The following is a 57,671-nucleotide window of genomic DNA, read 5'->3' as shown; positions in this document are numbered from 1 at the left end:
CATCAGGAAGAGGGCGTTGATGGTGAGCAGGGGGCCGAGCGAGACCCACACCGGGTCCATGCTCCGTAAGAACGGGATGATCAGGAAGTTCTCGACCATGAGAGGGACAGAAAAAGCCGAAGCGTCGATCCCTGTCAATCACCATTCGTAGGGGCTCGCGCCGCCCCTTCTCCGGTGCCGTTTTTCCTTTGGTTGACAGACGGGAACGGCTTTGTTAGCTACGCGCCGCCGTGCATAATTTTCTGACGATCATCACGCAGCCGGACAACATCGCCATCGTGGTCATGATGGTGTCCACCATCATCTGCACCGTCGTCGCCTTCCGGGAGATCCGCATCAACGACAAATTGATCAAGTCCGGCAAGAAGGACCAAATCTACGAAAGAATGACCAAGTAACGCAAAATTGCGACGGATTTATTCCGCGCAATTTTGCAGGGGGCTCGGGCCAGCGGAGCGCGGTCCTTTAGGAGGATGCCCGTAGGGATCCCCCGCTCTTATCGTATTAAAGAGCACCCGCTGCTGCCGCCCCCGAAGACCTGCAGGCATTTTTCGACGGCGGGGTAGCCGAACCGCGCCACCAAGTCGTCGTTCGTCTTGAGCGAGGGGTCCATGAGCTGATCCGCGGTGATGCCGCATTCCTCCGAGGGAACGACGACCGACCGGCACTGATCGAAGCAGATCGCGCCGCCGTCGCAGACTTCGCCGGACTCACCGTCGATGACGCCGTCGCCGCAAACGGGATTCGTGCAATTCTTGCGGCAGGTATTGGGCTCGGTGTCGCTGTTCAACGACTCCCCTTGGTCGCATTCCTCTCCGTCATCGACCTGGCCGTTGCCGCACAACGATCCGGACAAGACCGATTCCTCTTCGACGGGGGGCGCGACCTCGATCGCCCCGATCGTGCAGAGGTCCGTCTTCCGCGCCGTGTGGTGCTGGTCGCCGGCGGGACAGGAGACGGCTGCCTCGATCATGGGGCTCGTCGTTTCGGGGTCGCAAGAGGCGGCCCCGGCCGTGGAGGCGTCGGGATTGCAGGCCTTCAGGACGGGATCCTCGCTCAAGTCCGGATCGACCGCCGGGGCCAGGATCACCGCGCAAGATCCGTCCGAGGCCGGCCAGTTCAGGTCGTTGTGCCCGTAAGAGAGGATGGCCCCGTAACAGTTCGGGCCCGAGCCGCCGGTCGCGACCGCGTTGCCGGTCAGGATCGAATTTTTCAGGCTGACCACGCCCGTCCCCAGGTTGGCGATGCCGCCCCCGACGGAGACCGCGGGCATCGTCTCCGGGCCGGCGGCGGCGCTGTTGCCGACCACGGTCAGGTGCTGGAGATCGGCCTTGGGAGACGTCCCGAAACGGGAGAGGGCCTCTTGGGCATAGCGGGTGAAGCCGTCGGTGACGCCCGTGCTGCCCGCCCAGGGTCCATTGAGATCGCGATAATTGTACGGGACGGGGGCGGCGGCGATGGCGCCCCCCATGAATTCGGAGAAATTGTCGAAAAAGGTGGTATTGACGACGCTCGCCGCCGCGCCGCGGACCGCCAAGGCCCCGCCGATCCCCCCCTCGTTACGGAAGAAGGCGCTGTGCGTGACCGTCAGGGGGCCTTCGGCGAAGACGGCCCCGCCCATCTTGCTGTCGGCGGTCTGGGTCACATCCCAGGGGGCATCGTCGGAGTCCAAGACCGCCGCCTTGTTTTGGGCGAACGTGGAATCGGTGATCGACAACTGGACCCCCTGCCGCGCGAAAATCGCACCGCCGGCCGGGGCCTTGTTGCCCGTCAGGACGCTCTTGCTGAAATTCGCCATGCTGAAGGCGCCCCCGTCGATGAAGACGGCGCCGCCCAGGGGCGAGTAGTAGGGCCGATGAAGATCCACCTCGTTGCCCTTGAAGGTCGTCTCGTCGAAGGAGACGAAGGTCCCGGCCCCCAGGATGTAGCCCGCGCCCCCGGAGTAGCAGGAGTTGAAATAGTCGATGGAGGGGGCATCGTAGGAGACGAAATCCGTCGCTTCGTAGGCGAAGGCCCTCTCGTTCACGGGGGCGAGCTCGCGGGCGGGATACTTTTTTGCGTCATTGTTGTAGCTGCCGCAGCCGGGGTTGCCCCCTTCGAAGGTCGTTTGATCCCAGAAGACCAGGACTTCGGAGCCGTCAAAGTTGTAGTCGTACTCGTAGCCGACATCCCGCTCGAAGCGGGAGGCGATCTCGAAAAAACGCATGGGAAGGATGCCAACGGAATCGGAGTTTTCCTTCGGGTCAACGGGGAGGGGGGCGCGCTTCAAGACGGCCCCGTGGCCGTGGATCGTCACGGACCGGTTGATGGTGGGGAGGGCTGTCGGACCCACGGGGGCGTAATGGTCCGCCTGGGAGAACGCCAGCGTCGCGTCCTCGGGGAGATTGATGGTGTCGTTGGACCCGTAGGGGTCGGAGGCCTTGTTTTGACAACCATTGTGATCGTTTCCATTGTTGATGGCGATCAGGGCCTCCGTGAAGGTGCAGTCGGTCACCAAATCACCGTACTGGTTCGTCGTATCCACGTTGATCGTCGCGGCATGGGCGCTGATTGAGATCAAGACTGCGATGACTGCGATGATGAGGGATTTCATCTCGTCTCTCCTTTGTCTTTAGGAGAGTTCTAAGCAAGCAGCGTGCCATCGCGACGAATGAGCGCTCATTCAGGAAATCATTGAGTTTTTACGCATTGCGGCAAATGAGGCCCCGTCCCGAGAGGGTCGAAAATGACACACTCAGTCGAGAGATTGACGCAAAGCGATAAAGGGAGGATCTATTCCCGGATAAGGCTGCAACCCGCATTGATTCCGCGGGCTTGCAAGGATTCAAAGGAGACCTTCTCGAGCCCCGAGGCCCCCCCGCCGCCGATCTGGCTGCATTGGACGATGGAGTCGAAGCCGTATTTCTCCAGAAGGCCCTTGTAGGGGAGGGTGGTTGCGTCCACCAGGGTGATGTTGCAGCCGGCGATGGCCTCGAAGGAGCATCCCACGAGGCAACCCGCCTCCCCGTCGCACTCCTCGCCGAACTCGGTGTCGATGACCCCGTCGCCGCAGACCGGGTTCGTGCAGTTCTGGCGGCAGGCGTTGGGCACAGTGTCGTCGTTCAGGCCCTCGCCGTTGTCGCACTCCTCGCCGCCCTCCACCGTGCCGTTGCCGCAGATGGCCCCCTCGGGCGTGGTGGTGACCGTGCAGTCCGCCTCGCAGCCGTCACCCGACTCGGTGTTCCCGTCGTCGCATTCCTCTGCGAGTTGGACCGTGCCGTCGCCGCAGACCTCGGACGCACAATTCGCCGAGCAGCCGTCGCCGTCCACGGCGTTGCCGTCGTCGCAGGTCTCGCCGTTGTTCACTTCCACCCGGCCGTCGCCGCAGACGTCGTTGTATTCGATCGCCCCCTTGCTGCACTCCTCGAACTCCATCAGGAAATCGCGGTCCTCGTCGCGGTTGACCTGGATCTGGTCGATCGAGGGGCAGCCGGTGCCGTCCGCGGAGTCGACGTTCAGGCTCGCCGCCTGTAGGGGGAAATGCCCCGTTCCCGCCGTGGTGACGTCGGTGGGGCTGTCGTCGACCCAGGCGTCGAGGCCCGCCGGCTGGTCGTAGAGATCTCCGGAAATGGGGCTCATGAAGAAGCCGGACGAGTCTCCGACGTGATTGTGCCCGCCGGAGGTGAACAGGCCGTGCCCGTCGGCGCCGTCGGCCGCGATATTGCCCGCGACGATCGTGTTTCTCAAGGTCATCGGGGCGGTGTCGAAGAGCTTGAAGATCCCACCGCCGAATTCCGCGACCGGACCCGATTCCGCGTCGTCATTGCCGTTTCCGGCGATCGTGTTGTTCAGGATATCGAAATGGGATGACGGGGAAACGTCGCTTTTTATGGGAAGCGAGAGGTACGCGATCCCGGCCCCGATCTGTGCCAGGTTATTGGCGACGGTGGTATTGATCATCTCGACGATCGAGACGAGAGACCCGTCCTTCTGTCGTGATCCTTCGCCGAAATCGAAGACGAAGATGCCCCCGCCGAGCTGGTCCGCCCGGTTGTCGTGGATGGAGCTTTCAAAGAGGGTCACCTGGCTGGAGGCGGCCCCGATCCCGCCCCCCCATCCAAGGCCTTCCGTGAGGGCGCAATCCGCGCAGTTGTTACCCTCGCCGTCTTCGTTCTCATCGCAGATGCCGTCACAATCGCACATCCCTCCCACATCGTCGTCGTCTGCCACGCATTCCAGCAGGAGGGCCTGGTTCTGGCGGATCGTCGTCTGATCGATCGTGAGGATCGAGCCGGCATCGGCGGCGATTGCTCCGCCGAAATGGGACTTGTTGTTCGACAGGATGCTCTCGTGGATGCTGACGTCGGTCGAGTCGCCTCCTTCAATATAGACGGCCCCTCCGCGAGTCCGGGCGGTCATGCTGGTCTGATTGCCGGTGGCGACCACGTCACTCAGATCGGCGAAGCCCCCGGCAACGTAGAGGAAACCCCCGTTGAAACATTCCTCACGGGGCGTGCAGGCAGTGTTACTCGCGCACAGTTCGTCCAGGCAATCCGGGTCGAAATTGCGAGCCGTCAGGTCCTTGACCTCCAGAAAACTATCCGTTTCCAGGAGGCGGAATTTGCAGGGGGGGGGAATGGTGCTGGCCCTCGTACTGATCGAGGCCTCGGCCGGTGCCAAGACCGCCTCGATCGGTTGCGTTTCAGGGGGAGGGGGAGGCGCGGCTGGACAGACCCGCTCCAGGAGGTTGCCGTTGCCCTCGATAATGACGAAGCTCTTGATCTTCGGAAGGGCGTTCGGGCCGTTCCCCAGATCGAAGGCGGTGTTGTTGCCGACATTGTCGATCTTCGCGAACGCGTAGGGGCCATCGGCCTCCAGTTCGACGACGTCAGGCTCGCCAAAAGGCGTCGCGTCCTGCGGTTTGCAGCTATCCACCGGGAGGTCGCTGTTGGCCGCCACGATGGCCTCGCTCAACTGGCACTTGCAGTCGTGATTGCCGTCCGGAAGGCCGTCGGGACTGGCGCAGGACGCAGAGTCCACCCCGCACTCGGTCTCGTTGTCGCATTTGTCGTTGGCGGACACTTCAGACCCGCTCAAGGAACCGTCGCCGTCGGTATCGAACGCCCCGGAGCCGAGGCCGGAGACGACCTGGGTCGCGTCGTCGACGACGAGGTGCGCCGCCTCGGCCGTCCCGCCGGCCAGGGAGGCCAAGGCCACGATCAGGACCAGCGGGATTGTTTTCATCTCTCGTTCCTCCTCCTCTTTCTCGAGAGGGCGAGCGGGGCCAGCGGGAGAGTCAGTATGAGGAAGGGCAGGAGGGCCATGGCCGAGGTGGCGGCATCACGATCCGGCCCGGCGTTCAGCGAGCAACCGGAGCGGGTCTTGAACGCGGTCACGCCTTCGCATCGGTCGCTGCCGGCGCCGCCGGAGATCAGCAGGCACTTGTCGACCGCCTCATCCCCAAAGTCCTCACGGAGTCCCTTGAGGTCCGTCGCCCCGCAGAGGGCCTCCAGCGTGATCGGACAATCGTTGAAGGAGCAGACCGCGTCGCAACCGTCGCCTACGACGGTGTTGCCGTCGTCGCAGACCTCGCCGAGGCTGCTGTCGACGATGCGGTCGCCGCAGCGGACCCTGGTGCAGTCCTTCCGGCAGCCGGAGACGGCGTTAGGGGCGTCGCTGTTGACGAATTCGCCAATCTCGCCGGCGTCGCACTCCTCGCTTCCTTCGACCTGGCCGTTACCGCAGATGGCCCCGGAGGGTTCCGTCTCGTCGTTGCAGTTCGAGTCGCAGCCGTCGCCGTTCGCCGTATTGCCGTCATCGCATTCCTCGCCCGATTCGACCGCCCCGTTGCCGCACACGGGACCGGGGATCTCGACCGGCTCGTCGAAGCAGTCCGCGTCGCATCCGTCGCCATCGGTTAAGTTGCCGTCGTCGCACTGTTCGACGCCCGCGAAGACGATGCCGTCGCCGCATGTGGCCGCCGTGCAGTCGTTCAGGCAGCCGTCGTCCATGTCGGAGTCGCCGTCGTCGCACTCTTCGCCCGGCCCGACGATGCCATCGCCGCAGACCGCGTTGGTGCAGTTGTTGGTGCAGGCGTCGCCGTTGTTATTATTGCCGTCGTCGCACTCCTCGGAGGCGTTCGTGACGCCGTCGCCGCAGTAGGGATCAGGGATGTCGGCGCACTCGACCTCGCAGTGCTCGCTGCAGAAGCAGCCGTCGGGGAGGGGCTCGGCGCCTTCCTCCTCGGGATCGCATTCCTCGCCGGCCTGGACCTGAACCACGCCGTCGCCGCACTCGGCCTCGACGCAATGGTCGCTGCAGCCGTCGTTATCGATGCCGTTGCCGTCGTCGCAATCCTCCGGCACGCAGAGCAATACGGCCTTTGCCGAAACCTCGCCCTTGATCGGGATCTCGTCGCAATGCATGAGGACGATGCCGTCGCCGCAGAAGTTGAAGGTGCAGTCGTTCTTGCAGTCGTCGTTGGGGTCCTTGTTGCCGTCGTCGCAGTCCTCGCCCTCATCCGGGACGCCGTCGCCGCAGAAGTGCTCGACCTTGCAAGTGCCGCTACAGCCGTCGCCGCTATTGTTGTTCCCGTCGTCGCACTCCTCGGTGATCAACAAGTTGTTGTCGCCCTGGTTGATGCCGTCCCCGCACCGAGCGCGCTCGCAGTAGATGGTGCAGGCGTCGGTGTTGTCGAGGTCGCCGTCGTCGCACTGCTCTCCGGCGTCCTTGACGCCGTTCCCGCAGGATTCGGGGATGCAGAGACCGTTACAGCCGTCGCCGGCGTTGTTGTTGCCGTCGTCGCAGCCCTCGCTCCCTTGCTTGACGCCGTCGCCGCAGGCTTCGAGCTTGCAGTTGGCGTCGCAGCCGTCCCCGGAGTTGTTGTCGTCGTCGTCGCACTCCTCCCCGAAGGCGGGCGTCAGGATCCCGTCGCCGCAGAACTCGTCGTCACAGGCTGGGCTGCAGCCGTCGCCCGGCGCGTTGTTCCCGTCGTCGCAGTTTTCTCCGGGCTGGATGACGCCGTCCCCGCATCGTTCCAACTGGCAGGTCGCGCTGCAGCCGTCGTTGGACAGGTTGTCACCGTCGTCGCATTCCTCGCCAGGGTCCTGGTTGCCGTCGCCGCAGGTGGGCGGGATGTCGTGACAGAGGGGGTCGCAGGAGGCCGTGCCGGGGGGCTCGCAGTCCTCGCCCAAGGGCGCCTGGATGATCCCGTCGCCGCAGCGCTCGTTCTTGCAGGTGGAATTGCAGCCGTCGAGCGAGTTGTTGTTTCCGTCGTCGCAGTCTTCGCCGGAATCGATGACGGTGTCTCCGCAACCCGGGTCCTGGCAGTCGGTCCGGCAGGCGTTGGGCGTCGTGTCGCTGTTCGACAGGCCGTTGTCGCACTCCTCTCCCGGTTGGACGACGCCGTCGCCGCAATTCTCCAGCCTGCACTTGTCGCTGCAGCCGTCGTTATCCGCCTGGTTCCCGTCGTCGCACTGCTCCGGGGCTTGCTTGACGCCGTCGCCGCACCGCTCCTCGCGGCAGAGGTGGTTGCAGCCGTCGTTGTCGACCAGGTTTCCGTCGTCGCATTCCTCGCTGGGCTGTTTAATGCCGTCCCCGCAGGACTCGAGCTGGCAGTTCTCGTCGCACCCGTCCCCGGGCGACTGGGCCCCGTCGTCGCATTCTTCACCGGCCGCCGCCTGAATCACGCCGTCGCCGCAGAATTCCTTCTCGCAGGTGTCGCTGCAGCCGTCGCCGCTCTGGACCTCGCAGGTGCCGCCGGCCGCCGGGAACTGGCAGTCATCGTCCGTGTTGCAGAGCTGAAGCATGTCGCCCGTGCAGCCAATCGGCACGCAGTCGCCTCCGTCGGCGATCGCGTCGCAAATGGCCTCGTTGTCCGATCCGCAGTCGGCGCCCGCCGCCCCCGGACCGTCGCAGACGTACTTGCAGGGACCGATATCGATGTTCGTGCAGTCCGCGTCGCTGTCGCAGGAGATCGGCGGCACGCCGTCGCCGGCGCAGGTCCCGCCGTCGTCGCATTCCTCGTGGCCCGAGAAGACCACCCCGTCGCCGCAGACCGCGCTTTCGCACTGGCTGGTGCAGAAGTCGTGGTCGTCTATGTTCCCGTCGTCGCAGTCCTCGAGGCCGTCCGCCTGGCTGCCGTCGATGGGGGGATCATTTTTTGAGAGATGCAGGAGGCCGTCCCCGCAAGCCGCCCAGGTGCAGAAGATGGTGCAGTCGTCGTAGGGGTTCACGTTGCCGTCGTCGCACTGCTCGTCCAGATCGACGTTCCCGTCGCCGCAGAAGGGCGGGGGAAGCTCGATCTTGCACTCGTCCGAACACCCGTCGCCGTCGGCCTGGGCGCCGTCATCGCATTCCTCCGTATTCGTATCGAGAATGCCGTCCCCGCAGCGAGGATTCACGCAGCCCGGCCGGCAGACGGCATTGGGGCTGGAACTGTTGCCCGCGCCCGCGTCGCATTCCTCCCCGGCCTCGATGGTCCCGTTTCCGCACAAGGGGTCGTCGCAGTTCGTGCAATCGCTGCTGTCGGTGTGCTTACAGGTGCCGCCCAGGCAGACCTCGGGCCCGGCCGAGCAGTCCGCGCCGTCATTCGAGCCGCCCACGCAGGTCGCGCCATTGTCGCAGTCCTCGCCTAAGGTGGGCGAGACGAGATGATCGCCGCAGAATTCCTTCTTGCACGCGCTCGTGCAGCCGTCGCCGGTAATGTTGTTCGAGTCGTCGCACTCCTCGTCGTCCGGAGTGTTAATGAGATTGTCCCGGCCGTCCTTGTCGAGGGTTCCGTCGCCGCAGTGCTCGACCTGGCAGATGTCGTTGCAGCCGTCACCGTTCTGACGCTCGCAGGAGATCTTCACCAGACAGTCGGCGTCGGCCGAGCACGAATCTCCGGTGATCAAGCACGTTCCCGCGGCCGTACAGGTATTGTCCTCCTGGCATCCCGCGCTGGACGTGCAGGGGAAACCCGGAATCGAGTTGCAGAGACCGCCGTCGTCGCACTGCTCGCCGGCGACGCCTTGTGTCACCCCGTCGCCGCAGACGGCGCTCCGGCACTGGTTGGTGCACAGATCGTGACTATCGGTATTCCCGTCATCGCATTCTTCCTGCGGAACGGGGGGGCAGGCGTCGAAGTCGCAATTCGGGGAGATGATCGCGTTATTGGTCTCGCCGTCGCCACAAAATTCGATCTTGCAGTCGCCGCTGCATCCGTCTCCGTCGTTGTCCCGGGCTACGCAGAATCCGGCGCCGGCGCAGTCATTGTTGTTGTCGCACAAAGTGTTATTTCCGGAGCAGAACCCGCCGGTGTCGCATTCCTCGCCCGGATCTAGGACGCTGTTACCGCACAATTCCAGCCGGCAGGTCGAACTACAGCCGTCGCTGCTCACCGTGTTCCCGTCGTCGCACTCTTCCGTGTTGCCGCTAACGTCCAAGGGGACGACGATGCCGTTGCCGCATTTCGACCTGGTGCAGTTGGTGTCGCAGCCGTCGCCGTTCACAGGGTTGCCGTCGTCGCATTCCTCGCTCGGGTCGGCGACCCCGTCGCCGCAGGTCGGCTGAGTCTCGCCGCCGCCGCCCGGAATCTGGCAGTACTGGCAGTCAGGGCTGTGAACGGGCTGGCAAATACCGCCCCCCGGACATCCGGAGATCGTGTTGCACGGAAGGCCATCGTTGACGCCTCCCGCGCACTGGCCGCCCAAATCGCATTGTTCGGGGAACAACGTTTCTCCGTCGCCGCAGAAGTTCTCCTTGCAATCGTTGCCGCAGGAGTCGTTGTCGACGCCGTTCCCGTCGTCGCATTCCTCGGTGGGGACCAGGATCGTCACGCCGCCGACGACGGTGGCCGTCGCATTGTCCACGACGCCGTCGCCGCAGAATTCCTTGAGGCAGGCGCTGTTGCAGCCGTCGTTGTTCCGTCTGGAGCAGGCATAGTCGACGCCGTTCACTTCATCCCGGCATTGGGTGACGCTGGTGCAAGGATCGCCCTTATGCGGCCCATCCAGACAATGCTGCCCGTCGTCGCACTCCTCGTCCTTGTCGAGGAGTCCGTTGCCGCAGGATTCGAGGATGCACTGCTCGCTGCACCCCGGATGGCGGACGGGCAGGCAGAATTTGGCCAGGACCAGGTTGCAGTCGTAGTCCGACGTGCAAGGGGTGACCCCGTTGTCGCAGACCCCGCCCTCGTCGCAACTTTCAAAAGGAGGCTCCACGACTCCGTTGCCGCACGCGGTGCAGTTCGTTTCGATGGCGCCGATGTCGCGGGCTCCGTCGAGGAAATAGCGAAGCGTGCCGATCTGGTCGTCCGCGCTGCCGTCCAGACTGCCCTGGTCAAGGGCCGGGCTGGTGCATTCGGGGGCGCAGAATTGAGCGCCTGCGCTGGTATCGCTCACGTCGCAGGGCTTCAGTTCGGGATCCAAGACCGGGCTCAAACCCGCGGGATAAAGGTCGTTGGTCTCGTAAGCGACGGCGCAGCCGTCGCTCGTCCCGAACAGGTTGAAATCGTTGGAATCAAGGGTTCCGTTGCAGTCCGGACCGCTGACATCCGAGAGATTGCCGGCGAGGATCGTGTCCCGGACGGACATGTCGCTCCCGCTGTTCCAGAGGCCGCCGCCCTCGCCGAGATTGACGCTCTTGCCGCCGGTCTCGAGGGCGCGGTTTTGCGTGATCGTGCTGCTCACGAAATCGACGGTGTTCGGGTCGATGAGGCCCAGGGAGTCGAGAAGAAGGACGATCTCGGGGCCGCAGTCGTTGCCCCCGCCGCCGTTGTCGATGGGGATGCAGGTCCCTCCGCCGTCGATTTGCGAGCACTGATCGGGCTGGGCGTTCGGATCGCATTGGATTTGCGTATTTCCGGAGCAATAACCGAGGGCGCCGCCCTGATTGTCCCCATTTCCGCAGAAGAGATCCGTCAAAAACTGGACGCAGAGGAACTGGTCCCAAACCGAGAAGACGGCGCCGCCTGCGCTCGCGGAGTTATTGAAAAGGCTCGAGTTGTTGAAGGTGGCGTCCGCGCAGAGGAGCAGGGCGCCTCCGCCCCATTCGAACGCCTGGTTGTCGAAGAAGGAGCTTTGATCGACGTTCACCGTCCCGAGAAAGGAGGCGATGGCGCCGCCGATCCCCAAGGGCCCTTCGTTGAAGTCCGAGTTCAGCTCGTTCGCCTGGTTGCCGCTGAAGGTGGTGTGGTCGACGTCCAGGTGGGCCAGGGGGCCGAGGAAGATGGCGCCCCCCGTGGAGGCCTTGTTTTTCGAGAACCGGGTGGCGGTGGAGAGGACCGAGGTGTTCATGCCCGCGCAGACCGCGCCTCCGATCGAGTTGCCCCTGAAGCCCGGGGGAATCGTCGTCTCGACCGCGTTGGCGCTCAGGATGCAGGAATCGACCTCCAGCCGTGTCAGGAACGACGGGTCGCCGCCCCCGCCTCCGTCGAAGATTTCCGGATTGCCCACCAGGATCGCGCCGCCGCAATAGCACTCTTCGCAGGTTTCCCACTGGCATTGGTCGTTGCAGCCGCCGTCGCTCGCGGGCGCGCACTGAGTGAGCCGGCCGCAAAGGGCGCCCTCGCAACAATCGCTGAGGTCGTTGCAGTTCTTCCCGTTGTGCGCCTCATCGGCGTTGACGCAAACCCCTCCGGGATCGCAGGCCTCGCCCGCCTCGACCTTGCCGTTCCCGCAGCCCTCCAACTGGCAGGTGGAGCTGCAATTGTCCCCGTCCTCCGATTGAGGCTGGCAGGTGTAGCCCGCCGTTGACGCGCCGCAGTCCGCATTGCTCGTGCACGCGTTCTCCGTGACGTTCCCGTTGGGGTCCACGCATCGGCCGCCGCCGTCGCACCCTTCGCCGGAGTCGAGGACCCCGTTGCCGCAAAGCTCAAAATCGGGTCCCACCTCGAAATGGCAGGCGGAGTTGCAGCCGTCGTTGTCCAATTGTTGGCAGACGCCTCCCGATGTGCCGCAGGAAGCCGGGTCGAAGATGTTGCAAGTGGCTCCGCTGAGCGAGCACTTCGGGTCGTCGCACTGTTCGCCGGAATCGAGGTTCCCGTCGCCGCACGCCGTGAGCTGGCAGCTGTTGTTGCAGCCGTCCTTGTCGTTGGTATTCCCGTCGTCGCATTGCTCACAGGGACCGCCGTTGCATTGATCCGGTTGCGGGATGCCGTCGCCGCAATAGGGGCCCCGCGGATCGCATCCCGGGTTGAAGAATTGGACGGTGAGGTCGTTCAGGGAAAGCTCGGAGGCGCTGGGGTGCACCTCGGCCAGGCGCATGAAGGTATCGCCGGTCCTCTGCAGGATCGAACCATTGCCTTGGATGGTGATGAAGCCCTCGTCGATCACCGGCAGGGCATTGGGCCCGTTGGAGTTGCATTCTCCGTTTGAGATGGTGACTTCGCGGTTGTCGACCTGCTTGAAATCGAACGTCGTGTTGACCGGCAGGACAATGGTGTCGGTCGTCCCGCTGTCTCCGGCGGTGCAGGGGCCGAAGGGGGCGTTGTTTTCCGCCGCGCAGATTGCCTCGCCCAGGGAGCAGAGGGCGTCGCCGTCGCCGGTCGCGACCGGGTAGTTGCAGCAATTGACCGGTTCGGGCGCCGCGCCCCCGCCGCACTGAACCATCGTGTCGACGGTAATCACGGCCGCCCCCGCCGCCGCCGGAATGAAAAAGGCCGCCAAGGCGACCCAGAATCCGGTCCGGAAAAGCTTGCGAAGGTTGTTTCGACAGACACCCGGGGCGGAGGGATTTGATTTCATGTCCTCCTTGTGAGCAATCCGGGTGCCAGCAAATCTGCGCTCGAGAGGTGGTCTCTAAGTAGCTAATTTATAAAATTTATTAATTTTAACCGGGGCCGAAAACCGGTGAAATGGGCGGCAAGGAACGGGTCAAATTCGACCCAAACAAGTTGTTTTTTGACGGGGATGCTAGACCATCGGCAAGTCGGCCATCATCGCCTTGAGGCGGGCGCCGTCGATGAATTCCAGGGGGGCGAGTTCGGAGAGGGAGGGGATGTCCGCGGCAAAGGAGGCGTTGGTGAAAAAAAGCCCCTTCGAAAGCCGGTCCTGGACGATGACGTTCGAGACCTCCAGAATCTCCGCCGCTTGAACGACGCCGCCCGGTTCCAAATAGACGCAGCGGATGAAGAACTCGCCGCCGACGACGGGGGCGGGATTTTGGGCGCGAATGTCCAGGTTGTCGTCCGCCGTCCGGACGATTTCGCCGATCGTCAGCTTCATGCGCTCCAAGACCTCCACGCAGGCCTTTTCGAACTCGCGTTGCGTGAGTCCGCCGTCCTCGACGGTCAGCTTTTTCTTAGCGTGCTTGTCCGCCAGGGCGAGGAGGAGGATGAGGGCGAACCCGGCCCCGATGGCCCCGAAGGCGACGATGAGGACTTCGAGCATGTTTTTATTTCCCCGTCAGGCGCCGGAGAACGCCGCGCTTCTGGCGCTTTTTGTAGTTCTCGTGGCTGCTCTCGCCGGTGTTGTTGCCGGCCTCCGCGGCCTCGTCCACGATCTGGAACTCCACCAGGACGTAGGCGATCGAGCCCAGACTCTCCCGGTAGACCGAACCGCCCGACTGGGCGAGAAAGTTGTCCATCCGGACGGGGATATCCACGACGAACTTGCAGACCTTGTAGTTCTTCCCGGAATACTCCATCGACTTGGCGGAGCCCGAGAGGACCTTGCGGAGTTTGCCGAAGTGCGCCTCGAGGCGGTTTTTCTCCTTCAAGGAGATAAGCTGGTTCACGGAGGCGCCGGGAATCACGTAGTTGAAGGGGAGGACGGTGTGAAACAGATGCAGCAGGACGGTCATGATGTCTTCCCGCTTGCGGGTGACGATGCGGTACCGGACGCGGTCGTAGACCTGGGCGGCGATGGTCTCGCGCTTGCAGAGGAGCTTCGTGATGACGCTCTCCTTGGGCTTGCGGCCGCCTTTGTAGCGGAGGAGGGACGGGTCCGAAAGACTGAGCGAGGAGAGAGACCGCTCGATCTTGTCCTCCGCCAGGCTGAATAGGTCGCGGAGGCTGATGGGGCAGTTGTAGAGCAGCTCACGGCCGTCGATGTGGTTGACGATGTTCATCGTCTTGAGGAGGCCGCAGGCCTGGGTCTGAAGCGTGCGGTCACGCTTCACGATATCGGAAGCCGTCTTGAAAAGAACGAGGACCTCGGAGCCGTCCTCGAAGGGTTTGAGGAGCTCCGGGGCGATGCCGAACTGCAGCTCCCTTTGGAGGTAGGCGACGGCCTCCGCCTGGATGGATCGAAGCCTCTCCAGGTCCTTGGGGCGGTCCAGGTCGAACTCGTTCACCTTCAAAAAATCCCGGACCTCGTCGTCGTTTTTGAAGAGCAGACGGTGGCTGTCGATGACCGAACGGCCCTTGAGCACGAGCTTGAGCAGGGCGAGATCCTGGGGAGAGAGGTCCGTCATTCCGGGGCAAGGTATCAAAAACCTTTGGGAATGTCACGACGTTGACAGTGATGAGACAGTTCAATACAAGAATTGGATCGCGGGAGGTTTTCATCGTGGCGAAAATTCAGACGATCAAGGCGCGCGAGGTCCTCGATTCCCGGGGTTGGCCCACGGTGGAGGCGGATGTGACCCTCGACTCGGGCGTAACGGGCCGCGCGGCCGTGCCTTCGGGGGCCTCGACCGGCACCTTCGAGGCCGTCGAGCTTCGTGACGGCGACGAGAGCCGTTACCTGGGCAAGGGCGTCCGCAAGGCCGTCGCGAACGTCGGCGTCATCGCCGCCAAGGCCAAGGGGTTCGCGGCGGGAAGGCAGAAGGAACTCGATTCGCTCCTCTTGGAGCTGGATGGCACGCCAAACAAGGAAAATCTGGGTGCCAACGCCGTCCTCGCCGTGTCGCTCGCCTACGCGCGCGCCTCGGCGGAGGCGAAGAAGCAGCCGCTGTACCGCTACGTCGCCGACCTGTCCGGCTCCGCAGGGGTCACGCTCCCCGTGCCGCTCATGAACGTCGTCAACGGCGGCAAGCACGCCGACAACCCCCTCGACATCCAGGAATTCATGCTGGCGCCTTGCGGCGATTCTTACGGCAACTCTCTCAGGATGGGAGCTGAAGTCTTCCATCACCTCAAGAAACTCCTCGCCTCGAAAAAGCTCGCCACCGCGGTGGGCGACGAGGGCGGCTTCGCCCCGCAGCTGGGCTCGAACCGCGAGGTCTTGGATCTCTTGACGGAGGCGGTCCGGAAGGCGGGCTACCGGCTGGGAACGGACGTCTTCTTCGCCCTGGACGTCGCGTCCACGGAGGTCTTCAAGGACGGCAAGTACGCGTTGGCGACGGAGGAGGGGAAAAAGACGGAAGTTACCGACCTCATTCTTTATTATCAGAAACTCTGCGCCGATTATCCGATCGTCTCCATCGAGGACGGCTTGGCGGAGGAGGACTGGGTCGGGTGGGCGAATCTCACGCGCACCTTGGGGGACAAGGTCCAGCTGGTCGGAGACGACCTCTTCGTGACCAACCCGGAACGTTTGAAGAAAGGCATCAAGGCCAAGGCCGGGAACGCCATTCTGATCAAGGTGAACCAGATCGGGACGCTGTCCGAGACCTTGGAGGCGATCCGGATCGCCAAGGAAGCCGGATACCGCACGGTCATTTCGCATCGTTCGGGCGAGACGGAGGACACGACCATCGCCGATATCGCGGTCGGTTGTGACGCCGGCCAGATCAAAACGGGCAGCCTTTCGCGCTCCGAGCGGTTGGCCAAGTACAATCAACTGTTGCGAATCGAAGAGGAATTGGGGGGGAAGGCCGTCTACCCGGGCAGAAAGGTGTTTTGAAATCTCCCGATCAAATCGCTGGCCGTCGAATGAACGGGGACGTTGTCATCGAAAGGATGAAGGAGTCCGATCTCTCCGAGGTGATGGCCATCGAGACGGTCTCCTTTCCGACGCCGTTCACGCTCAACCTCTTCCGAATGGAGTTGAACCTGAATGTCGCGCACCTTTTCGTGGCGCGGAGCGAAGGCAATATCGTGGGCTATATCGACTATTGGCGCGTGGGGCCCGAGGTGCACCTGATCACGATCGCCGTCCATCCCGATTGGAGGAAGCTGAGCATCGCCTCCCGGCTCATCGAGTCCATGCTCGAGGACGCCCGAAAAAACAAGGTGGAGAGCGTCTCCCTGGACGTCCGTCCCTCCAACGCGGCCGGGCTCAGGCTTTACTCCAAGTACGGGTTCCGCCAAGTGGGCGTCCGTAGGAAATATTATCAGGACAACGATGAGGATGCCCTCGTGCTCGGTCTCTCCCTCAAGGAAGAATCGCGTGACGCCAAGCCCTAAGTCCATTTGCATGGTCTCGCTCGGCTGCGCCAAGAACCTGGTCGACGCCGAGATGATCCTCGGATACCTCAAGAAGGACGGATTCCGGTTCTCCACCGATCCCGCGAAGAGCGACGTCATCATCGTCAACACCTGCGGCTTTCTGGAGGCCTCGCGGAAGGAATCCATCGACCAGATCCTTCAGATGGCCCGATACAAGGAGGCGGGGACCTGCCGGGTCCTGGTGGCCTCGGGCTGTCTCTCGCAGAAACACGGGGAGGAGCTGGCGAAAGAGATGCCGGAGGTCGATCTGTTCGTGGGGACGGGGGAATTCGACCGGATCGGGGCGTTTTTGAGGGCGCGATTCGCCGAGGTAGGGGCACGGCGCGCCGTGCCCGTACACGTCAGCTCCCGCCAAATCCTCCCCGACCCCGACCTCCCGCGTGTCCTCTCGACCCCCGGGCACTACAGCTACCTGAAAATCTCCGAGGGTTGCTCCCACATCTGCTCCTTCTGCACGATCCCCTCGATCCGGGGCCGCCTGAAGAGCCGGACGATGGACTCGGTCGTGCGCGAGGTCGAGGGGTTCGTCGGCGAAGGCGTGAAGGAGTTCAACCTGATCGCCCAGGACTTGAACGAGTACGGCCGCGACCTGAAGGACGGCACGACCCTGGCAAGACTCCTGGAGAGGCTGGACAAGCTCCGGGGAGAGTTCTGGCTCCGTCCACTCTACATGTACCCTCTCGAGTTCAACGACCGCCTGATCGGGACGATTCGGGACGCGGAACACATCGTGAAATACGTCGACATGCCGCTCCAGCACATCAGCGAGCGGATATTGCTCTCCATGAAGCGGGGCTCGCCGTCGCGGTACGTGCGCCAGCTGATCGGAAAGCTTAAGAAGGAGATTCGGGACGTCGCGCTCCGGACGACGTTCATCGTGGGCTACCCCGGCGAGACCGAAGAGGAGTTCCAGGAGCTTTGCGATTTCGTCTCGGAGGCGGAGTTCGACCGCGTGGGCGTCTTCAGGTTTTCGGTCGAGGAAGGCACGGCCGCGGCGACGCTGCCGGACCAGATCGGCGCGAAAATGAAGGACGAACGTTACGAACGCCTGATGGCCCTGCAGAGGCAGATCTCGCGGAAGAAGAACCAGGCCCTGGTCGGCCGGAGGCTGAAGGCCCTCTGCGAGGGTCCGATGCCGGAGGGCGGCGGATTCTTCAAGGCGCGTCTCGCCTCGCAGGCCCCCGAGATCGATGGGATCACCGTCCTTGCGGGCAAGAATCTCCCCGCAGGGGAGTTCTTGGACGCAAGGGTCCTCAAGGCCGCCGACTACGACCTTATCGCCGAATGTTCTCCCTGATCCACCGCCTCACAAACCGCGTCGGCCGGCAAGGGTGCCGCACGAATACCGAGCCGAAGCTCACCGCCTTGGCGCCCATGTCGGTCACCCTTTGAATGTCCTCGTATTCCCACACAGACGGACCGATGACCGGGATTCTTGTCGCGATCGCCAACTCCCCGACCATCTTCCACGTGTATGCCTGGATGATCCGGCCGGAGACGCCGCCGCCGCCTAAGTTTGCGAGGGGGGAGGGGCGGTCCGGGAAGATCGCGGCCCACGGAATGCTGTTGATGGCGAGGGCCTGGATCTTCGGCTCCTTGGCCAATTCCTTGGCGATACCGACGTAGTCGTGGGTGAAGGAGAGCTTCGCGATCAACGGAACGAACGAGAGCCGGGCGGCGTGGCGCGCGATGGCGAGAATCTTCTCCGTCGTGCGGTCGGTGAGATCCTTCGTGTTGGGACAGGAAAGATTCAGCTCGATGGCCCGGATTCGCTGGCCCTCCAGGAGCTGGATCATTTCCGCGACCTCCAGTTCGTCGCGCGACTCAACGGAAGCCACCAGGTGGAATCGTTCGGAGATCCGCGGCGCGACCGCTTTGAGCCACCAGTCGATCCCCGGGTTGGTGAGCCCGATCGCGTTGACGACCCCGCCGCCTTTTATCGCCTTCACCACGCTCCAAGGGTGCGACCAGCGCAGATTCCCTTCGCGCGGACTGCGGGTCAGCGTCTTCGTCACGTTCGTGAAGAGGGCGGGATCGAGCAGGCCCACCCACTTGAGGGGTTTTTCCCAGGGCCAACCCTGCCCGTCGTAGGCCAGCGCCCCGGAGGCGGTCATGAACTTGAATTTGTGGCCGTTGGAAAGCGTAATCACTTGCATCACCTATGACGGATTGCGTCTTGACGATCAACGCATTTCATACGATTCTGGCCTCTGAAAATGCTGACCTCCCAAGTACTTGTCCTGAATCGCTCTTACATCCCGATTCACGTCACCTCTTTGCGCCGCGCGTTCACGCTGCTCTACATGGGGATCGCCAAGGCGGTCGACCGCCAGTACGAGACCTTCGACTTCCAGAGCTGGAGCGAGCTCGCGGTGGCCGACCATCACGAAAAGATCGGCCTCATCAACCGCATGATCCGTGTCCCGCGCGTGATCCTGCTGCAGACCTACGACCGCGTACCGAAGCGGCACGTCCGGTTTTCAAGGCACAACATCTACCTGCGGGACGCCAACACCTGCCAGTTTTGCGGCAAACACCTGCCGCGGACGGACCTGAATCTGGACCACGTCGTTCCGCGCACCCAGGGCGGCAAGACGACGTGGGAGAACGTGGTCACGAGCTGCATCCCCTGCAACCGCAAGAAGGGGGGGCTCTCGCCGGCCCAGGCGCACATGAAGCTCATCCGCACGCCGTCGCGCCCCCATTGGACGCCGTTCATGGACCTTTCGTCCCGCGTGGTCCGGCACGAGGAGTGGAGGCCGTTCTTCAACATCGTCGACTTCTCGTATTGGAATCTGGAATTGAAAGAAGATTGAATAAGACCCGCCTTGACGCCTATCTGGCGACCCAGCACAAGCACTACAGCCGGACCCAGATCAAGAAGCTGATCGACGACGGCTTCGTCCTGGTCAACGGGGAGAAGCGCAAGCCGAGCTTTCTCCTCCACGGCGGGGAGGACATCGAAATGGTCCGCCGGGCGCCGGAGATCCCGAAGGCCGAGGCCGAAGAGATCCCGCTGGACATCCTTTACGAGGATGACGATTTGCTAGTCATCAATAAGGCCGCTGGGATGGTGGTCCATCCGGCGCCGGGGCATTACAAGGGGACGTTGGTGAGCGCCATTTTGCATCATTTGGGTGGTGGACCGGTCGGGGCATGGCGCGCCATGCCCCTACGACCGGGAATCGTCCATCGCCTCGACAAAGGCACATCCGGGGTTATGGTCGTCGCGAAGAACGACCTGGTGCAACGGAAGCTCGCCCAGCAGTTCAAGGACCGGAAGGTCGACAAGACCTACCAGGCCCTGGTCTTCGGCGCCTTCAAGCAAAAGGCGGGCACGATCGACGTCCCCATCGGGCGCGACACGGTCCACCGGAAGAAGTTCTCGAGCCGCACGAAGTTCGCGCGGAGCGCCGTGACGCATTGGAAGGTGGCGCGCTCTTTTGCGGGGCTCACGCTCCTGGAGATCGCCCTCGAGACCGGGCGCACGCACCAGATCCGCGTCCATCTTTCGGAGGCGCATCATCCGATCGTGGGCGACGCGGCCTACGGCGCCAAGAGCCATCTGTCGTCGATCAAGGACGAAGCCGTCCGGACGCGTCTGGAGTCGCTCACACGCCCCATGCTCCATGCCTGGAAGCTGTCGTTCCGGCATCCGAAGAGCGAAGAGCGCTTGTCGTTCGAAGCCCCACTCCCCGAGGATTTCCGGTCCGTGATAGAATCGCTGCCATGATCGCCTCTCCCTTGCTTCGAGCCGTCCCCGGAATCGCCCACGGCTTCGGAACGATCGCCGATCCCCGACCGGCCCATACCGTGACCGTCAAACAAGTCCACGGCGTCCGTATTTTGGAACCGGAGGCCGTTCTCGCCGATGAACCGGATGGTTTCGATACGGTTCTAACGGATCGCCCAGGCGTCGCCGTGGCGGTCAAGACCGCCGACTGCCTGCCGATTCTCGTCGTGGAGCCGAAGGCCCGCATCGTCGCCGCCGTTCACGCGGGGTGGAAGGGGACGTTGCAGCGGGCCGTCCAAGCCGCGATCCGGCGGATCGTCGAAAGGGGCGGTCGGGCGGAAAACCTCGTCTGCGCCCTCGGGCCCAACATGGCCGCGGGTTGCTTTGAGGTGAAGGAGGACGTGAAGGGGGACTTCGAGCGCGAGTTCCCCGGATGGCCGATCCTCAAACGCCTTTCGGAGACGAAGTGGCTCTTGGACGTCGCTCTGACCAACCGGCTTCAGCTCCGGGAATCGGGCGTTTCCGACGCCCAGGTCGATCGCATCGACCTCTGCACCCACTGCCGCCCGGACCTCTTCTGGTCCTACCGCCGCGACGGCGAAGCCGCGGGACGGATGGTGAATTTCATCCAACTTTTGGGTTGAGCAATCCTGCCAACTTGATACCTCCTAGCCACACCCTGACGGGTGCGATTCAGTCGTTTATTTTTTCGAGGTGTGAAACGTGTCCGACGCATCTGAAACGCCGATGCTCAAGCAGTACCGGGAGATTAAGGAGAGCTGCAAGGACGCCATCCTCTTCTACCGGATCGGGGATTTCTACGAGATGTTCTACGACGACGCCGTGACCGCCTCGAAGGTCCTGGACATCGTTTTGACCTCCCGCAACAAGAACGACCCGAACCCCGTGCCCCTCTGCGGCGTGCCCCATCATTCCTACGAGCCGTACCTCAACAAGCTGATCGAGAAGGGCTATAAGGTGGCCGTTTGCGACCAGGTCGAAGACCCCAAGGACGCCAAGGGCGTCGTCCGGCGGGAGGTCACGCGCGTGGTCACCCCCGGGCTCGCCGGTTTTCTGAACGGCGTCGACCGCGCGCAAAAGGCGGTCCATCACTATTTGGTGGCCGTCCACCGCGATGGCGAGGTTTGGGGCATTGCCTTCACGGACATCGCCACGGGCGACTTTCGTTGCCTGGAGATGTCCGGGGACGAGGCCGCGCTCCTCTCCGAGCTGGGCGGCCTGGAGCCCCGCGAGGTCGTCGTTTCGGAAGGGGCGGACGTGTCCGGAACACTGAAGGGGCGATTTGTCGTCAGCCGCGTCCCCGTTTGGGTCTGGGACGAGACCTACGCGCGGAAGATCCTCTGCGACCAGTTCCAAACGGCCACGCTCTCCGGATTCGGGTGCGAGGCGGCCCCCGCGGGGGTCATCGCCGCGGGCGCCGTCCTTCACTACGTCCGGGAGACGCAAAAGGTCGGTCGGATGGCCCATCTTCGGGCCTTGCGTCTCCACGACGGGAGGGAGCGGATGAGGATCGGAGAGGATTCGCGCAAGAACCTGAACGTCGACGAACTGGCGGACCTTCTGGACCGGACCAAGACCGCGATGGGGGCGCGCAAGTTCCGGGAATGGTTCTTGGCCCCCCTGGTCCAAAAGGCGAAGATCGAGGAACGGCTGGACGCCGTCGGGGAGCTGTCCGGACGGCCCCGGGTCTTGGAGGCGGTTCAGGCCTGTCTGCAGAACGTCTACGACCTGGAGAGGATCAGCAGCCGGCTGTCGCTCGGCACGGCGAATGCGCGCGACATGCGCGCCCTGGCGGATTCCCTGGAGGCCCTCGGCCGGACGGCGCCGATCCTGTCGGAGCTGAAGACGGCCGTTTTTTCCCGCCTGGCGTCGGATTGGGACGCGTCTCCAAAGCTGAAGGAGGAGATCGCGAAGACCCTGGTCGACGCACCGCCATTGGGGCTCAAGGACGGAGGGATCGTCCGGGACGGCGTCCGCACGGAGCTGGACGAGCTAAAGAAAATCCAGGCCGACGCCAAGGGCGCCATCGCCGCGATCGAGGAGCGCGAGAGGAAGAGGACGGGCATCGCCTCCCTCAAGGTCCGATTCAACCAGGTCTTTGGCTATTACCTGGAGGTCACCGCCGCGCACCTCTCCAAGGTCCCGCCGGATTTCATCCGCAAGCAGACGCTGACGAACGCCGAACGGTTCATTACGCCGGAGCTGAAGTCCTTCGAGGACAAGGTGCTCGGCGCGGAGGAGAGGATCAAGGGGCTGGAATACGAAATCTTCTGCCAACTGCGCGAAAAGGCGCTCGCGTCGGTTCCCGCCCTCCAAGCCCAGGCCGAACGGGTCGCGGAGCTGGACGCCCTTCAAAGCCTCGCGGAATACGCGCGCGGGACCCGCGCCGTCCGTCCGGAGATCCGGGAGGACGGCGTTCTCAGGATCCGGCAGGGGAGGCACCCGCTGGTGGAGAACAATCTGCCCGCCGGGAGTTTCGTGCCCAACGATCTCTCCGTGGACGCCGCCGCCGACCGTCTCCTCATGATCACGGGCCCGAACATGGCCGGAAAATCGACGGTTATCCGGCAGGCGGGCGTGATCGCCTTGATGGCGCAGGCGGGGTCCTTCGTCCCGGCGGATTCCGCCGAGATCGGAATCGTCGACCAGATCTTCACCCGGGTGGGCGCCGCCGACCGGCTCGCCCGCGGCGAAAGCACCTTCATGGTGGAGATGTGCGAGACGGCAAACATCCTTCACAACGCGACGGAGAAAAGCCTGGTCCTCTTGGACGAAATCGGGCGCGGCACGTCCACCTTCGACGGCATCTCCATCGCCTGGGCCGTGGCCGAACACCTCCACGACGTCCTCAAGTCGCGGGCGCTCTTCGCCACTCATTATCACGAGCTGATCGACCTTGCCGTGACGCGGCGAGGGATCAAGAATTGCAACGTCGCGGTGAAGCAGGACGGCGATGACGTCGTCTTCCTCTACCGCCTGGTCCCCGGCGGCATGAACCACAGCTTCGGCATCCACGTCGCCCGCCTGGCGGGTCTCCCGCCGGAGGTTGTCGAGCGCGCGAAGGAGGTGCTCAAGAACCTGGAATCGGGTGAGCTCGAGCCCGAAGGGCAGCCGCGGATCGCCAAGAAGAGGTCGAAAAGGGGTGAGGGACAGGAGAGCCTGTTTTAAATGAGGTTCCGTTTCATCGGCGTGGCGGCTGTGACATGCGCGTTCCTTGCGGCCGCTTCGCCTTCGACCGCGCGGATGAACGGGGTCGAGGCGGTCATCAAGGCCCAGAAGAAGGAAGAACCCGCCAAGAAGTCCGCTGCGGCGAAAGCGGCGCCGAAGAAAACGATTTCCAAGCCGACGAAACAACCGGAAACCCGGCCTGAATCCCAGCCCTCCGAAGCGCCACAACCTCCGATCATCGTGATCGACCCCGGGCATGGAGGAAAGGATCCGGGAGCCATCGGAAGCTTCGGCAAGAAAAAGAAAAAATGGATCGTCCGGGAGAAAGACGTCGTCCTTCAAATGTCCAAGCAGTTGGCGGCGGTCTTTAAGAAGAAGCTGGGCGCCAAGGTTTCCTACACGCGGTCCGACGACCGCTTCATCACCCTGGGCGAGCGGAACCGCATCGCCAACCGCCGCCAGTGCGATCTCTTCCTCTCCGTCCACGCCAACGCCGCGAAAAATCCCAAGGCCGAAGGCCTGGAGATCTATTCCCTCAATAAGGCGACCGACGAGGCGTCCCGGAGGCTCGCGGCTCGCGAGAACGAGGGGGCGCCGGCGGAGGAAAAGGACATCGAGGCGATCCTCTCGGACCTCCTCCAGACGGCGGTGGCCGAGGAGTCGGTTGAGCTGGCCTCCGACGTCGAGACGGCGCTCAGAAAGAGGCTGGAGGCCAGATACAAGTTCGGGCGGATCGAGTCGAAGACCGCGCTTTTTTACGTGCTTGTCGGCGCCAAATGCCCGAGTCTGTTGATCGAGACCGGGTTCGTCACCAATGAAAAGGAAGGAAAGCGCTTGAAGCAGGGGAGCTACCAAAAAGACCTGGCGAACGCGATCGCGGAGGGCGTCGCGGCCTATCTCGCCAAGTCCGAGGACGCGGGGGGGGACTTGTGAGCGGAGAGGAGCTCCAGATCGTGCTCGACGGCGACGTCCTCGGCACCGTCAGATCCTTTTTGGAGAAGGTGGAGAAGAGGATTTCCGCCCTTCACGAAGGGAACGAAGACCCGCTGCCGGCCATTCAATTCCGCACGGAGGCGATGGACCGTCTGCTCGAAGCCCTCTATCTCAAGGCGGAACGGGACTACGGCCGCCCCGGGGGGGGCTTCCGCGCGGCCCTTTTAAGCCAGGGGGGTTACGGGCGGAAGGAACTCTGTCTTCACTCCGATATCGACGTTCTCTTCCTCTACGACGGCAAGGCTCAGGAGTTCGTGAAATTTCTGAACGAGCGCGTCCTGCAACCGCTCTGGGACGCGGGTCTCGAGGTGGGGTTCGCGGTCCGGACCGTCCGCGACTGCAAGAAACTGATGGACGAGGACATGACGATCCTGACGTCCCTGCTCGACGCGCGCCATCTGGTCGGCGACCGGACGCTGTCCGACGAGTTGCAGGCAACCGTGGAAAAGTACTTTTCCTCCAAAGGCAACCGCGACCGCTTCCTCAATCGGAAGATCGCCGAAAACGAGGAGCGGCAGGAGAAATACGGCGGGTCGGTCTACCTCCTCGAGCCGAATATCAAGGAAGGCGAGGGGGGATTGCGCGATTACCACTCGGTTTACTGGTTCGCGCGCATCTTCGACCGCATCCGGGAGCCCGCCGACATGGTCGCCCGGGGCACGTTCACCGAGGCGGAGTTCGGATCCCTTTGGGAGGCTCTCCGTTTCCTTTGGAGGCTCCGGAACGAACTCCATCGCCGCGCGGGACGGCGGTCGGACCAGTTGGTTGTCGAATACCAGGAGCCGATCGCGCATTGGTTCGGCTACAGCAACACGTCCCAGTTCCTGGGCGTCGAGACGTTCATGCAGAAATACTACAGCGTGGCGGCCACGATCCGGAACCTCACGGACAAGGCCCTCCGGCGCCTGAACCGCCGCGAGCCGTCGCTCTTTCCGCCCCCCGAGATTCCTCTCCAAGACAAAAACTGCCGGATCGTCGACGGCCGCCTGACTCCCGCCACGGCGGATCTCTTCGAGCGGGAACCGATTTATTTCCTCAAAATCTTCGAGCTGGGGCGGAAACTGGGTGTCGAACTGGATGACGTGGCCAAAGAGCGGATCGAACAGAGCCTGCCCCGGATGGACGAGGTCTTTCGCACGTCGCCCGTCGCTTGCGCGTTCTTCAAGACCATGCTCTCCGACTTCGTGGGTCTCGGGACCATGCTGGAGACGATGAACGACTTGGGCGTCTTGGGGACCTTTTTGCCGGAGTTCGGCAAACTAAGATTCCGCGTGCAACACAACCTCTATCACGTCTATACGGTCGACGTTCATTCCCTCTTCGCCGTCTCGGAGCTGGGCAAGATCGCCCAGGGGGACTACTCTCAAAAACATCCCACGGTGACGGAGATCGTCCGCGGCGTGACGGCGCCCGACCGGAAGACCCTGCTCGCGTTTTCGATCCTCTACCACGACGTGGGCAAGGGCGAAGGGAAGGGGCACGTGGAGCGCGGCGCACCGCTGATTCGCGAGGCCGCCAAGCGTTTGGGATTTCCGCCGGCGGACGTCGACGCCCTGGAGTTCCTGGAGCGGAGCCATCTCATCATGACCCACGTGGCGTTCCGGCGCGATTTGGAAGAGCAGAACCTGATCATCCGGTTCGCCCGCGCGATGCAAAGCCTGGAAAGTTTGGGCATGCTCCACGTTCTGACCTTCTGCGACGTGAAGGCGGCCAACCCGGACGCCATGACCGACTGGAAGGCCGCCTTGCTCGACGTGCTTTACCTCAAGACGCGCGGGGTGCTGGAGAAGGGCACGTTCACCAAGGAAAAGGTCTCGGAACTGGTCGCCAAGGTCTTGGTCGAGGTGATCCGGCTCTTTCCCCTCGAGGAGGACCGCGAGAAGTGCCGCGAGTTTTTCTCGATGATGTCGCCTAGGTACCTCCTCGCCACACCGCCCCAGCAGATCGCCCATCACGTCGAGCTCTGGGAGAGGTTCCGACTGAATCCGATCGTCTTCGAGGCGAGGCCGGTCGAGCGGGAGGGTTTAAGCGAGGTGACGCTCTTCACCTGGGAGGGTTCGGCGCTCTTCTCGCGCATGGCGGGCCTCTTCGCCGCCCACAACATCAACATCCTGGATGCCCAGCTCAATCTCTCCAACCGGGGCCATGCCCTGCAGGTCTTCAGGGTCGTGGACCACGAGGGTCACATGATCGACGCCTCGGACGGCAAGTGGGAACGGGTGGAAAAGGACTTGCGGGACGTCCTTCAGGGGAGGGTCCCTCTCGAGACCCTCGTGGCCGAAAAATTCCGGCCTTCGCTCTTCAAGAAGAAAGTCGCCCACGTGGCGCCCGCCCGCGTGGACATCGACAACGACGTTTCCGCCTACTACACCGTCATCGACATCTACTCCCAGGACCGGACGGGCCTCCTTTACCAGATCACCTCCATGCTCTCGGCCCTGGGGCTGTACGTGGACGTGACGAAGATCTCGACCAAACTCGACCAGGTGGCGGACACGTTTTACGTGAGGGACATCTTCGGTCACAAGATCACGTCCCAAGAGCGTCTCGCCCGCATCAAGGAGGCCCTCCTGAAAGTCATCGAGGAGGCCCCGACGCCCGATTGGCGTCCGCCCAAGTTCTGAGGTATGTTGTCGCGGTGAACCCGAGCAACCGCGGCCGGGAGGTCCTTCTTTACGTCCTGGGGACCCTCCGGGAGTTTTATCCCTATGTCATCGCGGGCCTTGCCACCGCCCTGGCCCTGCTCTTGCGCATTCCGGACAAGATTTTCATGATCGCCGCGGGCCTTCTCGCCGTCGGCCTACTCGTTTACTACCGGTACAACGAGTCCAAGAAGATGAAACAGCGGACCTACGAGGCGATGTCCCCCGATCTCCGGGACGAGATCAACCGGGAACGGCGCCAGAACCTGGAAAAGAGGCGGAAATTCACGGATGCGATGGACAGGGCGTCCTCCGGAGGCGGAGGAGGGCCTCCCTCCCGTGGTTAATCCTCTCATTACTCTCACGACCGACTTTGGGACCGCCGATGGTTACGTCGGCGCCGTGAAGGGCTCCATCCTCTCCATCAACCCCAGGGCTCGCCTGGTCGATCTGTCCAACGAGATTCCATCCTATGACATCGTCGTCGGCGCGTATCATTTGGGGTGCGCCTTTTCGTTCTACCCGAAGGGGACGATCCATCTGGCCGTCGTCGATCCGGGCGTGGGCAGCCGGCGCCATCCGATCCTCGTCAAGACCAAGAATCACTTCTTCGTCGGCCCGGACAACGGGCTCTTTACGCTTGTGACGCTCCGCGACCCGGTCGTGGGCGTCTTCGAGCTCACGAAGACGCGCTACTTCCTCTCGGAGGTCAGTTCGACCTTTCACGGCCGCGACCTTTTCGGTCCTGTGGCGGCGCATCTCTCCAGGGGGGTGCCGCCGTCCGCGTTCGGCCGGAGGCTGCCGTCGATCCAGACGCGTCCCGAGTTTTCCGTGCTGCGGACTCCAAAGGGCTGGGAAGGGGAGATCCTCTTCTTCGACAAGTTCGGGAATGCCTTCACTAATTTGCATCGGGGGGAGATACCGCTCTCCACCCCGAACCCCCCATCTGTAAGGCCGCGACTGGACCATTCTCTCCGGAAGGAAACCTTCCTCCGTTCATTATCGGTTTATTGGCGGGGCAGGCGCCTTCCTTTATACAGGACCTATTCCGATATACCTCCCCGCATGCCGGGGGCCCTCTTCGGGAGCTCGGGATTCCTGGAGATCGCCTTGCGGGAGGATTCCTTTGGAGACCGGTTCCGCGCGCGGCGCGGTGACGCGGTCCGCTTACTCGCTGCGTCATTAAGGTCCTGAAATACTGTTGAAAATCGTTCAAAAGAGTTTACAAGTGGAAGGTGGGGTTGCCACTCATGAAGATCAAGATTTGCATCGAGCCGGGATGCAAAAACGCTCAAACGACCAAGGATTACTGCCGGCTCCACTATCTGAAGAACTGGAAGACCATCAAGGACGCCGAGCAAAAAAAGGCGGCCGATCGTCTGAACAAGTACGTCGAGGGCATCGTCAAGAAATTTCCGGACAAGTACGTGGACGTCATCCGCCGCGAGATCCGCACCGACCGGGGCGACCTCCAGCGAGCCGTCGACGAACCCGCCGACGAGCAGGACTCCTACGAGAGCTTTGGAATCACGGAGGACGACGGCCTGGACAAGCTCATCACCCGCATCAAATTAGATAAAGACTTTTAGAGCCTGTGAGCGACGAAGGAGCGTTACAGGCTCTTATGCCGCGACAGCGGCGCCTCCCCGATGAAAAAATATTACATCAAGACCTACGGCTGTCAGATGAACGAGCACGATTCCCGGAAAATGGAGGCCTTGCTCGCCAAGGACGGCTACGTGTGCGCGTCAAACGCCGCGGATGCCGACGTGGTCGTTCTCAACACCTGCAGCATCCGGGAAAAATCCTATCACAAGGCGGTTTCGCAGATCGGCCGCATGAAAAGGGAAGGGGAGGGCAAGGTCCTGGCGGTCACGGGCTGCGTCGTCTCGCACGCCGGCGAAAAGATCTTAAAACAATTCCCTCAGGTCGACATGGTGTTGGGCCCCGATCATATCGCGTCACTCCCCGAATTGGCGCGGCGTTCGGAGGGAGGGGCGGGGCGATTCTCGAAAATCGATTTTTCCGATTTGAGCGATTACGAGTTTCCCTCTCCCATCCTCACGGGCCAGCGGCAGGTCAAAGGCATGGTGACGATCATGAAGGGTTGCGACAACGCATGCTCCTTCTGCATCGTGCCGTTCACGCGCGGCGCGGAAGTGTCTCGTGCCTCCGGAGACATCATTGACGAGATCAACCGCCTGACCGCCCAGGGCGTCCGGGAGGTGATGCTCCTGGGTCAGAACGTCAACTCCTACGGCAAGGGATTGGCGGAGAAAACGAACTTCGCCCGACTTCTCCGCCGTGTCGACGAGGAGACGACGGTCGACCGGCTCCGCTTTACGAGCCCTCACCCCAAGGACCTCTCGCCGGCCCTGATCGAGGAATACGCGCGCAACCGGCGGTTGTGCCCGCACATCCATTTGCCCGTCCAGTCGGGGTCGAACCGGATCCTGAAACGAATGCGACGGTCTTACACGCGCGAAGTTTATTTGAGGAAGGTGGAAAGATTGAGGCGGGCCGCGCCCGACGTCGCGATCACCACCGACATCATCGTGGGCTTTCCAGGCGAAACCGAAGAAGATTACGAGGCGACCCTGTCTCTCGTCCGCGAAGTCGGGTACGACGCGAGCTACTCCTTCGTCTACAGCCCGCGCCCGGGAACGGAGTCCGCCGGATTCCCGGACGACGTGCCGCCGGGTGTCAAACGGGAAAGGTTCGCCCGATTGCAGGATCTGCAGGCGGGGTTGTCTCTCGCCAAGAACCGGTCGCGCATCGGACGGGTGGAGGAGGTCCTGGCGGAAGGCCCATCGTACGATGGCCCCAAGCTGGGAAAGCCCCAACTCACCGGCCGCACGCCGCACGGACGGATCGTAAATTTCGATGGTGGGCCCGAAATCGCGGGTGTTATACTGAAAATCGAGATCACCGGCGCGTCGGCCTATTCGCTCAAGGGAGAGATCATTGGACCCATTCATTGAAATGAAGGTGACGGGATTGACGATCGATCCCTTCACGAACATGCCCATCATCATCCTCAAGGACTTGGATGAGAAGAGCGCGCTTCCCATCTGGATCGGTTTGATCGAGGCCTCGGCCATCGCGACGGAATTGGAAAAGATCAAGCTTGCCCGGCCGATGACGCACGACCTCATGAAGAATATCCTGCACACGCTTGACGTCCGCGTGGCCCGCGTCGAGGTGAACGACCTGGCGGACAACACCTTTTACGCGCGCATCTACCTCGCCGCCGGCGGCAAGGAGCACGTCATTGATTCGAGGCCGTCGGACGCCATCGCCCTCGCGCTCCGCGCGGGAGCGCCCATCTTCGTGGACCGGAAGGTCATCGAAAAATCCAGGCAGATCGACCTGAACAAGGAAGGGATTTCCGGGGAGAAGGGCGAGAAGGAGAAATGGGCCGAGTTCCTGGAAAACCTCAACCCGGAAGACTTTGGAAAATACAAAATGTAGGGTTGGCCCCGCGATCCGGTGGCTGGCCGTCGCCGCCTACGCGGGGTTTCTCTTTTACCTCTCGTCGCTTCATCACGTCTCGCTCCCGCGCTTCCCGTTTTCCGACAAGTTTGTTCATGCCTTTTTTTACGCCGGATTCGGCTCGGTGTTCGTCTGGGCCTTCGATCCCCTGGCGCGGGGCTGGGCGCCCGCCCGCGTCCTTCTCACGGCCGGGCTCGCGGCCTTCCTGTACGGGGTGACGGACGAGTTTCACCAACGCTTCGTGCGGGGCCGGTCGCCCGAGGCGGCCGACTTGATTTTTGACGCGCTGGGTGGGTTGTTGGGAGGGGGGCTTTATCTCGCGCTCCGACGTAAGGGAAAAGCTAAGACGCACGATTCGCCGGTCGTCTCTCTTTGATCCCGGTGAGAAGGTCCTGGTGGCGGTGTCAGGAGGCGTCGATTCCGTCGTCCTCCTGCACCTGCTCCGGTTCCTGCCTCAGGAATCGAGGCCCCGGCTCGCCGTCGCCCATTTCGACCACAACCTCCGCGGAAGGGCCTCGGCCGCCGACCGTCGGTTCGTGCGCGGCCTGTGCGCCTCGTGGGGGGTTCCTTTCCTCAGCGCCAAGGCGCCCCGGTGGCGGACGCGGGAGAACGTCGAGGCCCGGGCCCGCCAGATGCGTTACCGGTTTCTCGTCCGCGCGGCTCGAAAATTCGGCTCCAAAAAGATCGCGACCGCGCATCACGCCGACGACCAGCTCGAGACCTTCGCCATGCGATGGATTCAGGGCGCGGGGCTGCGCGGTCTTTCGGGCATGAGGCCCCGGAGGGCGCTGGAGGACGGGGGCGTCGAGGTGATCCGGCCGCTCATCGATGCAACCCGCGCCGAGATCCTGGCCTGCGCGCGGGCCACCCGCCTCCCGTACCGCGACGACGCGACCAATCGGAGCCGTCTCTATCTGCGAAACCGCCTCCGCCAATTCCTCAGGTCCCTTCAACGGGAAAATCCCAATCTGGCGGAAAGAACGGCCCTGAACGCCATCTTCCTGCAGGCCGATGAGGACAGGCTGAACGCCGAAATTCAGTCGATGTTTCAAAGACATGGCCGCAGATCTTTCAAGGGGATTGGCAAGAAGGCGGATTTTCCGCTCTTCAAGTATCGCTTGATGCCCGGGGCCCTGCGCTACCGCCTGATTCAAAAGATGGCCCAGTCGCTTCTTGGGGAGTCCTACGCGCTTCCCGCCGTCGCCGTCCTCAAGGTGGATGAAATCCTTCAGGATTTAAAATACGGTCAGAGCTACGATCTGCCGTCCGGGTTGGGGTTGGAAAAGGGCAGGCAACGCTTTGTTTTCTTTCGAAAATCTCCCAAGAATTCGGATTGATTCAGCGAGACCCGCGTGTTAGCGTTTAACTAATGCGTCAATCCCAAAAAACCATCGCCCTCTGGGCCATCATCGTCCTTCTTTCCATCTCCGTCCTGCACTTCCTGAACACGCGTCCGGTCGTTCGCAAGACGATCTCCTTCAGCGAGTTCATCGCGGCCGTCCAGGGCGGCCAGGTGGAAAAGGTGACGGTCCAGGGCGAGGAATACGTGGGCAAGTTCAAGGACGACGTCCAGCAGGGGGCCTTTTTCGAGACCGTGGGGCCCGCCGACAGCGAGAAGGCGTTCGAGCTTCTGAATAAGTCGGGAACGGTCCTCGAGTACAAGAGGCCGCGCGAGACCCCGCTTTGGCAGCAGATCCTCATTTCGTGGCTCCCCATGCTCCTGCTCTTCGCCTTCTTTTTCTTCTCGATGCGCCAGATTCAGATCGGCGGCGGGCGCGCGATGAGCTTCGGGCGCAGCCGCGCGCGGCTGCTCTCCGAATCGCAGAAAAAGGTGACGTTCAAGGACGTCGCGGGTGTCGAGGAAGCCAAGTACGAGCTGGAGGAGGTCATTCAGTTCCTGAAGGACCCCAAAAAATTCACGAAGCTCGGGGGGCGGATCCCCAAGGGCGTGCTCCTCATCGGGGCGCCCGGGACCGGCAAGACGCTGCTCGCCAAGGCGGTCGCCGGCGAGGCGGGCGTGCCGTTCTTCTCCATCAGCGGGTCGGACTTCGTCGAAATGTTCGTCGGCGTGGGAGCCTCCCGGGTGCGGGACCTCTTCGAGCAGGGCAAGAAACACGCGCCGTGCATCATCTTCATCGACGAGATCGACGCCGTCGGCCGCCATCGCGGCGCGGGGTTGGGCGGCGGGCACGACGAACGCGAGCAGACGCTCAATCAACTCTTGGTCGAGATGGACGGATTCGAGTCGAACGAGGGCGTCATCATCATGGCGGCGACCAACCGGCCGGACGTGCTCGATCCGGCGCTCCTCCGTCCGGGCCGTTTCGACCGCCGCGTGGTCGTCCCGCGTCCCGACGTGAAGGGTCGCGAGGAGATCCTGCAGGTGCACGCGCGGCGGACGGTCCTGGCGCCTCAGGTGGATCTGTCGATCATCGCGCGCGGCTCTCCGGGCTTTTCCGGCGCGGACCTCGAAAACTTGGTCAACGAGGCGGCGCTGAACGCGGCCCGCTACAACAAGAAATTCATCGAGATGGAGGACTTTGAGCTCGCCAAGGACAAGGTGATCATGGGCGCGGAGCGCAAGAGCATGATCCTGGCGGAGGACGAGAAGCGGATGATCGCCTATCACGAATCCGGGCATACCCTCGTGGCCCGCTCGCTCCCGGGCACCGATCCCGTCCACAAGGTGACGATCATCCCCCGCGGGATGGCGCTGGGGCTCACCCAGCAGCTCCCGCTCGACGAAAAACACATCCATTCCAAGGACCAGGCGGAGAATACGGTTTCGGTCTTGATGGGAGGACGTTTGGCCGAGGAGCTGATCTTCAATCAGAAGACGACCGGGGCGGGCGACGATATCGACAAGGCCACCGACCTCGCCCGGAAGATGGTCTGCGAGTGGGGGATGAGCGATCTGGGGCCTCTGGCCTTCGGGCGCAAGGAAGGCGAGATCTTCCTCGGCCGGGACATGGTCCAGCAGCAGGAGTACAGCGAGAAGACCGCGATCGAGATCGACGAAGAGGTCAAGAAGATCATCAACCGCAACTACGAGCGCTCCAAGGGGATCCTCCAGGAAAAAATAGACGCCCTGCACCGGCTGGCCCAGGCCCTCTTGGAGTTCGAATCCCTCGACGGAGAGCAGATCGACCAGGCGATCCGCGGCGAGAAGGTGAACCAGACCCGTCCGCCTAAGCCGTCCGCCACGCCGCCTCCGGCTCCGGTGACCACCTCGCCCGAAGGCGTCTCCCGCAAGACTCCCGGATTTCATCCGATTCCCGAACCAGGGAAAGCCTGATTGCGAATCGGCAGCCGCGATTTTGATTTGACCGGGCGTGTGCACGTCATGGGCATCCTGAACGTGACCCCCGATTCGTTTTCCGATGGAGGCCGTTTTCTGGACCCGGAATCGGCCCTCGACCACGCCCTTCGAATGCAGGAGGAAGGCGCGGACGTGATTGACGTGGGGGCCGAATCGACCCGCCCCGGTTCGTCTCCGATCACGGAGGAGGAAGAGTGGAAACGACTCCTGCCCGTCCTTCGGAAGGTCCTCCCCCGCATCAAGATTCCCGTTTCGATCGATACACAGAAGCCCGGCGTGGCAGACTTGAGCCTCCAGGAGGGCGCGGCCATGATCAACGACGTCTCCGCCCTCCGCCGGGAAGGGATGGCGGAAGTGGCGGCCCGCCATCGAGTGCCCGTTATTCTCATGCACATGCGGGGGGAGCCGCCCACGATGCAGCGGAATCCCTCCTATGAGGACGTCGTCCAGGAGGTGTTGCGCTTTTTGCAGGAGAGGATCCGTTTTGCCGTCGATCGCGGAATCGACCGCGACAAAATCATGGTCGATCCGGGCCTGGGCTTCGGCAAGCGTTTCGAGGATAATTTGGCCCTCCTGAATGATTTGAACGAGTTCGGGGCCCTTCGCGCGCCGATCGTCGTCGGGGCGTCCCGGAAGTCATTCTTGCGAAAAATCTTCGGGGCGGACGAAAAGGCCCTCTGGACGGGCAGCGCCGCCGCCGCCGTCCTCGCGGCCTCGAAAGGCGCGTCGATTCTGCGCGTCCACGACGTGGCCGTGACTAAGGCCGCAATTCGTCTTGCAGACCCGAACTCATTTTTATAGTGAACGTAGGAAGGTTACCTTCCGGAGTGAACGATGATACAACGGCTGGACAGATGGGGGGCTCGGGGGGAGAGCGGTTATCTCCCCCCGTTACTACGATGAAGAAGCTTTTCGGAACTGACGGTATTCGGGGGGTCGCCAACCAGGAACCGATGACCTCCGAGACGGCCCTGGCGTTGGGGCGGGCCTTGGCCGTTTTTTTCCGGAACGGAGGCAAGCATCACCGCGTCCTCATCGGCAAGGATACCCGCCGTTCCTGCTACATGTTGGAGAACGCGCTCGCGTCCGGCCTCTGCTCCATGGGGGCCGAGGCCCTCCTGATCGGCCCCATGCCGACGCCCGGCGTGGCCTTCCTCATCCAGGCCATGCGGGCCGACGCCGGGGTCGTCATCTCCGCCTCCCACAATTCTTTCGAAGACAACGGCCTCAAGGTCTTCGACCGGAACGGCTTCAAGCTCCCGGACGCCGACGAACTCAAGATCGAATCGATGATGGCCTCGGGCGAGCTCGAAAGAAACCGTCCCACGGGAGACGCCGTGGGGCGAGCCACCCGGATCGACGACGCCTCCGGCCGCTACATCGAGTTCGTGAAATCGACTTTTCCCAAGGGGAGGACGTTGGACGGCCTGAAGGTCGTCGTCGATTGCGCCCACGGCGCGGCCTATAAGATCGCTCCGACCGTGCTCGCGGAGCTCGGCGCGGAAACGGCGGTTTTGGGGGCGGCACCCGACGGCCTCAACATCAACGACGGCGTCGGCGCGGTGCATCCGCAGGCCATGGCTGCGGAGGTCAGGAGAACGGGCGCCTGCCTGGGGATCGCCCTGGACGGCGACGCCGATCGCGTGATCTTCGCAGACGAAAACGGCCGCATCGTCGACGGTGACGCGATTCTCGCCCTTTGCGCCGAGAATCTGATCAAAAAGAAGGCCCTGAAGGACGGCGTCGTCGTCGCCACGGTGATGAGCAACAAGGCGCTCGAAGACTACCTCGTTCCCCTCGGAGGAAAGCTCGAACGCGTCCCCGTCGGGGACCGTTACGTCGTCGAAAAGATGCGCGAGGGGGGATACGGTTTCGGCGGCGAAGCGTCCGGCCACATGATCTTTAGGGATCATGCGACGACGGGCGACGGCCTCGTCGGCGCCCTGCAGGTGCTGTCGATTCTTGAGGCGACGGGCAAACGGCTCTCGGAGCTCGTCGCCCGCTATCATCCGCTGCCCCAGGTGCTCACCAGCGTCAAGGTGCCCAAGCGGCAGGACCTGGATCTCTTTCCGGACGTCCAGAAGCTGATGAAGAGGATCGAGCACGATTTGGGCGCGAAAGGCCGCCTGCTTGTCCGCTACTCCGGGACCGAGCCCTTGATCCGCATCATGATCGAAGGCCACGAGGATGCGGCGATCCGGAAAATGGCGGGAGAGCTCACGAGCTGCATCCAAAAGAACCTTTCCTGAAATGGCAAAACTCGGGGTCAATATCGATCACGTCGCCACCCTCCGCCAAGCCCGGGGAACGCGTTATCCCGATCCGGTGGCGGCGGCCGCTCTGGCCGAAAAGGCGGGGGCGGATCAGATCACGGTGCACCTGCGCGAGGACCGCCGGCACATTCAAGACGCGGATGTGAGGTTGCTCCGGCGCTCGGTCCAGACCGACCTCAATCTGGAGATGGCGGCGACCAAGGACATGCTCGCCTTTGCGATCAGCGCCAAGCCGAACCTCGTCACCTTCGTTCCCGAAAAGCGGCAGGAGCTGACCACCGAGGGGGGGCTGGACGTCCGCAAGACCCGAAAGGTCCTGTCCGAATTCATACCCCAGCTGCAAAAGGCGGGCGTGCGCGTCAGTCTGTTCGTGAATCCGGATGAAGGAGACATCGCGCTCTCGGCGGAGCTGGGTGTGGACGCCGTCGAGATCCACACCGGTCTTTATGCCGACGCGCGCGACGAGGACGCGGTCGCGGAGGAGCTGAGGCGCATCGCCGTCGGCGCGGAGATCGCCAAGGCGAAGGGCCTCTGGGTGGCCGCGGGGCACGGGCTCAACTACGCGAACGCCGCCGCCGTCGCGAAGATCCGGGAGATCGCCGAGTTCAACATCGGGCATTCGATCGTCGCGCGCGCCGTGATGGTAGGGTTGGAGCAGGCCGTTCGGGAAATGAAGGCCCTGACCTCGTAATCATGCTGGCTCTGACCTCAGAACAATCCCGAGAGGCCGACCGGCGCGCCGAAGACGGCGGCCTCCCGGCCGCCGTCCTCAGGGAGAACGCCGGGCGCGGCGCGTTCGAAATCCTCAAGAAATATTTTCCCGATCTCTCTCAAAAAAAAATCCTCGTCGTCTGCGGCAAGGGCAACAACGGCGGCGACGGCAGGGTGGTGGCCCGCCTGTTGGAGGGCGTCGCGGGGGAGGTTCGTGTCATCGACGTAGGGGCATGGCGCGCCATGCCCCTACACGAATACGACATCCTCATCGATGCGATCTTCGGCACCGGACTCTCGCGCCCCGTGGAGGGCGTCGCGAAAGAGGCCATCGAGGCCATGAATCGATCCGGAAAATGGAAAATGGCGCTGGACGTTCCCTCGGGCCTCTCCGCCGATACGGGCGAACCCCTGGGCGCCTTACCAAAGGGCACGACTGGCGTTGCGGTCAAGGCCGACGTCACCGTCACGATGGGCCGTCCCAAGATCGGCCTCCTTCAACCCCAGGCGGCGCCTTATGTGGGGCGGTTGGAGGTCGTGGACATCGGAATCCCCGCGAGCGTCTACGACTCCCTGGGCAGCCGGATTCAGTGGGTGACGGGCGCGGACATCCGGCCCCTGTTCACCCGGCGCGGTGCCGATACGCACAAGGGGACCTACGGCCACGTCCTTCTCATCGGCGGTTCGGAGACGAAACCGGGCGCGATCCTGCTGGCGGGCAAGTCGGCCCTTCGGACCGGCGCGGGTCTGGCGACGGTCGCGTTGCCGGACAGGGCCTTTCGGAAGTTGCCAAAAAATTTCCTCGAACTGATGTACGAACCGCTCCCGTCGGTTCGCTCCGGTACTTTTGCCCGGAAGGCCTGGGCGAAGATCGCCCGGGCCTTGGAGGGGAAATCCGCCGTCGCGATGGGACCCGGCATGGGCGTCAACGCCGACACACGCGAGTTGGTTCGCCGGATGATTTTGAAGGCCGGGCAACCCTTGGTTTTGGATGCGGATGCGTTGAATTGTTTGGGCCCCGTAGGGGCACGGCGCGCCGTGCCCCTACGCCGGAACGTTATCCTCACCCCCCACCCCGGGGAAATGGCGCGCCTGACGGGGCTCACGACCGCGAAGATCCAGAAGGACCGTCTCGCCGCCGCGCGTGATTTCGCGATGAAGCACGGCGTGATCGTCGTTCTCAAGGGCTTCCGGACCGTCACGGCGGCGCCGTCCGGCGATCTCTTCGTCAACGCGACCGGCAATCCGGGCATGGCGACGGCGGGCATGGGCGACGTCCTGACCGGGGTCATCGTCTCTCTCCTGGCTCAAGGCCTGGACGCCGGGAAGGCCGCCGTGGCCGGGGTCTTTCTCCATGGCCGGGCGGGGGATCGGGTGGCGGATCGATTGGGAGATCGAGGACTGCTGGCCTCCGAGGTGGCCGACGAGGTTCCGAAGGCGATTCAAGAGATGCTGCCATGCAAAGAATGATCTCAAAATCGGCCCATCAAACCCTGCAGATCGCCGCCGGCTTCGCCAAAGGTCTGAAACCGGGTGCCGTCGTGGGCTTGATCGGGGACCTCGGCGCCGGCAAGACGACCTTCGTGCAGGGCATGGCGCGGGGCCTGGGCATCGATCCGGAGTACTACGTCAACTCGCCGTCCTTCACCCTGGTCAACGAATACCGGGGGCGCGGGACGCCACTCATCCACGTCGATCTCTACCGGATCGACAAACCGCGGGAGGGTGAGACGCTCGGATTGGACGAATACCTGGCGTCGGGTGCGGTCATCGCCGTCGAATGGATCGAGAGGATGCCGGACCTCGAGACGAGGATGACGGATCGCGTGGAGATTCGGGTTGCAGGGGATCACCGACGTGAAATAGAGATTGCCACACCCTTCGGGTGCGATTCAGCCTTGGATTTCGGGAGGTCTTCATCGTGCTGATCGTCCAAAAATACGGGGGCACCTCCGTCGGCGACGTCGATCGCATCCGCAATGTCGCCCGGCGCGTCTTGAAGGCCCAAGCCCAGGGCCACCAGGTCGTCGTGGTCGTCTCCGCCATGTCGGGGGAGACGAACCGCCTGGTCGATTTGGCCCACAAGATCTCCAAGGAGCCCGACGGGCGCGAATACGACCAGTTGGTCTCGACCGGCGAGCAGGTGACGATCGCCTTGCTGGCGCTCGCCATCCGCGACCTGGGAGGCAAGGCGCGGTCGTTCCTGGGGCACCAGGTCCGCATCACCACGGACAGCGCGTATTCGAAGGCCCGCATCAAGTCGATCGACGCCTCGGTCATCCACGACGAATTGGCGAAGGGGCAGGTGGTGGTGGTGGCGGGTTTCCAGGGCATCGACCCCGAGGGCAATATCACGACGCTGGGGCGCGGCGGCTCGGACACGACGGCGGTGGCGCTGGCGGCGGCGCTCAAGGCGGATTGCGAAATCTACACGGACGTGGACGGAGTCTACACGGCCGATCCCCGGGTCGTTCCGAACGCCAAGAAGCTGGATAAGATTTCGTATGAAGAAATGCTGGAGCTGGCCTCGCTCGGTGCGAAGGTCCTGCAGATCCGGTCGGTCGAGATGGCGATGAAATACAGGGTTCCGCTTTGGGTCAAAACATCGTTCGAGGACGTGGAGGGCACCGTGGTGACCACAGAAGACAAGGATATGGAGAAAATCGTCGTGTCGGGGGTTTCCGCCGACAAGAACGAGGCGAAGATCGCCGTCCGGCGTCTCGCCGACCGGCCGGGCATCGCCTCGCAGCTTTTCGAGTCGCTCGCGGCCTCCAACATCAACGTCGACATGATCATCCAGAATGTCTCAGCCGACGGGTTTACCGACCTGACGTTCACGGTGCCCAAAGCGGATCTGAAAAACGCCCTCCGGATCGCCGAAAGCGTCGGCAAGGAGATCGGGGCCGGCAAGGTGGAATCCGACGATAAGATCGCCAAGGTGTCCATCGTGGGAGTCGGCATGCGCTCGCACTCGGGCGTGGCGGCCACGATGTTCACGGCGCTCGCCAAGGAGAAGATCAACATCCAGATGATCTCGACCTCGGAGATCAAGATTTCGGTCGTCATCGACGAAAAGCAGTCGGACGCCGCCGTGAAGGCGTTGCACAAGGCGTTCATCGGATGAATACCGTCGTCGAGTTATACGATACGACCCTTCGCGACGGGACACAGGCCGAAGACATCTCCTTCACCGTCGAGGACAAGCTCCGCATCGCCGAGAAGCTGGACGAGTTGGGCATTCATTACATCGAGGGCGGCTGGCCCGGCTCGAACCCCAAGGACGACGAGTTCTTCCAGCGGGCGATGAAGAAGGGCCGGGGCGGGCTTTCGCTGAAAAAGGCGAAACTGGCGGCCTTTGGGAGCACGCGCCACAGCGGCGCCGCCGCTTCCAAGGACAAGAACCTGGCGGCCTTGGTACGCGCCGGGACTCCGGCGGTCACGATTTTCGGAAAATCCTGGGATTTCCACGTCAAGGCGGCCCTGCACGTCTCCTTCGAGGAGAACCTCGAACTGATTCATGATTCGATCGCTTTTTTGAAAAAGCATTTCGACGACGTGCTCTACGACGCCGAGCATTTCTTCGACGGCTACAAGGCCAATCCCGAATACGCCTTGAAGACGATCGAGGCCGCTTCGGCCGCGGGAGCCGACCGCATCGTCCTCTGCGACACGAACGGCGGCAATCTTCCGGCCGACGTCTCGCGAATCATCCTCGAAGTGCGCCGCGGGTTTTCCGCCCCGTTGGGGATTCATTGCCACAACGACGCCGAGCTGGGCGTCGCCAATTCTCTCGCGGCGGTCGAGGCGGGGGCGGGCCAGATCCACGGGACGATCAACGGCATCGGCGAGCGTTGCGGGAACGCGAACCTGGTCTCCATCATCCCCAACCTGAAGCTCAAGATGGGGATCGAGAGCGTGACCGACGCGCAATTGAGGAAGTTGAGGGAGGTTTCCCGCTTCGTGGACGAACTGGCCAACCGCAAGCCCTGGAATCACCAGCCCTACGTGGGCGATTCGGCCTTCGCGCACAAGGGCGGCGTCCACGTGAGCGCGGTCTTGAAGAACCAGGCGACCTACGAGCACATCCGGCCCGAGTCCGTCGGCAATGACCGGCGGGTGCTCGTCTCGGACCTGGCTGGCCGGGCGAGCGTGGTCTACAAGGCCCGCGAATTCGACATCGAGCTCAACCCCAAGGACGCGGTGGTCAAAAGGATCGTCGACGAGGTGAAGGACCTGGAATCCAAGGGCTACGAGTTCGAGGGCGCCGAGGCCTCGTTCGAAATCCTCATGCGGCGGGCCCTGAAGACCTACAAGCCGTTCTTCAAGTTGATCGAGTTTAGGGTCATCGACGAGAAGACCGAAAAGGGCCCACGCGCCGAGGCGACGGTCAAGATCGCCGTCGACGGCGTGGAGGAGCACAGGGTCGCCGAGGGCTCCGGCCCCGTGAACGCCCTGGACCGGGCGCTCCGCGAGGCGCTCGAACGGTTCTACCCGGCCATCAAAGAGGTCGAGTTGGTGGATTATAAGGTGCGGGTCCTTCCCGCGGGGCTGGGCACGGCCTCCCAGGTGCGTGTCCTGATCGAGTCCCGCGACAAGACCGGCAAGCTCGGTTCCTGGGGCACCGTCGGCGTCTCCGAGAACATCATCGAGGCCAGCTGGCAGGCCCTGGTCGATTCCCTGGAGTACAAACTCCTCCAGTCCAAATAGCGTCTGTCCGATTTAATAGACACTTATTATATTTAAGTACGCAATTCTTATTCGCGAGAGGCCGATAACCTGAGCGAAGGGGAAATATTTTATGCGTACTTATCTATTCAAAGCCTTCCTCGTGTGCGTCGCCCTGGCCTCGGCCGGACCGGTCGGGGCCGAGATCGCGGCCGTACCCGCCTACCGTCCCTGCGAATACGCCCGGAACCTGATCCTCAACCCGACAGCCTTCTATGTCGGCGGGGTGGTCGGTGCCCCTTGGCTCCAGGCGGCCGTCTGCCAAGAGACCGCGGAGGACTGCGGCCAGATCGGCCATTTATGCGGTGGCGACGTGCCTGGTTATGAAAACCTCAGGAATCTTTGCGGCGGGGGAGAGGCACTTAAGATTTGCGTGCCCAAGACATCGTTGATCGACCCCGACGGTGTCTGCGCCGCGTTTACCGACGGTTGCTCCGAGGCGGCCGGCGCGTGCCGGGCCGGTTCCTGCGTCTTCGCGCCTTGGAGCCCGGCCATGCCGCCGGTACCCAACGAGCCGGGACCGGGTTTCGCGTTCCTGGGCCAATCCTACGACCGTCCCGTGGCCTGCCAGTTCGCGCCCAGGCCGGATGCGCCGCAACTTTGCGATCTCGCGATTCCACCGCCCCCGCCGACGGAGCATCCGTGCGACACTTACGAGGCCGGCACGACCGAATGGCAATGTTGCCAGCAGTTTCCGGAAGACGACGTGGCCCGCCGGTGCTGCACCGTGGGCTTTGACCCCAATGAGACCGAGGCGTTCGAGTGCTGCCAGGAGAACGCCGGGAACAACATCCCTCCAGGCACTCCGGAGAATCCGACCGATTGCCCTGGGGAAACAGGCGAATGCGACGGCATCGAGGACCCGGTTCTCGAAGCCTGCTGCGAGGAGCACGGGGGGTTGGATCTGGAAGCGGTCATGGAGTGCATCCCGGACAGCGACGACCCGTCCGGCGATTGCAACCTCCTCATTTATGCCGGCGGCGATTTCGTCAACAATGGCCAGATGAACATTTGCTGCCAATACGTGAACAATAGCGGCGTCATCCAGGATTCCGAGATCGTGCAGGAGTGCAAAAACACGTTCGGAGAAGACCCTGCGGAACCGGCGCCTGGCTCCCCCGAAACCTCGGAAAGTCTGGGAGGCCCCTCCGCCTGCACGGTGACGGCGCTGGACCCGGAAAAGGCCGGTGGCAAGCTGATCGGGGTCACCAAAGAAGGGACCGGAATCGCGCTCCTTGTCGATTACAAGGCGGGGGCCTCCTGGGCGGACGCGGATCACGTGAGCCTCTCGCAGACGGCCGGACCTTCGGTCGCGATGAACGATCCCGCCCAGGTTCCGTTCGCGTCCGGCGTTTCTTGGACCGTTGAGATGGGCCGGCCCGCCTCGATCGTCGGTGAGTTCATCCCCAACGCGTCCTTCCAGGTCACCGTTTACGCCGCGGACGGCCGGATCCTCGACCAGACCTCCTGCGCGGAGGAGGCGGGCATCCACTCCCAGGGCGGGTCGGGCGGGTGCTCCCTCCTGCCTCGTTGACATAAAGAAACCATTATGGTTTCTTTATGGTTGCCAATAACGAGGAGGCCGTCGTGGCCGCTCTGACCCTTAAAAGCATTCCCAAGGACATCCATCGCGAACTGCGCCGCCGGGCGGTCCGCCACCACCGCAGCCTCAACAGCGAGATCATCGCCTGTTTGGAGCAGGTGCTGGGGGCCGGACGCATCGACGCGGATCTTCTCTTGTCCAGTGCCCGCGCTCTCAGGGCCAAATTCAAAGGCAAGGTGACCGGACCCGCCTTGAATCGCCTCAAGAACCATGGACGTGCATGATCGTCGTCGACACCAACGTCATCGCCTATCTTTGGATTCCTGGGGATTTGACGCTCCAAGCCGAGCGGGTCCTCTCCGAGGATTCCGAATGGAGCTCGCCGGTTCTTTGGAGATCGGAGTTCCGGAACGTGATGGCGGGTCTCCTCAGGCGCGGAAAATTACCCTTCGAGACGGCTCTCCAGATCGTCGAGAAGGCGGAGGAGCAGTTGCGCGGACGGGAGTACGCCGTCGCGAGTCAAAAGATCATGAATCTCGTCCGGAAATCCCCTTGTTCGGCCTATGACTGCGAATTCGTGGCCCTCGCCGAGGAACTGGACGTTTCCTTGGTGACGACGGACCGGAAGGTCATCGCCGCCTTTCCACGGATCGCCGTTCCCTTAAAGGAATTTCGGGCTGAATAGCGGGGAAACTCGAAGGCCGGCAAATGCCGATCCTTCTTAACGAAGCCGTAGTCAGGGATGCTTTTTTGCGGTAGGATGGCATCTGTATTGCTAATGCATAGAACGGGCCCGAAGGCCCGCGGGAGGCTCGGTATGAAAAGGTGGATCCTTCTTGGGCTGTTCGCCGCGGTCTTCGTGGCGCTGGTTCCGGCCGAGGCGCGGGCCTTCACGCTGATAGAAATCTGCGCCAACCCGGCCGCCCCTCAGCCGTACAAGGATTGTTGCACGAAATGCGGCATGTCCGCCTCACCGACCGATTTCAAATGTTGTCTGGACAGCGGGGGAACGACTTGTTCCTGCGTGCCGCCGAAGAACGGATGCACGGCGGACGCGGATTGCCCCGACGACATGGACCCGTGCACGAAGCCGGTCTGCAAGGTGGTGGGTGGGGTCGGCGTCTGCGGCTTCGATAAGAATCCCAATTGCGTGCCCTGCGTGCCCCCCGCCCCGCCGCCCAGCGAGTGCTCTAAGGACGCGGACTGCGAGAAGGACGGAGATCGCTGCACGGCCCCGAAATGCACCGTGACCATGGTGGACGGAAAGTGCCCCGAAGGAACCGTCACGGCCGACGGTGCGACCGGGTGGGGCTGGCCTATCGGCAAGTGCCAGCCGGAAACCCCCATTGCGAATTGCAGGCCCGGCGAGTGCCCCCGGTGCCCCGACTGTCCGCCGATCCCCAAGATCGACTGCGACGTGGTCGGCGACCCCAAGATGAAGTCGTGCTGCGAGGAAAAGGGGGGATTGCTCTGGTTCGTCCTGACTGGTTGTATCGACAAGGGACCCGGCTCCGAGGAAGGGTGCACGAACTGGGCCAAGTATGTGGAGAATTCGGGAGTCTTCCAACAGTGCTGTCTCATCAACTACGGGGTGATCAAGGGTGACATCAACATGTGCAACAACGTGACGGGCGGCGGTCCGACCCCGACCGGCGGGACGCCCACGACGCCGTCGGGATCGGCGTCCGCGTTGACGTGCTCGGTGGCCCAGGTGGGCGAGCCCGTGGAAGGGAAGTTTGAGGTCTCCTACACCGTTCCTGCCTCGGCGGGCCCGGTGGTGTCGGCGACGCTCACGCAGGTCTCCGGAAGCCAGATCCGTGTGGAAGGGGAGGCGGAGCCGGCGGACTTCGGGGCGACGGTCACGGCGCCCAAGTCGATGAGCACGAAGGCCATCTCGGATGCGAACAATCCTCCCACGTTCACGGTTTTTGCCCCGACGCCGAAGTCGATGATCGGGGAATGGAAGGCGCCGTTCGAGGTTCAAGTCTCGCTCAACACGCTGGAGGGTGGGGCGGGAACGGCGGTGTGCACGGAGTCTCATTTCCTGCACGCGGAAGGGCAGGGTTGCGGCTGCGACATGACCTCCCAACTGACCTCGCGTGAGCAGATCGTCGCCTACCTCGTGATGGCCGCGCTCTTGAGTCTTCCTTTGTGGATGATTCGCGTCGTACGGGCGAAGGCCAAGAAAACAAGGAGTGTTTCATGAAAAGTCGTGAGCGATCCGTCCTGGCGCGATTCCTGAGCGCCGCCGCCCTTGTCCTTTTTACGGCCTTCACGGGCCACGCGGCATACGCTCAGCCCGCGGGGGAAATCTACCGGAGGCCCCTCGAGGTGACGCCCCTGGACAGGATCGACGTGACCCCGAATGGTTGCAAGACCGACGCGGACTGCACCACCGATTTGGACGGCGATCTTTGCACGAAGCCCAAGTGCCTCGGCATTCCCGCCCTCGGCAAGGACGTCTGCACGGAAACGCCCCTTTACCCAGCCGGTTCGTCCGAGGAGAAGTGTTGCAAGGCGGGCATTTACGAAACCAACCCCGAATGGGCCTGCTGCGCCAAGGGCGACTCCAAGGGGTGCGATGACGGGAATCCCTGCACGGACGACACCTGCGGGAGCCTCATCGCGGTCGACGCAAAAATGCCCGTGACCGGCCTTCCCCAGTGCCTCCACAATCCGAACGACCGTTGCAACGGTTGCCCCGAATGCCCGCGTTGCCCGCCGATTCCGAAGATCGACTGCGACGTGGTCGGCGACCCCAAGATGAAGTCGTGCTGCGAGGAGAAGGGCGGATTGCTGTGGTTCGTCATGGCCGGCTGCATCGAAAAAGGTCCCGGGGCCAAGGAGGGCTGTACGAACTGGGCCGAGCACGTGACGAACTCGGGCGTGTTCCAGCAGTGCTGCCTGATCAACTACGGGGTCATCGAGGGCGACATCAACATGTGCAACAACGTGACGGGCGGCGGTCCGACCCCGACGGGAGGGACGCCCACGACGCCATCGGGATCGGCGGACGCGCTGACGTGCTCGGTGGCCCAGGTGGGCGAGCCCGTGGAAGGAAAGTACGAGATCGATTACACGGTGCCGTCCTCGGCGGGCCCGGTGGTGTCGGCGACCTTGACGCAGGTCTCCGGAAGCCAGATCCGTGTGGAAGGGGAGGCGGAGCCTGCGGACTTCGGGGCGACGGTCACGGCGCCCAAGTCGATGAGCACGAAGTCGATCTCGGACGCGAACAACCCGCCCACGTTCACGGTCTATGCCCCGACGCCCAAGTCCATGGCCGGAGAGTGGAAGGCCCCGTTCGAGGTCCAAGTCTCGCTCAACACGCTGGAGGGTGGGGCGGGGACTGCGACGTGCACGGAGATGCACTTCCTGCACTCGGAAGGGGCCTGCGGCTGTGACATGACGGCGCGGTTGAGTCCCCGAGAACAGATCCTGGCCTACCTCGTGATGGCCTTGATCTTCGCTGTGCCGATGATCGTCCTGAGATCGGTTCGAAAGAAAATATAGATTCTCGTTCTTGATTCGATTCCAACGAGGGCCCCTGGACGGCCAAAGTCCGGGGGTCCTTTGTTTTATCAAAATGATAAGAATTATCTTTTTGAGAAGATCAAGGGGGAGTGATATAAGAACAAGCGAATACGGAATCCCTGATTTCTTTATATTTTTCGGCATCTTATTTTTGGAGTGTGTCTTTGTGCTCTGGCACTCAACTTGCACAAACATCTGGTAGGTTCGCCGGAGGCGATAATTCCGGCGCGTCACGGAAAAATCAAGAAAGGGCAGGGCCTATGAAAGCTTCCTTCAAAAACACCGCGGTATTCTTGGTGGGGGTCTTGTCCTTCGCTCTTCTCCCCGCGATGAATCACAAGACCCTGCACGCACAGCCCGCCGCGGCCGAAGCGCCGGTGACCGGTGTCGTGGTCCTGGCGAGGGATTGCTCGAAATACGCGGACGGCACACACGAACACACTTGCTGCAACAACGGTTATGCGGAAGGCACGGAGGACTGGAAGTGCTGCATCGATGAACTGGCGGCGACGCCCGAGGCGGACGGCGTCTGCGACAACGCGACGGGCGGGACCACAACGGGAGGAACCAGCGGTCTTTCGACGGGGCCGAGCATCGGGACGACATATCCCGGCGGCCGCTACACGCCGGCCACGGGCGGTTACATCGGGACCAATCCGGGCGGCAGCGTGGGTTGGATCCCCGGCGGGTTCGGGACCTATCCCACGGGCGGGACGACGGGTGGAACGACCGGTGGAACCACGGGCGGGACCACGGGCGGGACGACCGGCGGGACCACGGGCGGGACGACCGGAGGAGGTTTCGGCAGCGCCAAGGCGCGGCCCCAGGCCTTTCTTCAGCCGACCCCGATCTACGACACCTGGCGCACGGTGGGCACGACGGGATACTTCGACACGGACATCTCGACGGCGCTTTGCAAGAACGGCAGCTACCAGATGGACGCCTCCGGATCGACCTATCCGAACGGAGAGGCGATCGGAGGTTGGGCGACTTGGCGTTGCAGCGACTATGAGAAGCGCAACAACCACCCCATGTTCTCGTTCGTCGGGAGCAAGGGAGGACTGGCCGCACAGCCCCTCACGCCCCACGTCATGGTCTTCGATCCGTTCCTTTATAATCCCCTCTGCGCCCTCAAGATCACCGCGGACCCCGTGTCTCCGGCCGACTTGTTGAGCATCGGTCTCGATTTCGATTCCGGCGGCGGCACCGGCTTCACCTACGCCGGATGCATGGGCTGGATGAGCCCCGTGGCGGTGCCGGGCACCAATCAAAACATCGACCCGACGGACGTGGCCCCGGATCACGTCTATCTCGGCAACCCCGTGGGCGAGGTCTATCAGGACTCGGAGGACAACGTCATTCCCTTCCTCCCCGGCGGGAAGAAGGTCTGTTCGTTGGAAAAGACGACGAAGTGCAACGACGACACGCAATGCTCCGGCAAGGGATTCTGCATCGAGGTCGACAGCATGGACGTCATCAACCTGGCCTTCGAGGTGGATACGGTCAAGCTGGATGACGAAAACAAGCTGCCGGTCGGCGTCGGTTTCGGCAATTTCTTCAGCCTGGACATGCCGAGCCTCCAGAAGGTCCTTTCGGGCGGAGGGGGCCCCTTGAGCGAGAAGTCCACGCTCCTGGTTTCGATGCTGATGTCCTACCTGGGCTTCGACACGCCGAGCGACATGGTGATCCTCAAGCGCGACGCCGCGGGCAACGGCTATGCCGATTTTCTGAACAACCGCGCCCTGAGTGCCGACGCGGGCTGCCTGGACGGGATCTGCCCGACCTGCCAGTCGGACCCCTTGGGAGCGGCCTGCACGACCTGCTTGACCACGGGCTCGCCGACGGGTGCCCAGAAGATCAACGCCTGCCCCAGGACGATGACCAACAAGGACATCCAGAAGGTCAGCAACGTGCCCTTGAAGGGGTCGAAGAATCCCGTCTTTGTCCTGGGCCTTCCGGCCGAGATCACCTGCGCGGACCACAAGGGGACGCCGGACCCGGCCGACGACGTGCGTGTCAAGTGTCCTTTCCTGCCGGATTTCAACCTGATCGACGACGTCAGGCTGTCCTCCAGCTTTCTGGTCCTCAATCGCGGTCCGGTCGACTGCTTTAGCACGACGAACAAGCACATCCGGTTCCGGAATCCCAGTTTGAAGGCGGGTTCGGGGGATTTCGACGACGCGAACGGGGACTCCAAGGTCAACATGGCCGACACGAAGGGCATCGAAGTGGGCAAGGCGGGCGGGGGCAGCGTCATCGTGAAGCCTGGAGACCCCGGTTCCCAAGGCTGCGGTTACATCACGTTCTATGAAGTCAAGGACAAGGACGCCGACGGCCTTGTGGACGCGGACGAAGTAACGGCCATGGAGGATACGAAAGGGAACGTCGTCGAGATCCCCGTCGGTTACAACCCCGCCGCCATGGCCTTTGGAGGCGACCTGAACGCGGACGGCCGGATCGCCGAGGTTCTGGTCACCAATGAAGGCGACCGGGACCACGGCATCAACGGCTCGATCACCCCGGTCTTCTGCCAGGGCGGGTACGGCAAGAACAACCCCAATCCGTTCGCGACCGAGGTCGTCGAGGACGTCAACGGCGACGGAACGATCAACCCCGGCGACGAGCGTTACCTGGGGGTGGACGCCAACAATGACGGCGATTACGACGATCCGGGCGACACCAAACCCAAGGCCACGGAATACCCGATCTGCGAAACCGGCCTCATCGTCGACGACATGCCCGTGAAGCAGCCGGACTTCCTGAGCGGGAATCCGTGGTGGCTGACCCTGGCGACCTTCAAGGGCCACATGAAGTCGTTCGACGACGACGGAGATCCGGCGACGCCCGAAGTCCCCCTGCCCGGGGCCGGGATCTTCCCCGCGGACGTGGCATTCACGTTCATCGATTCCTTCGAGTCCTCCAAGGGCGATTTCGCGGTCTGCCTGAACGACGTCGAAAACTCCCCTTACAAGAAATTCTGGAACGAGGTGGCCTTCAAGTGCCAGGACATCAAGACGGCTCCCCTCCAGGCCGGATCTCCGCCGGTCGTCCGGCCCTTGGCCAAGGGTCTCAGCCTCTATCCCCTCGGCATCACCAACCTGCCGCTCGGCATTGGCGTGTATGACGACCATCTGGGAGGGGCCGACGCCTATCTGGCCCAGGCGGGGACAAAATGGGCACCGGGCTTTTACTTTACCATGACCCATGGGGGCGTCGAACTTCCCCTCGCGCGTTGCCAGGATCTGGCCGTCGGTTTCAACAACAGCCACGAGATCGGCCTGTATACGAACGAAGTCGACAAGGCCGCTCCCGTGATGAAGAATTTCTACCCCTGCAAGGGAGAGTTCTCGCCTCCGGAGAAGGCGAAGGGTCTCGTCCTGGACGCGACGACCCCGATCTACAATCAGTGGAAGCACGCGTCGGACGACAAGACGAAGGACAACAACTGGGGTCCGAAGTATCTTTTGGCTAAGACGGTCAATGCCCACACCGAGCGGGCGATGAGGGACGGCGATCCGGTCTTCTTCTATCACCGTTTCTGGGATGACCCCGTTCAATATGCGGGCGACCACAGCTGGGTTTGGGACTTCCAGTTCGACTTCTCGCAGGACCTGGGCGTCGTGAACGGGGCGCCCCTCAAGTTCCCGGCGGAGGCCTCGGGGCTTTCCGGGAGCGGGGCGGCCGGTCTTCCGAATGAATCCTGCAACCGGGACCGCTTCGAGATGGACACCCTGATGCGGGACACAAACTCGCGGGGCGCCTACGCGAGCCTGAGCTCTTCGGCGAAGACGCCGATCGACGTGCTCCAGCCCGACCCGAAGACGCCTCATCCCTGCTTCCAGCGGTACAATGAACCGCTGAAGCAGGCGTGTTGCATGCTGACGGACTATCCCAATGCCGCGACGTGGGGGCTCATCTATGCCACGCTCCAAGACAGCTGCCCCTATCGCGACCCCATGGAGTGCTGCGTGATGCAGAACGAGGGCAAGCCGAAGCCGGCGTGGTGGCCCGCGGACAAGCCCTGGGGAGGGCCGTACGTGGATTGGACCACGCTCACGCCGGTCGAGACGACCTACGCGGGCGAAGGCGTCAATCAGTGCAAGTGCGACAAGAAGAGTGAGGCGTTCGACGCCGCGAAGGGGGCCTACGACGCCGCCCCGGGGCCCGCGACATTGCCCCCCTACGTGGCGGCCTACAAGGACTACTACTGCGGTTGTCTCGGCGCGGACCCGAACGGCTGGTGCAACGATTGTTCCGTGCTGCCCCCGGCCATACAGCCGTGTTGCAAGGATACGAACGGCAACGGCTACATTGACGTGGCCGACACGATCGCGGCCTTCACGGACCCGGCCTGTTCAGGCACGACGACGGGGGGCACGACGGGTGGTACGACCGGCGGGACGACGGGAGGAACCACGGGCGGTACAACGGGTGGAACCACCGGAGGAACAACGGGTGGCACGACGGGCGGTACAACGGGCGGTACAACGGGTGGAACAACCGGAGGAACCACGGGTGGCACGACGGGCGGAACCACCGGAGGAACCACGGGCGGCACGCCCGGCGGGGGCTGCGACAGCATGCCTCCCCCCTTGCAGGACTGCTGTCACAAGGTGGATACGGACGACAACGGAGTGATCGACGGGGGCGAGGCCGCCATGGTGCCCGCCCTCTGCGGCGGGGAGTGCAGTAACTTCATGGCCTACATCGACAACACGGGCACGATGCAGCAGTGCTGCCTGATCAACTATGGGACCATCGAAGGCGGCGTCAATATGTGCAACTCGACGGGAAGCCACGACCCCTGCTACGCGGCCTACGTCGCGCACGAGCCGCCGCCTCCGGGTTGCGTGAATCCGTCCTGCGAGACCGACCCGACGCTGGCGGAATGTCCGACGGTCCCGGGCGGCGGGGAGACGCCGCTGACACCCATCGAAGAGGGTAAGGTCATCTGCGAGCCCTTGAATCCCGGAAACATCGTCAACGGCATCCCTATCGCTTGGGAGAAGGACAAGACGGCGACGGCCGTAGTGGTCCGCTACAAACCCAAGGATCCTTTGACGGCTTTGGATACCGTGAAGGTGATTCAGACGGGCGGACTCATCGGCCAGCCTCACGGGACGACGTTCCCGGAGTATGGCAATGAGAGCGCCGGTGAAACGTTGCTCCTGACGAAGGCGGCAACGGCTGGGCTGACGGAGGTCAAGGAGGTCTTTGACGTGGCCCTTCCGAAGTCGTTGATTGGCCAGAAGTATGCCGGGGACATGACGGTTGCCCTCTACGTGAATGACATGAAGATCGGTGATGCCACCTGCGCCGCCGGTGGAGAAGTCATGGGCGGGGGCGAAGGTTGCGGCTGCGACATGAAGGCCGAAGGCCCGGCCGACTTCGCCAATCTGGTCATCGGTCTGGTCGCCCTGATCCCGCTGGCCCTGATGGCGGGGATTCGGAAGAGGGCATCTGCTCGGAAATAAACCGCCGAGGTAAGAATCAAGAGGCCCCAGGACCATCCGGTCCTGGGGCCTTTTTCATTTCACGACGGCGTCTTTGTTCTGCTCCGCCACCGCCGGGCAAAAGGCGTCGGCGACGTCCTTGATGACCGGGATCTTCGACGCCCAGGACAGGATCTGGGGTTGGGTGCAGAGAATGACTAACGGATGGTTGCGGTAGACCGCCGCGGCCAGGCCTTGGATGAAGCTGTCCTTCCCGGAGGGTTCCCGAACGTCGGGGGGCGGGGCGCTCTCCCGGGGCGCCTCCCGATGTGAGGGCGCGGGCGGCGTTTTTGAGTGTCGCTGGGGTGGATGATGTATCCTGGCCATAGGTCCTCCTGGGTGGATGGAACTGCAATCCATGCCACCGCCAACCCGTGCGGGGCGGCCCCAGGAGGGGTCCGGAGGATCGGACTCAAGGGGCTGAAATCAGGACGGTTGCAGGGGTGGGCAAAGTCCCCGGAAGGACTCCCTTTTTGTTTGACAGCCCCCCCAAAAAACACTAAAATTACCGTAATTTAACTATAATTTTAGATAATTTAACGTCCATTACTGACACATACACAAACTTCCAAAACGCCTATGAAAAAACTACTAAAAACCTTGTGGGTCCTGATCGCAACGATCACTCTGATAAGCCCGGCGGGTGCTTGGGCCCGGGCCACCAGCGCGACGGCCAATACCTTCTGGCCGGCCCTGGACGATACCCGGTACTTCAGTATCTACGGGTCCCAGACCCTCCAGCAGTGGCAGTACCGGACGGGCGCGTACTTCCACTACGCCAATGACCCCCTCGAGGTCGGTTTGGCGGGTGTCCGGCGCTTCGGCGTCATCGACCACCTCCTGGTGGGCGACTTCTTCGGGTCCATCGGCTTCACGGATTGGTTCACGGCCGGCCTCTCGATCCCCGTCGCCCTTTATGAGGACTTCAACAACATCGCCACCGGGACCTCGGAAAAGACCCTGCGGATGATGGACACCCGGCTGGACTTGAAGTTCCGCCTCCTGGACATCGACCGGCACAAGATCGGTATCGCCGTCATCCCTTATATGTTCTTCCCCACGGGCTCCGGCAGCCGCTTCGTGGGCAACAACAGCTTCGCCGGCGGCGTCAAGGGCGTCTTGGACGCGGCGCTGGGTGACCGCGTCCAGTTGGCGTTGAACTTGGGCTACATGGCCCGCGACCGCGTCGTCATTTTGAATACCGAAGTCGACGACATGTTCACCTACGGCCTGGGCGTCAGCGTGCGGGCCGTCAAGAATTGGATGGACGTCATCGCCGAGGTCTACGGTTCGACGAACGTGACGGAGTTCTTTGAAAGGGAGTCCGAACTCCCCTTGGAAGTCGACGCCGGATTTCGATTCAACCTGCCGAAGCCTGAAGGCCTTCAGATCACCGCGGGCGGCGGCGTGGGGCTGACCTTCGGTTACGGCACGCCGGACTTCCGAGCCATCTTGGGTGTGTCTTATCTGAAACCGCGCCGCGTGGAATTGCCGCCTCCGCCGCCTCCGCCCGTCGAAGAGGCCGAGGTCAAGCGGGAGAAGGAAAAAATCGTCATCACCAAGAAGATCCATTTCGAGTTCGACAAGGCGGTCATCCGCCCGATCTCCTTCCGGATCCTCGATGCCGTGGTTGACATCATGAAGCAGAATCCGGATATTCGCAAAGTTCAGGTGGAAGGCCACTGCGACGCGAAGGGCAGCGACGCCTACAACATCAAGCTGTCCCAGCGCCGCGCCAACGCCGTTCGCGATTATCTGATAGCCCATGGAATCGAAGCCGACCGACTTGTTGCGATTGGATACGGCGAGTCCAGGCCCGTCGCCGACAACGGCACGGCCGAAGGGCGCGCTCGCAACCGCCGCGTCGAGTTCACGATTCTCGAGCAGTGACGCCGACGCGCAGACCTACCCCGTTCAGTTCGTCAGGGGGGTAGGGCCCAAGATCGCGGAATTGTTTCAAGCAAAGGAGATCTCCACAGCCGGAGATCTCCTTTCTTTTTTCCCCTACAAATACCTCGACCGCCGGTCCCTTCAGAAGATCGCGGACATTCAGCCCGGCAAGGACCGGGTCACGGCCGGAAAGATCCTGGCCTGCGGACTGGCCTTCACGGGCCGGAAGCGGAAGTTATTCGAAATCGTCCTGGGCGACGATTCCGGTGCGATCGCGCTCAAGTGGTTCCGCTTCAACCCCCGGCAGATGATGGGGGCCTTCAAAAAGGGCATGGGTCTCATCGTCTCGGGGGAGGCGACGGTCTTCCGGGGCCAGATCCAGTTCATTCACCCGACGCTCGAGATCGTCGATCCGGATGTCCTGGGGGAGATCGGGGGGGACACCGCCCCCGATTCTGAGCCGAAACATCCGGCTTTGCCGGTGCGAGGCGGATCGACCGAAATCGCCGCGCCGGGGATCATCCCCGTCTATTCCCAAATTCAGGGCCTGGGCCAAAAGATCGTCCGGCGCGTTGTGGCGAACGCCCTCAGCCTCTTCGAGGGCCGGATCGAGGACCCGGTCCCGGCCGAGATCCGCGAACGATTGCATCTTCCGGACAAGGAGGCGTCGCTTAAGGAGATCCATTTCCCTCATCCGGCAACCTCGCTCGAAGGGCTCCTCAACCATCGCACGCCGGCCTTCAAGCGGGAAATTTTCGAGGAATTCTTCTTCATGGAGTTGGGGTTGGCGCTGAAGCGCAGGTCGACGATCCGGGAGAAGGGCATTGCCATCGACGTCGCCGATGATCGGTTCGCCGATTGGGAGGGGCATCTCCCGTTTCGGCTGACGGGGGCGCAACGCCGGGTGTTGGGGGAGATCGCGGCGGACCTCCGGCAGCCGCACCCCATGAACCGCTTGGTGCAGGGCGATGTCGGGAGCGGAAAGACGGTCGTGGCCTTGCTGGCGGCGATGGCGGCGATCGAAAAAGGGTTTCAGGCCGCCGTTATGGCCCCGACGGAGATTCTGGCGGAGCAGCACTATCGCGCGGCCCAGAAGCTCTTTGCCCCCTTTAAGATCCCCGTGGCCCTCCTCACGGGGAGTCTGGATGCCTCCGCAAAGAAGAAGGCCCACGGACGGATCGCGAAGGGATTGTTTCCCCTGGTGGTCGGGACGCACGCCCTCGTCTCCGAAAGGGTCGCCTTCAAGTCCCTGGGGCTCATCGTGATCGACGAGCAGCACCGGTTCGGGGTCATGCAAAGGGCCGCGCTCAAAGAAAAGGGAGGAAGCCCCCATGTGCTCGTGATGACGGCGACGCCGATCCCCCGGACTCTCGCGATGACGATCTACGGGGACCTCGACCTGTCCGTCATCGATGAATTGCCCCCCGGGCGCCAGCGGATTCAAACCCAGGTGGTGCAGGAGAAGGCCCGGAGGACCCTCTACAACGCGATCGGGGAGATCCTCCGCCGGGGGGAGCAGGGCTACGTCGTCTATCCCCTCATCGAGGAGAGCGAAAAACTCCCGCTCCGCGATGCGACGCGCATGTACGAAGAGCTGAAACGCGTCTTTCCCGGATATCAGGTCGCCCTCCTGCACGGAAAGACCCCTCCGGAGGAAAAGGATTCCGTCATGCGGTCCTACAAGTCGGGCGAGATCCGCCTGCTCATCAGCACGACGGTGATCGAGGTCGGCATCGACGTGCCCAATGCGACGCTCATGGTGGTCGAGCATGCCGAGCGTTTCGGCCTCTCCCAGCTTCATCAGCTCCGCGGACGGGTCGGACGGGGAGACAAGCCCTCGCATTGCCTGCTGGTCACGGGTCTTCCGTCTTCCAACCTTGGGTTCAGACGGCTGGAGGTGATGTGCGAGACGACGGACGGGTTCAAGATCGCCGAGGAGGATTTGAAGATCCGCGGACCGGGGGATTTTCTGGGCACGCGCCAGTCGGGATTGCCGGAACTGCGCGTCGCCAACCTGATCCGCGATTACAAGATCCTGGAGGCCGCCCGGCGCGAGGCCTTTGCCTGGCTCGAGACCGATCCGTCGCTCTCGGGGCATCCGCCGGCGAAGGAGACCCTACGGAGACGCTGGGGGCACAAACTCGCACTCGCCGATATTGGCTAGGACGTCGTCGAGGTGTTTCGTTTCCACGGACGCCATCACTCGGGTGACTTGGTCCAGGGGGTCGAAGAGGGACGAGGTGACGCGGCCGGCGGTGGTCCCGTCTTTGAGGTTCAAACGCATTCCCGGATCGAGGACCTTTTCCCCCGGGATCGCGAAGTGGATCAGGCGCCTCGGCGCCCGGCCCTTGCCGTAGGTCGAAATGCGTTCGATCACCTCTTGGCCGGGATAACAGCCCTTGTTGCGCTGGTGGGTCACGGGGACGGCGGTTTCGAGGAGGATGCTGGTCTCGCCGAGATCGACGCCGTATTCGGGGAATCCCGCCGCCATGCGAATCAGCCGGAACGCCGTATCGGAAACGGACGGAATTTTTTCTCCTAGGGACGAGAGGGCAGGACGGAGGACGTCCCTGGGGCCGCTCACGGCGACCCAGGGCGGGGTAAACGCCTTGTCCTCCCACGTCAGGGAGGCCTCACCGGCCACCTGGGCCTTGAATTCATCCGCCTTCGGCCCGATCAAGAAGAGGAGACCGCGTTCCTGCGATACGTCCCGGATCTGCACCTTCTCGATGAACTTCATCTTGTTCAGGAAACCGGTCGTCTTCTCGGTGAGGCGCGGGGGCGTGACGCCCAGGAATTCCTGGTCCGCGAGGCGCCTCAGATAAAAGAGGGAGAGGGTCATGCCCTTGCGGTCCAGGAGACCTTGATAGCGTCCCTCGCCCAGGCCAAGCTTCTGAACCTCGTTTGAGAGCATGCGGTGGAGAAACCCGGGGGCGTCCGGACCCGACACCACGAACTGGCCCCAGGCCGAGGCGTCGTAGAAGGCGGCGCCCTCGCGGGCGGCCTTCAGCTCTGAAACAAGTTTTTCGGTTGCAACCATAGAGAATCACCCATAAATTCACCCGATGTCCGCGCGCAAGCTCAATCGTCTCCGTTCCCAAATCGACCGGCTCGACCAAAAGATCCTTGGGCTGTTGAACGACCGCTCGCGCGTCGTCCTCCAGGTCGGAAAGATCAAGGAGGCCTCGCGCAAGGAGGTCTACGCCCCGCAGCGCGAGAAGGATCTCCTTGACCGCCTGACGCGCCGGAACGGCGGCCCGTTCCCCAATCACGCCCTCCGGGCGGTCTTTCGGGAAATCCTTTCGGCCTCGCGGGCCCTCCAGTCTCCGCTCAAGGTGGCGTATTTCGGCCCGGCGGGCTCGTTCACCAATTTGGCGGCCCTGAAACAGTTCGGCCGGTCGACGGATCTCGCACCCGAGCCGTCCATCTCCAAGGTCTTCGACGCCGTGGAACATGACCGGGCGCGGTTCGGGGTCGTGCCCATCGAGAACTCGACGGAGGGCATCGTGGGAGCGACGCTGGATGCCTTCGTCGATTCCACCTTGAACATCGTGGCCGAGATCACATTGCCCATCTCTCACCACCTGATGGCGCGCGGATCGAGTCTGAAGGGGATCCGAAAGATCTACTCGCATCCCCAGGCCATCGCCCAGTGCCGGACCTGGCTGGACGAGAACGCGCCGAATCTGCCGGTGGTGGAGGTGGAGAATACGGCGCGCGCGGCGGAGAGGGCGGCGGAGGAGCCGGACGCGGCGGGCATCGCGGGCGAGCACGCGGCGGAAGTTTACGGGCTCAAGATCCTCCGGCGCAACATCGAGGACAATCCGAACAACAGGACCCGCTTCGT

At 63.0% G+C, this 57,671-nt stretch carries 43 protein-coding genes (1 of these 43 running past the window's edge); 34 read left to right on the top strand and 9 right to left on the bottom strand.

Features of this window, described 5'->3' with window-relative positions; all coding sequences use genetic code 11:
* Positions 1–99, bottom strand: partial view of a CDP-alcohol phosphatidyltransferase family protein gene (locus VLJ37_00330; GenBank protein HSA58119.1) — the 5' end (the start) only. It extends 756 nt beyond the left edge of the window; only the first 99 of its 855 coding nucleotides appear in the window; the start codon lies at positions 97–99; its stop codon lies off the left edge, out of view.
* A 131-nt stretch (positions 100–230) separates the two neighbouring features.
* Between VLJ37_00330 and VLJ37_00325 the strand changes: the two genes are divergently transcribed.
* Entirely contained in the window at positions 231–398 is a 168-nt protein-coding gene (locus VLJ37_00325) for a hypothetical protein (protein ID HSA58118.1), read from the top strand.
* Positions 399–496: 98 nt separating this feature from the next.
* Here VLJ37_00325 and VLJ37_00320 read toward each other — a convergent pair whose 3' ends face one another.
* From VLJ37_00320 to VLJ37_00300, 5 genes are all read right to left on the bottom strand, one after another.
* The gene (locus VLJ37_00320) at positions 497–2,593 is read right to left on the bottom strand and encodes a hypothetical protein (protein HSA58117.1); all 2,097 of its coding nucleotides are present in this window, start codon (positions 2,591–2,593) and stop codon (positions 497–499) included.
* Positions 2,594–2,772: 179 nt separating this feature from the next.
* Positions 2,773–5,223 (bottom strand): DUF4215 domain-containing protein, encoded by a 2,451-nt coding sequence (locus VLJ37_00315; protein ID HSA58116.1) that lies wholly within the window; start codon positions 5,221–5,223, stop codon positions 2,773–2,775.
* The gene (locus VLJ37_00310) at positions 5,220–12,704 is read right to left on the bottom strand and encodes a DUF4215 domain-containing protein (GenBank protein ID HSA58115.1); all 7,485 of its coding nucleotides are present in this window, start codon (positions 12,702–12,704) and stop codon (positions 5,220–5,222) included. The genes VLJ37_00315 and VLJ37_00310 overlap by 4 nt, the downstream gene beginning before the upstream one ends.
* Positions 12,705–12,872: 168 nt before the next feature.
* The gene (locus tag VLJ37_00305; protein ID HSA58114.1) at positions 12,873–13,349 is read right to left on the bottom strand and encodes a restriction endonuclease; all 477 of its coding nucleotides are present in this window, start codon (positions 13,347–13,349) and stop codon (positions 12,873–12,875) included.
* Positions 13,350–13,353: 4 nt separating this feature from the next.
* Positions 13,354–14,373, bottom strand: a complete 1,020-nt coding sequence (locus tag VLJ37_00300; GenBank protein HSA58113.1) for a TIGR04552 family protein — start codon at positions 14,371–14,373, stop codon at positions 13,354–13,356.
* Between the two features lie 95 nt (positions 14,374–14,468).
* On the opposite strand from VLJ37_00300, the gene eno reads away from it, so the two are divergent.
* The 3 genes from eno to rimO are packed head-to-tail and all read left to right on the top strand — an operon-like array spanning position 14,469 to position 17,588.
* Entirely contained in the window at positions 14,469–15,746 is a 1,278-nt protein-coding gene (gene eno / locus VLJ37_00295) for a phosphopyruvate hydratase (protein ID HSA58112.1), read from the top strand.
* 29 nt (positions 15,747–15,775) lie between these two features.
* Positions 15,776–16,249, top strand: coding sequence for a ribosomal protein S18-alanine N-acetyltransferase (gene rimI / locus VLJ37_00290; GenBank protein ID HSA58111.1), 474 nt, complete (start codon positions 15,776–15,778; stop codon positions 16,247–16,249).
* Positions 16,233–17,588 carry a 30S ribosomal protein S12 methylthiotransferase RimO gene (rimO, locus tag VLJ37_00285; protein HSA58110.1) on the top strand — a complete coding sequence of 452 codons (1,356 nt, stop codon included), beginning with the start codon at positions 16,233–16,235 and terminating at the stop codon, positions 17,586–17,588. Before rimI ends, rimO begins: the two co-directional genes overlap by 17 nt.
* Here the strand turns inward: rimO and VLJ37_00280 are convergent.
* Positions 17,566–18,441: a hypothetical protein gene (locus VLJ37_00280; protein ID HSA58109.1), complete on the bottom strand. Its 876-nt coding sequence runs from the start codon at positions 18,439–18,441 to the stop codon at positions 17,566–17,568. The genes rimO and VLJ37_00280 overlap by 23 nt on opposite strands.
* A gap of 66 nt (positions 18,442–18,507) precedes the next feature.
* On the opposite strand from VLJ37_00280, the gene VLJ37_00275 reads away from it, so the two are divergent.
* The 27 genes from VLJ37_00275 to VLJ37_00145 all read left to right on the top strand — a co-directional run bounded on the left by VLJ37_00275 (position 18,508) and on the right by VLJ37_00145 (position 51,916).
* Positions 18,508–19,107, top strand: a complete 600-nt coding sequence (locus VLJ37_00275; GenBank protein ID HSA58108.1) for an HNH endonuclease — start codon at positions 18,508–18,510, stop codon at positions 19,105–19,107.
* Complete coding sequence (locus VLJ37_00270) at positions 19,104–20,024, top strand: RluA family pseudouridine synthase (GenBank protein ID HSA58107.1); 921 nt, start codon at positions 19,104–19,106, stop codon at positions 20,022–20,024. Before VLJ37_00275 ends, VLJ37_00270 begins: the two co-directional genes overlap by 4 nt.
* Positions 20,021–20,668 carry a peptidoglycan editing factor PgeF gene (gene pgeF, locus VLJ37_00265; protein ID HSA58106.1) on the top strand — a complete coding sequence of 216 codons (648 nt, stop codon included), beginning with the start codon at positions 20,021–20,023 and terminating at the stop codon, positions 20,666–20,668. The genes VLJ37_00270 and pgeF overlap by 4 nt, the downstream gene beginning before the upstream one ends.
* A gap of 79 nt (positions 20,669–20,747) precedes the next feature.
* The gene (gene mutS, locus VLJ37_00260) at positions 20,748–23,213 is read left to right on the top strand and encodes a DNA mismatch repair protein MutS (GenBank protein HSA58105.1); all 2,466 of its coding nucleotides are present in this window, start codon (positions 20,748–20,750) and stop codon (positions 23,211–23,213) included.
* The gene (locus tag VLJ37_00255; GenBank protein ID HSA58104.1) at positions 23,214–24,146 is read left to right on the top strand and encodes an N-acetylmuramoyl-L-alanine amidase; all 933 of its coding nucleotides are present in this window, start codon (positions 23,214–23,216) and stop codon (positions 24,144–24,146) included. It abuts the gene before it with no gap.
* Positions 24,143–26,830, top strand: coding sequence for a [protein-PII] uridylyltransferase (glnD, locus tag VLJ37_00250; protein ID HSA58103.1), 2,688 nt, complete (start codon positions 24,143–24,145; stop codon positions 26,828–26,830). The genes VLJ37_00255 and glnD overlap by 4 nt, the downstream gene beginning before the upstream one ends.
* Positions 26,809–27,195, top strand: coding sequence for a hypothetical protein (locus VLJ37_00245; GenBank protein HSA58102.1), 387 nt, complete (start codon positions 26,809–26,811; stop codon positions 27,193–27,195). Before glnD ends, VLJ37_00245 begins: the two co-directional genes overlap by 22 nt.
* A complete protein-coding gene (locus tag VLJ37_00240; GenBank protein ID HSA58101.1) occupies positions 27,188–28,042 on the top strand; it encodes an SAM-dependent chlorinase/fluorinase in 855 nt (284 codons plus the stop codon). The genes VLJ37_00245 and VLJ37_00240 overlap by 8 nt, the downstream gene beginning before the upstream one ends.
* Before the next feature lie 56 nt (positions 28,043–28,098).
* Positions 28,099–28,437, top strand: a complete 339-nt coding sequence (locus VLJ37_00235; GenBank protein ID HSA58100.1) for a hypothetical protein — start codon at positions 28,099–28,101, stop codon at positions 28,435–28,437.
* A gap of 60 nt (positions 28,438–28,497) precedes the next feature.
* Positions 28,498–29,829 carry a tRNA (N6-isopentenyl adenosine(37)-C2)-methylthiotransferase MiaB gene (gene miaB / locus VLJ37_00230; protein ID HSA58099.1) on the top strand — a complete coding sequence of 444 codons (1,332 nt, stop codon included), beginning with the start codon at positions 28,498–28,500 and terminating at the stop codon, positions 29,827–29,829.
* Between the two features lies 1 nt (position 29,830).
* Positions 29,831–30,319, top strand: a complete 489-nt coding sequence (locus VLJ37_00225) for a bifunctional nuclease family protein (GenBank protein HSA58098.1) — start codon at positions 29,831–29,833, stop codon at positions 30,317–30,319.
* The gene (locus VLJ37_00220) at positions 30,300–30,716 is read left to right on the top strand and encodes a VanZ family protein (GenBank protein HSA58097.1); all 417 of its coding nucleotides are present in this window, start codon (positions 30,300–30,302) and stop codon (positions 30,714–30,716) included. The genes VLJ37_00225 and VLJ37_00220 overlap by 20 nt, the downstream gene beginning before the upstream one ends.
* Positions 30,717–30,735: 19 nt before the next feature.
* A complete protein-coding gene (gene tilS / locus VLJ37_00215; GenBank protein HSA58096.1) occupies positions 30,736–31,677 on the top strand; it encodes a tRNA lysidine(34) synthetase TilS in 942 nt (313 codons plus the stop codon).
* A gap of 32 nt (positions 31,678–31,709) precedes the next feature.
* Positions 31,710–33,635, top strand: coding sequence for an ATP-dependent zinc metalloprotease FtsH (gene ftsH, locus VLJ37_00210; protein HSA58095.1), 1,926 nt, complete (start codon positions 31,710–31,712; stop codon positions 33,633–33,635).
* The gene (folP, locus tag VLJ37_00205) at positions 33,636–34,460 is read left to right on the top strand and encodes a dihydropteroate synthase (GenBank protein ID HSA58094.1); all 825 of its coding nucleotides are present in this window, start codon (positions 33,636–33,638) and stop codon (positions 34,458–34,460) included.
* 98 nt (positions 34,461–34,558) lie between these two features.
* Positions 34,559–35,908, top strand: a complete 1,350-nt coding sequence (glmM, locus tag VLJ37_00200; GenBank protein HSA58093.1) for a phosphoglucosamine mutase — start codon at positions 34,559–34,561, stop codon at positions 35,906–35,908.
* A gap of 1 nt (position 35,909) precedes the next feature.
* On the top strand, positions 35,910–36,623 hold the full coding sequence (locus VLJ37_00195) for a pyridoxine 5'-phosphate synthase (protein HSA58092.1): 714 nt from the start codon (positions 35,910–35,912) through the stop codon (positions 36,621–36,623).
* 2 nt (positions 36,624–36,625) lie between these two features.
* Positions 36,626–38,113 (top strand): NAD(P)H-hydrate dehydratase, encoded by a 1,488-nt coding sequence (locus VLJ37_00190; protein HSA58091.1) that lies wholly within the window; start codon positions 36,626–36,628, stop codon positions 38,111–38,113.
* Positions 38,101–38,571 (top strand): tRNA (adenosine(37)-N6)-threonylcarbamoyltransferase complex ATPase subunit type 1 TsaE, encoded by a 471-nt coding sequence (tsaE, locus tag VLJ37_00185; GenBank protein ID HSA58090.1) that lies wholly within the window; start codon positions 38,101–38,103, stop codon positions 38,569–38,571. The genes VLJ37_00190 and tsaE overlap by 13 nt, the downstream gene beginning before the upstream one ends.
* Positions 38,562–39,767 carry an aspartate kinase gene (locus VLJ37_00180; GenBank protein ID HSA58089.1) on the top strand — a complete coding sequence of 402 codons (1,206 nt, stop codon included), beginning with the start codon at positions 38,562–38,564 and terminating at the stop codon, positions 39,765–39,767. The genes tsaE and VLJ37_00180 overlap by 10 nt, the downstream gene beginning before the upstream one ends.
* Positions 39,764–41,350, top strand: coding sequence for a citramalate synthase (gene cimA, locus VLJ37_00175; GenBank protein ID HSA58088.1), 1,587 nt, complete (start codon positions 39,764–39,766; stop codon positions 41,348–41,350). Before VLJ37_00180 ends, cimA begins: the two co-directional genes overlap by 4 nt.
* A gap of 91 nt (positions 41,351–41,441) precedes the next feature.
* Positions 41,442–42,902, top strand: coding sequence for a hypothetical protein (locus tag VLJ37_00170; GenBank protein HSA58087.1), 1,461 nt, complete (start codon positions 41,442–41,444; stop codon positions 42,900–42,902).
* Positions 42,903–42,928: 26 nt separating this feature from the next.
* On the top strand, positions 42,929–43,195 hold the full coding sequence (locus VLJ37_00165; GenBank protein ID HSA58086.1) for an Arc family DNA-binding protein: 267 nt from the start codon (positions 42,929–42,931) through the stop codon (positions 43,193–43,195).
* Positions 43,192–43,596 carry a type II toxin-antitoxin system VapC family toxin gene (locus tag VLJ37_00160; GenBank protein HSA58085.1) on the top strand — a complete coding sequence of 135 codons (405 nt, stop codon included), beginning with the start codon at positions 43,192–43,194 and terminating at the stop codon, positions 43,594–43,596. Before VLJ37_00165 ends, VLJ37_00160 begins: the two co-directional genes overlap by 4 nt.
* 132 nt (positions 43,597–43,728) lie before the next feature.
* Positions 43,729–45,117, top strand: coding sequence for a hypothetical protein (locus VLJ37_00155; protein ID HSA58084.1), 1,389 nt, complete (start codon positions 43,729–43,731; stop codon positions 45,115–45,117).
* Positions 45,114–46,421 (top strand): hypothetical protein, encoded by a 1,308-nt coding sequence (locus tag VLJ37_00150; GenBank protein ID HSA58083.1) that lies wholly within the window; start codon positions 45,114–45,116, stop codon positions 46,419–46,421. The genes VLJ37_00155 and VLJ37_00150 overlap by 4 nt, the downstream gene beginning before the upstream one ends.
* A gap of 281 nt (positions 46,422–46,702) precedes the next feature.
* Positions 46,703–51,916 carry a hypothetical protein gene (locus tag VLJ37_00145; protein HSA58082.1) on the top strand — a complete coding sequence of 1,738 codons (5,214 nt, stop codon included), beginning with the start codon at positions 46,703–46,705 and terminating at the stop codon, positions 51,914–51,916.
* A 54-nt stretch (positions 51,917–51,970) separates the two neighbouring features.
* On the opposite strand, the gene VLJ37_00140 is transcribed toward VLJ37_00145, so the two are convergent.
* Positions 51,971–52,261 carry a hypothetical protein gene (locus tag VLJ37_00140; protein HSA58081.1) on the bottom strand — a complete coding sequence of 97 codons (291 nt, stop codon included), beginning with the start codon at positions 52,259–52,261 and terminating at the stop codon, positions 51,971–51,973.
* Positions 52,262–52,513: 252 nt separating this feature from the next.
* On the opposite strand from VLJ37_00140, the gene VLJ37_00135 reads away from it, so the two are divergent.
* On the top strand, positions 52,514–53,824 hold the full coding sequence (locus VLJ37_00135; GenBank protein ID HSA58080.1) for an OmpA family protein: 1,311 nt from the start codon (positions 52,514–52,516) through the stop codon (positions 53,822–53,824).
* Entirely contained in the window at positions 53,721–55,988 is a 2,268-nt protein-coding gene (gene recG / locus VLJ37_00130) for an ATP-dependent DNA helicase RecG (GenBank protein ID HSA58079.1), read from the top strand. Before VLJ37_00135 ends, recG begins: the two co-directional genes overlap by 104 nt.
* Here recG and VLJ37_00125 read toward each other — a convergent pair.
* Entirely contained in the window at positions 55,941–56,864 is a 924-nt protein-coding gene (locus VLJ37_00125) for a hypothetical protein (GenBank protein ID HSA58078.1), read from the bottom strand. The two genes, recG and VLJ37_00125, sit on opposite strands and share 48 nt — an antisense overlap.
* A gap of 25 nt (positions 56,865–56,889) precedes the next feature.
* Between VLJ37_00125 and pheA the strand changes: the two genes are divergently transcribed.
* The coding region (gene pheA, locus VLJ37_00120; protein HSA58077.1) for a chorismate mutase at positions 56,890–57,671 on the top strand (782 nt) is incomplete at its 3' end.

Source organism: bacterium, from assembly GCA_035454885.1.
Classification (GTDB): Bacteria; UBA10199; UBA10199; order JACPAL01.
Note: the sequence above shows the minus strand (reverse complement) of the source record. Positions and strands in the feature narration are given on the sequence as shown.

What these genes read in the sequence shown, in the direction of transcription:
- VLJ37_00320 (HSA58117.1), bottom strand. Translation starts at nt 2,593, where the DNA reads ATGAAATCCCTCATCATCGCAGTCATCGCAGTCTTGATCTCAATCAGC.
- VLJ37_00315 (HSA58116.1), bottom strand. Translation starts at nt 5,223, where the DNA reads ATGAAAACAATCCCGCTGGTCCTGATCGTGGCCTTGGCCTCCCTGGCC.
- VLJ37_00310 (HSA58115.1), bottom strand. Translation starts at nt 12,704, where the DNA reads ATGAAATCAAATCCCTCCGCCCCGGGTGTCTGTCGAAACAACCTTCGC.
- VLJ37_00305 (HSA58114.1), bottom strand. Translation starts at nt 13,349, where the DNA reads ATGCTCGAAGTCCTCATCGTCGCCTTCGGGGCCATCGGGGCCGGGTTC.
- VLJ37_00300 (HSA58113.1), bottom strand. Translation starts at nt 14,373, where the DNA reads ATGACGGACCTCTCTCCCCAGGATCTCGCCCTGCTCAAGCTCGTGCTC.
- rimI (HSA58111.1), top strand. Translation starts at nt 15,776, where the DNA reads ATGAACGGGGACGTTGTCATCGAAAGGATGAAGGAGTCCGATCTCTCC.
- VLJ37_00275 (HSA58108.1), top strand. Translation starts at nt 18,508, where the DNA reads ATGCTGACCTCCCAAGTACTTGTCCTGAATCGCTCTTACATCCCGATT.
- pgeF (HSA58106.1), top strand. Translation starts at nt 20,021, where the DNA reads ATGATCGCCTCTCCCTTGCTTCGAGCCGTCCCCGGAATCGCCCACGGC.
- VLJ37_00255 (HSA58104.1), top strand. Translation starts at nt 23,214, where the DNA reads ATGAGGTTCCGTTTCATCGGCGTGGCGGCTGTGACATGCGCGTTCCTT.
- VLJ37_00235 (HSA58100.1), top strand. Translation starts at nt 28,099, where the DNA reads ATGAAGATCAAGATTTGCATCGAGCCGGGATGCAAAAACGCTCAAACG.
- miaB (HSA58099.1), top strand. Translation starts at nt 28,498, where the DNA reads ATGAAAAAATATTACATCAAGACCTACGGCTGTCAGATGAACGAGCAC.
- VLJ37_00225 (HSA58098.1), top strand. Translation starts at nt 29,831, where the DNA reads ATGAAGGTGACGGGATTGACGATCGATCCCTTCACGAACATGCCCATC.
- ftsH (HSA58095.1), top strand. Translation starts at nt 31,710, where the DNA reads ATGCGTCAATCCCAAAAAACCATCGCCCTCTGGGCCATCATCGTCCTT.
- glmM (HSA58093.1), top strand. Translation starts at nt 34,559, where the DNA reads ATGAAGAAGCTTTTCGGAACTGACGGTATTCGGGGGGTCGCCAACCAG.
- VLJ37_00195 (HSA58092.1), top strand. Translation starts at nt 35,910, where the DNA reads ATGGCAAAACTCGGGGTCAATATCGATCACGTCGCCACCCTCCGCCAA.
- VLJ37_00190 (HSA58091.1), top strand. Translation starts at nt 36,626, where the DNA reads ATGCTGGCTCTGACCTCAGAACAATCCCGAGAGGCCGACCGGCGCGCC.
- tsaE (HSA58090.1), top strand. Translation starts at nt 38,101, where the DNA reads ATGCAAAGAATGATCTCAAAATCGGCCCATCAAACCCTGCAGATCGCC.
- cimA (HSA58088.1), top strand. Translation starts at nt 39,764, where the DNA reads ATGAATACCGTCGTCGAGTTATACGATACGACCCTTCGCGACGGGACA.
- VLJ37_00170 (HSA58087.1), top strand. Translation starts at nt 41,442, where the DNA reads ATGCGTACTTATCTATTCAAAGCCTTCCTCGTGTGCGTCGCCCTGGCC.
- VLJ37_00165 (HSA58086.1), top strand. Translation starts at nt 42,929, where the DNA reads ATGGTTGCCAATAACGAGGAGGCCGTCGTGGCCGCTCTGACCCTTAAA.
- VLJ37_00160 (HSA58085.1), top strand. Translation starts at nt 43,192, where the DNA reads ATGATCGTCGTCGACACCAACGTCATCGCCTATCTTTGGATTCCTGGG.
- VLJ37_00155 (HSA58084.1), top strand. Translation starts at nt 43,729, where the DNA reads ATGAAAAGGTGGATCCTTCTTGGGCTGTTCGCCGCGGTCTTCGTGGCG.
- VLJ37_00150 (HSA58083.1), top strand. Translation starts at nt 45,114, where the DNA reads ATGAAAAGTCGTGAGCGATCCGTCCTGGCGCGATTCCTGAGCGCCGCC.
- VLJ37_00145 (HSA58082.1), top strand. Translation starts at nt 46,703, where the DNA reads ATGAAAGCTTCCTTCAAAAACACCGCGGTATTCTTGGTGGGGGTCTTG.
- VLJ37_00140 (HSA58081.1), bottom strand. Translation starts at nt 52,261, where the DNA reads ATGGCCAGGATACATCATCCACCCCAGCGACACTCAAAAACGCCGCCC.
- VLJ37_00135 (HSA58080.1), top strand. Translation starts at nt 52,514, where the DNA reads ATGAAAAAACTACTAAAAACCTTGTGGGTCCTGATCGCAACGATCACT.
- VLJ37_00125 (HSA58078.1), bottom strand. Translation starts at nt 56,864, where the DNA reads ATGGTTGCAACCGAAAAACTTGTTTCAGAGCTGAAGGCCGCCCGCGAG.